The 56,966-nt window shown below is 71.9% G+C and carries 51 protein-coding genes and 2 pseudogenes (1 of these 53 running past the window's edge); 25 read left to right on the forward strand and 28 right to left on the reverse strand.

The window, feature by feature from the left end:
- Both ABZ396_RS18405 and ABZ396_RS18410 read left to right on the forward strand, forming a co-directional pair.
- Positions 1-295: the end of a HipA family kinase gene (locus ABZ396_RS18405; RefSeq protein ID WP_358924859.1), read on the forward strand. It extends 611 nt beyond the left edge of the window; 295 of the gene's 906 nt are visible here — the last part of the coding sequence; the start codon falls outside the window, past its left edge; it ends in the stop codon at positions 293-295.
- Positions 292-567 carry a SelT/SelW/SelH family protein gene (locus ABZ396_RS18410; protein ID WP_351729818.1) on the forward strand — a complete coding sequence of 92 codons (276 nt, stop codon included), beginning with the start codon at positions 292-294 and terminating at the stop codon, positions 565-567. Before ABZ396_RS18405 ends, ABZ396_RS18410 begins: the two co-directional genes overlap by 4 nt.
- Before the next feature lie 7 nt (positions 568-574).
- Here ABZ396_RS18410 and aceB read toward each other — a convergent pair whose 3' ends face one another.
- Together aceB and ABZ396_RS18420 are read right to left on the reverse strand one after the other, a co-directional pair.
- On the reverse strand, positions 575-2,197 hold the full coding sequence (gene aceB / locus ABZ396_RS18415; protein ID WP_358924861.1) for a malate synthase A: 1,623 nt from the start codon (positions 2,195-2,197) through the stop codon (positions 575-577).
- Between the two features lie 184 nt (positions 2,198-2,381).
- On the reverse strand, positions 2,382-2,981 hold the full coding sequence (locus tag ABZ396_RS18420) for a nucleotidyltransferase family protein (RefSeq protein WP_358924863.1): 600 nt from the start codon (positions 2,979-2,981) through the stop codon (positions 2,382-2,384).
- Between the two features lie 158 nt (positions 2,982-3,139).
- On the opposite strand from ABZ396_RS18420, the gene ABZ396_RS18425 reads away from it, so the two are divergent.
- Positions 3,140-3,454, forward strand: a complete 315-nt coding sequence (locus ABZ396_RS18425) for a DUF5955 family protein (RefSeq protein WP_358924865.1) — start codon at positions 3,140-3,142, stop codon at positions 3,452-3,454.
- Positions 3,455-3,496: 42 nt separating this feature from the next.
- Here the strand turns inward: ABZ396_RS18425 and ABZ396_RS18430 are convergent, their stop codons facing one another.
- A complete protein-coding gene (locus ABZ396_RS18430; RefSeq protein ID WP_358924867.1) occupies positions 3,497-4,288 on the reverse strand; it encodes an IclR family transcriptional regulator in 792 nt (263 codons plus the stop codon).
- A gap of 286 nt (positions 4,289-4,574) precedes the next feature.
- Here ABZ396_RS18430 and allB point away from each other — a divergent pair, with 286 nt between their 5' ends.
- From allB to ABZ396_RS18450, 4 genes are all read left to right on the forward strand, one after another.
- Complete coding sequence (gene allB / locus ABZ396_RS18435; RefSeq protein WP_358924869.1) at positions 4,575-5,915, forward strand: allantoinase AllB; 1,341 nt, start codon at positions 4,575-4,577, stop codon at positions 5,913-5,915.
- A gap of 69 nt (positions 5,916-5,984) precedes the next feature.
- Positions 5,985-7,106, forward strand: a complete 1,122-nt coding sequence (gene alc, locus ABZ396_RS18440; protein ID WP_358924871.1) for an allantoicase — start codon at positions 5,985-5,987, stop codon at positions 7,104-7,106.
- 75 nt (positions 7,107-7,181) lie between these two features.
- Entirely contained in the window at positions 7,182-7,991 is an 810-nt protein-coding gene (locus ABZ396_RS18445; RefSeq protein ID WP_358924873.1) for an AIM24 family protein, read from the forward strand.
- A gap of 94 nt (positions 7,992-8,085) precedes the next feature.
- Positions 8,086-8,712 carry a dihydrofolate reductase family protein gene (locus ABZ396_RS18450; protein WP_358924875.1) on the forward strand — a complete coding sequence of 209 codons (627 nt, stop codon included), beginning with the start codon at positions 8,086-8,088 and terminating at the stop codon, positions 8,710-8,712.
- Positions 8,713-9,089: 377 nt separating this feature from the next.
- Here ABZ396_RS18450 and ABZ396_RS18455 read toward each other — a convergent pair whose 3' ends face one another.
- The 11 genes from ABZ396_RS18455 to ABZ396_RS18505 are packed head-to-tail and all read right to left on the reverse strand — an operon-like array spanning position 9,090 to position 20,745.
- Entirely contained in the window at positions 9,090-9,986 is an 897-nt protein-coding gene (locus tag ABZ396_RS18455; protein WP_358924877.1) for a glycosyltransferase, read from the reverse strand.
- Positions 9,967-10,959 (reverse strand): glycosyltransferase family 9 protein, encoded by a 993-nt coding sequence (locus ABZ396_RS18460; RefSeq protein WP_358924879.1) that lies wholly within the window; start codon positions 10,957-10,959, stop codon positions 9,967-9,969. The genes ABZ396_RS18455 and ABZ396_RS18460 overlap by 20 nt, the downstream gene beginning before the upstream one ends.
- Positions 10,956-12,719, reverse strand: a complete 1,764-nt coding sequence (gene rfaE2 / locus ABZ396_RS18465; RefSeq protein ID WP_359185016.1) for a D-glycero-beta-D-manno-heptose 1-phosphate adenylyltransferase — start codon at positions 12,717-12,719, stop codon at positions 10,956-10,958. Before rfaE2 ends, ABZ396_RS18460 begins: the two co-directional genes overlap by 4 nt.
- Positions 12,716-13,324, reverse strand: a complete 609-nt coding sequence (locus ABZ396_RS18470) for an SIS domain-containing protein (RefSeq protein WP_358926580.1) — start codon at positions 13,322-13,324, stop codon at positions 12,716-12,718. The genes rfaE2 and ABZ396_RS18470 overlap by 4 nt, the downstream gene beginning before the upstream one ends.
- Positions 13,321-14,571 carry a glycosyltransferase gene (locus ABZ396_RS18475; protein WP_358926581.1) on the reverse strand — a complete coding sequence of 417 codons (1,251 nt, stop codon included), beginning with the start codon at positions 14,569-14,571 and terminating at the stop codon, positions 13,321-13,323. Before ABZ396_RS18475 ends, ABZ396_RS18470 begins: the two co-directional genes overlap by 4 nt.
- Positions 14,568-15,530 (reverse strand): glycosyltransferase, encoded by a 963-nt coding sequence (locus tag ABZ396_RS18480; protein ID WP_358926582.1) that lies wholly within the window; start codon positions 15,528-15,530, stop codon positions 14,568-14,570. The genes ABZ396_RS18475 and ABZ396_RS18480 overlap by 4 nt, the downstream gene beginning before the upstream one ends.
- A complete protein-coding gene (locus ABZ396_RS18485; protein ID WP_358926583.1) occupies positions 15,527-16,534 on the reverse strand; it encodes a glycosyltransferase family 9 protein in 1,008 nt (335 codons plus the stop codon). The genes ABZ396_RS18480 and ABZ396_RS18485 overlap by 4 nt, the downstream gene beginning before the upstream one ends.
- A complete protein-coding gene (locus tag ABZ396_RS18490) occupies positions 16,531-17,085 on the reverse strand; it encodes an HAD family hydrolase (RefSeq protein ID WP_358926584.1) in 555 nt (184 codons plus the stop codon). The genes ABZ396_RS18485 and ABZ396_RS18490 overlap by 4 nt, the downstream gene beginning before the upstream one ends.
- Positions 17,082-18,086: a glycosyltransferase gene (locus ABZ396_RS18495; protein ID WP_358926585.1), complete on the reverse strand. Its 1,005-nt coding sequence runs from the start codon at positions 18,084-18,086 to the stop codon at positions 17,082-17,084. Before ABZ396_RS18495 ends, ABZ396_RS18490 begins: the two co-directional genes overlap by 4 nt.
- Complete coding sequence (locus ABZ396_RS18500; protein WP_358926586.1) at positions 18,083-19,717, reverse strand: carbamoyltransferase C-terminal domain-containing protein; 1,635 nt, start codon at positions 19,715-19,717, stop codon at positions 18,083-18,085. The genes ABZ396_RS18495 and ABZ396_RS18500 overlap by 4 nt, the downstream gene beginning before the upstream one ends.
- Positions 19,718-19,746: 29 nt before the next feature.
- Positions 19,747-20,745, reverse strand: coding sequence for an NAD-dependent epimerase/dehydratase family protein (locus ABZ396_RS18505; RefSeq protein ID WP_358926587.1), 999 nt, complete (start codon positions 20,743-20,745; stop codon positions 19,747-19,749).
- Between the two features lie 464 nt (positions 20,746-21,209).
- On the opposite strand from ABZ396_RS18505, the gene ABZ396_RS18510 reads away from it, so the two are divergent.
- Positions 21,210-22,517 (forward strand): MFS transporter, encoded by a 1,308-nt coding sequence (locus tag ABZ396_RS18510; RefSeq protein ID WP_358926599.1) that lies wholly within the window; start codon positions 21,210-21,212, stop codon positions 22,515-22,517.
- A gap of 188 nt (positions 22,518-22,705) precedes the next feature.
- Here the strand turns inward: ABZ396_RS18510 and ABZ396_RS18515 are convergent, their stop codons facing one another.
- A complete protein-coding gene (locus ABZ396_RS18515) occupies positions 22,706-23,092 on the reverse strand; it encodes a ribonuclease (protein WP_358926588.1) in 387 nt (128 codons plus the stop codon).
- Positions 23,093-23,269: 177 nt separating this feature from the next.
- Positions 23,270-23,470 (reverse strand): hypothetical protein, encoded by a 201-nt coding sequence (locus ABZ396_RS18520; RefSeq protein WP_358926589.1) that lies wholly within the window; start codon positions 23,468-23,470, stop codon positions 23,270-23,272.
- Positions 23,471-23,649: 179 nt separating this feature from the next.
- Between ABZ396_RS18520 and ABZ396_RS18525 the strand changes: the two genes are divergently transcribed.
- From ABZ396_RS18525 to ABZ396_RS18535, 3 genes are all read left to right on the forward strand, one after another.
- Positions 23,650-24,897 (forward strand): histidine kinase, encoded by a 1,248-nt coding sequence (locus tag ABZ396_RS18525; protein ID WP_358926590.1) that lies wholly within the window; start codon positions 23,650-23,652, stop codon positions 24,895-24,897.
- Between the two features lie 41 nt (positions 24,898-24,938).
- Entirely contained in the window at positions 24,939-25,601 is a 663-nt protein-coding gene (locus ABZ396_RS18530) for a response regulator transcription factor (protein WP_358926591.1), read from the forward strand.
- Positions 25,602-25,675: 74 nt separating this feature from the next.
- Positions 25,676-26,857, forward strand: a complete 1,182-nt coding sequence (locus ABZ396_RS18535; protein ID WP_358926592.1) for a cytochrome P450 — start codon at positions 25,676-25,678, stop codon at positions 26,855-26,857.
- A gap of 18 nt (positions 26,858-26,875) precedes the next feature.
- Here the strand turns inward: ABZ396_RS18535 and ABZ396_RS18540 are convergent, their stop codons facing one another.
- Positions 26,876-27,886 carry a Gfo/Idh/MocA family oxidoreductase gene (locus tag ABZ396_RS18540; RefSeq protein ID WP_358926593.1) on the reverse strand — a complete coding sequence of 337 codons (1,011 nt, stop codon included), beginning with the start codon at positions 27,884-27,886 and terminating at the stop codon, positions 26,876-26,878.
- Between the two features lie 118 nt (positions 27,887-28,004).
- On the opposite strand from ABZ396_RS18540, the gene ABZ396_RS18545 reads away from it, so the two are divergent.
- From ABZ396_RS18545 to ABZ396_RS18580, 8 genes are all read left to right on the forward strand, one after another.
- Entirely contained in the window at positions 28,005-28,754 is a 750-nt protein-coding gene (locus tag ABZ396_RS18545) for a GntR family transcriptional regulator (RefSeq protein ID WP_358926600.1), read from the forward strand.
- A 199-nt stretch (positions 28,755-28,953) separates the two neighbouring features.
- Complete coding sequence (locus ABZ396_RS18550) at positions 28,954-29,958, forward strand: sugar ABC transporter substrate-binding protein (protein ID WP_358926594.1); 1,005 nt, start codon at positions 28,954-28,956, stop codon at positions 29,956-29,958.
- Positions 29,955-30,995: an ABC transporter permease gene (locus tag ABZ396_RS18555; protein ID WP_358926595.1), complete on the forward strand. Its 1,041-nt coding sequence runs from the start codon at positions 29,955-29,957 to the stop codon at positions 30,993-30,995. Before ABZ396_RS18550 ends, ABZ396_RS18555 begins: the two co-directional genes overlap by 4 nt.
- Positions 30,992-31,756, forward strand: coding sequence for an ATP-binding cassette domain-containing protein (locus tag ABZ396_RS18560; protein ID WP_358926596.1), 765 nt, complete (start codon positions 30,992-30,994; stop codon positions 31,754-31,756). The genes ABZ396_RS18555 and ABZ396_RS18560 overlap by 4 nt, the downstream gene beginning before the upstream one ends.
- 162 nt (positions 31,757-31,918) lie before the next feature.
- Positions 31,919-33,064 carry an ROK family glucokinase gene (locus tag ABZ396_RS18565; RefSeq protein ID WP_358926597.1) on the forward strand — a complete coding sequence of 382 codons (1,146 nt, stop codon included), beginning with the start codon at positions 31,919-31,921 and terminating at the stop codon, positions 33,062-33,064.
- Positions 33,061-33,642 (forward strand): sugar kinase, encoded by a 582-nt coding sequence (locus tag ABZ396_RS18570; RefSeq protein ID WP_358926598.1) that lies wholly within the window; start codon positions 33,061-33,063, stop codon positions 33,640-33,642. The genes ABZ396_RS18565 and ABZ396_RS18570 overlap by 4 nt, the downstream gene beginning before the upstream one ends.
- A 97-nt stretch (positions 33,643-33,739) precedes the next feature.
- Positions 33,740-36,547 carry a DEAD/DEAH box helicase gene (locus ABZ396_RS18575; protein WP_359185032.1) on the forward strand — a complete coding sequence of 936 codons (2,808 nt, stop codon included), beginning with the start codon at positions 33,740-33,742 and terminating at the stop codon, positions 36,545-36,547.
- Positions 36,544-38,979, forward strand: a complete 2,436-nt coding sequence (locus ABZ396_RS18580) for an SWIM zinc finger family protein (protein ID WP_359185035.1) — start codon at positions 36,544-36,546, stop codon at positions 38,977-38,979. Before ABZ396_RS18575 ends, ABZ396_RS18580 begins: the two co-directional genes overlap by 4 nt.
- 152 nt (positions 38,980-39,131) lie before the next feature.
- Here the strand turns inward: ABZ396_RS18580 and ABZ396_RS18585 are convergent, their stop codons facing one another.
- On the reverse strand, positions 39,132-40,157 hold the full coding sequence (locus ABZ396_RS18585; RefSeq protein WP_358920910.1) for a cytochrome P450: 1,026 nt from the start codon (positions 40,155-40,157) through the stop codon (positions 39,132-39,134).
- A gap of 1,185 nt (positions 40,158-41,342) precedes the next feature.
- Between ABZ396_RS18585 and ABZ396_RS18590 the strand changes: the two genes are divergently transcribed.
- Entirely contained in the window at positions 41,343-41,915 is a 573-nt protein-coding gene (locus ABZ396_RS18590) for a DUF6529 family protein (protein WP_358920912.1), read from the forward strand.
- Positions 41,916-42,123: 208 nt separating this feature from the next.
- Complete coding sequence (locus ABZ396_RS18595; protein WP_358920914.1) at positions 42,124-43,362, forward strand: FAD-dependent oxidoreductase; 1,239 nt, start codon at positions 42,124-42,126, stop codon at positions 43,360-43,362.
- 155 nt (positions 43,363-43,517) lie between these two features.
- Here ABZ396_RS18595 and ABZ396_RS18600 read toward each other — a convergent pair whose 3' ends face one another.
- Positions 43,518-43,655 carry a hypothetical protein gene (locus ABZ396_RS18600; protein WP_358920916.1) on the reverse strand — a complete coding sequence of 46 codons (138 nt, stop codon included), beginning with the start codon at positions 43,653-43,655 and terminating at the stop codon, positions 43,518-43,520.
- A 133-nt stretch (positions 43,656-43,788) separates the two neighbouring features.
- Positions 43,789-44,334: a hypothetical protein gene (locus ABZ396_RS18605; protein WP_358920918.1), complete on the reverse strand. Its 546-nt coding sequence runs from the start codon at positions 44,332-44,334 to the stop codon at positions 43,789-43,791.
- A gap of 96 nt (positions 44,335-44,430) precedes the next feature.
- Here ABZ396_RS18605 and ABZ396_RS18610 point away from each other — a divergent pair, with 96 nt between their 5' ends.
- Positions 44,431-44,586, forward strand: a complete 156-nt coding sequence (locus ABZ396_RS18610) for a hypothetical protein (protein ID WP_358920919.1) — start codon at positions 44,431-44,433, stop codon at positions 44,584-44,586.
- A gap of 51 nt (positions 44,587-44,637) precedes the next feature.
- Here ABZ396_RS18610 and ABZ396_RS18615 read toward each other — a convergent pair.
- Positions 44,638-44,739: pseudogene (locus ABZ396_RS18615) on the reverse strand (OmpA family protein); the annotation flags it as partial.
- A gap of 476 nt (positions 44,740-45,215) precedes the next feature.
- Between ABZ396_RS18615 and ABZ396_RS18620 the strand changes: the two are divergent.
- On the forward strand, positions 45,216-45,392 hold the full coding sequence (locus ABZ396_RS18620) for a hypothetical protein (RefSeq protein WP_358920920.1): 177 nt from the start codon (positions 45,216-45,218) through the stop codon (positions 45,390-45,392).
- Positions 45,393-45,461: 69 nt separating this feature from the next.
- Here ABZ396_RS18620 and ABZ396_RS18625 read toward each other — a convergent pair whose 3' ends face one another.
- Entirely contained in the window at positions 45,462-45,659 is a 198-nt protein-coding gene (locus ABZ396_RS18625) for a hypothetical protein (protein WP_358920921.1), read from the reverse strand.
- Between ABZ396_RS18625 and ABZ396_RS18630 the strand changes: the two genes are divergently transcribed.
- Positions 45,650-46,138, forward strand: a complete 489-nt coding sequence (locus ABZ396_RS18630; RefSeq protein ID WP_358920922.1) for a GNAT family N-acetyltransferase — start codon at positions 45,650-45,652, stop codon at positions 46,136-46,138. The two genes, ABZ396_RS18625 and ABZ396_RS18630, sit on opposite strands and share 10 nt — an antisense overlap.
- A gap of 285 nt (positions 46,139-46,423) precedes the next feature.
- Here ABZ396_RS18630 and ABZ396_RS18635 read toward each other — a convergent pair.
- The 4 genes and pseudogenes from ABZ396_RS18635 to ABZ396_RS18650 all read right to left on the reverse strand — a co-directional run.
- A pseudogene (locus tag ABZ396_RS18635) lies at positions 46,424-46,704 on the reverse strand (peptidase S8); the annotation flags it as partial.
- 30 nt (positions 46,705-46,734) lie between these two features.
- Positions 46,735-47,955, reverse strand: coding sequence for a metallophosphoesterase (locus tag ABZ396_RS18640; RefSeq protein WP_358920923.1), 1,221 nt, complete (start codon positions 47,953-47,955; stop codon positions 46,735-46,737).
- A 131-nt stretch (positions 47,956-48,086) separates the two neighbouring features.
- A complete protein-coding gene (locus ABZ396_RS18645; RefSeq protein ID WP_358920925.1) occupies positions 48,087-48,422 on the reverse strand; it encodes a hypothetical protein in 336 nt (111 codons plus the stop codon).
- 156 nt (positions 48,423-48,578) lie between these two features.
- Positions 48,579-49,037 (reverse strand): hypothetical protein, encoded by a 459-nt coding sequence (locus ABZ396_RS18650; protein WP_358920927.1) that lies wholly within the window; start codon positions 49,035-49,037, stop codon positions 48,579-48,581.
- A gap of 144 nt (positions 49,038-49,181) precedes the next feature.
- Here ABZ396_RS18650 and ABZ396_RS18655 point away from each other — a divergent pair, with 144 nt between their 5' ends.
- Positions 49,182-54,026 carry an HAD-IC family P-type ATPase gene (locus ABZ396_RS18655; protein WP_358920929.1) on the forward strand — a complete coding sequence of 1,615 codons (4,845 nt, stop codon included), beginning with the start codon at positions 49,182-49,184 and terminating at the stop codon, positions 54,024-54,026.
- Positions 54,027-54,778: 752 nt separating this feature from the next.
- Here ABZ396_RS18655 and ABZ396_RS18660 read toward each other — a convergent pair.
- Positions 54,779-56,287: a HAMP domain-containing sensor histidine kinase gene (locus tag ABZ396_RS18660; protein WP_358920930.1), complete on the reverse strand. Its 1,509-nt coding sequence runs from the start codon at positions 56,285-56,287 to the stop codon at positions 54,779-54,781.
- Positions 56,284-56,595: a DNA-binding response regulator gene (locus ABZ396_RS18665; protein WP_358920932.1), complete on the reverse strand. Its 312-nt coding sequence runs from the start codon at positions 56,593-56,595 to the stop codon at positions 56,284-56,286. The genes ABZ396_RS18660 and ABZ396_RS18665 overlap by 4 nt, the downstream gene beginning before the upstream one ends.
- Positions 56,596-56,966 lie beyond the last annotated feature (371 nt).

Below are 56,966 nucleotides of genomic sequence, written 5' to 3' on the forward strand. Positions count from 1 at the left end.
GAAGGTGACGGAGAAGCTGCTCAGGGACATCCTCGCCGAGGTCCCGGACGACTGGCTCACCGACTTCGGCACGCCCGACGAGATGCGCGAGGCCTACGTGGGCTATCTGCTGGCCCGGGTCCGAGCGTCCGCACAGTGGCTCCCCACCGATTTCCCGGGCCGCGACCAGATCGCGGAAGAGGAGGCCGCCCGTGCGGCCAGGACGCAGCAGGGACGCCCGGCCTGGCTGAAGCAGGTCCCCGACCTGCACGGCAAGCCCGCGGCTCAACAGGATTGGTCGGTACACCTCGGATGAGTGACAGCCAGCGCGTCGAGATCGAATACTGCACCCAGTGCCGCTGGCTGCCCCGCGCGGCCTGGCTGGCGCAGGAGCTGCTGACCACCTTCGAGGCCGAGCTGACCGAACTGGCCCTGAAGCCCGGCAAGGGTGGGATCTTCGTCGTCCGTGTGAACGGCGAGGTGGTCTGGGACCGCAGGGAACAGGGCTTCCCCGAGCCGACGGCCGTGAAGCAGGCCGTACGCGACCGAGTGGCCCCGGGGAAGTCCCTGGGCCACTCGGACAAGTGACGGTGTATCAGCCGCGCAGCTGCTGGTACGCGGGGAGCGTCAGGAAGTCCGCGTAGTCGTCGTCGAGGGAGACGGTGAGCAGCAGGTCGTGGGCCTGCTGCCAGTGGCCGGCCGCGAAGGCCTGCTCGCCGATCTCCGCGCGGATGCCGTCGAGTTCCTCGGCGGCGATCTTTCGGGCCAGCTCCGGCGTGGCCTTCTCGCCGTTCTCGAACTCGACGCCCGCGTTGATCCACTGCCAGATCTGCGAGCGGGAGATCTCGGCGGTGGCCGCGTCCTCCATGAGGTTGAAGATGGCCACCGCGCCGAGACCGCGCAGCCAGGCCTCGATGTAACGGATGCCCACCTGGACGGCGTTGACCAGACCGGCGTAGGTCGGCTTGGCGTCCAGCGAGTCGATCGCGAGCAGGTCGGCGGCCTCTACATGGACGTCCTCGCGCAGCCGGTCCTTCTGGTTCGGCTTGTCGCCGAGCACCCGGTCGAAGGACTCCATGGCGATCGGGACCAGGTCGGGGTGGGCGACCCAGGAGCCGTCGAAACCGTCGTTCGCCTCGCGGTCCTTGTCGGCGCGGACCTTCTCGAAGGCCACCTTGTTGACCTCGGGGTCCCGGCGGGACGGGATGAAGGCCGCCATGCCGCCGATCGCGTGCGCACCGCGCTTGTGGCAGGTGCGGACGAGGAGTTCGGTGTACGCCCGCATGAACGGGGCCGTCATCGTGACCGCGTTGCGGTCCGGGAGGACGAACTTGGCGCCGCCGTCACGGAAGTTCTTGACGATGGAGAACAGGTAGTCCCAGCGGCCGGCGTTCAACCCCGAGGCGTGGTCACGGAGTTCGTAGAGGATCTCCTCCATCTCGTACGCGGCCGTGATCGTCTCGATCAGCACGGTGGCACGGACGGTGCCCTGCGGGACGCCGACGTAGTCCTGCGCGAAGACGAACACGTCGTTCCAGAGCCGGGCTTCGAGGTGCGACTCCGTCTTCGGCAGATAGAAGTACGGACCCTTGCCGAGGTCGAGCAGCCGCTGCGCGTTGTGGAAGAAGTAGAGCCCGAAGTCGACGAGGGCGCCCGGCACCTGCTCGCCGTCGACCTCGATGTGCCGCTCGTTCAGGTGCCAGCCCCGCGGCCGCATCACGACCGTCGCCAGCTCCTCGTTCGGGCGCAGGGCGTACGACTTCCCTGAGCCGGAGTCCGTGAAGTCGATGTTCCGCGTGTAGGCGTCGATCAGGTTCAGCTGGCCCAGGACGACGTTCTCCCAGGTCGGCGCTGAGGCGTCCTCGAAGTCGGCGAGCCAGACCCTGGCACCCGAGTTGAGGGCGTTGATGGTCATCTTGCGGTCGGTGGGCCCGGTGATCTCGACGCGGCGGTCGTTGAGCGCCTCGGGAGAGGGGGCCACCTGCCAGGAGTCGTCCGCGCGGATCGCGGCGGTCTCCGGGAGGAAGTCGAGCGTGGAGGTGCGGGCGATCTCGGCGCGGCGCTCGGCCCGGCGGGCAAGGAGTTCGGCACGGCGCGGCGAGAACCGCCGGTGCAGCTCGGCGACGAAGGCGAGCGCCGCGTCGGTGAGCACCTCCTCCTGCCGGGGCAGGGGCTCGGCGTCGACGATGGCCAGCGGAGACGGCGCTGGTGCGGACATGAGCTGTCACTTCCTTCAGCGGTGGCACCGGGTGCCAGTCGTTCCGGGTAGAGCGAAGCACACCCGATCAGGGGCCGGGCGCTTCTGAACAGTGGATACTAGTTTCCTCATCGTGGAAGTTCAATGGTTTGTTGATATCGAGATTCTCTGAGTCGAGCAAAGGCGGCGCTCAGTGCCATCCCCTTCACTCAAGGTGGACCAGATCGGCTTCGGTGTCGATGTCGAACGGCTCGGCCACATCCCCGCACTCGACGAGCGCGATGGCCCCCTCATGGGCCTTCAGATAGGCACGGGCGCCCCGGTCCCCGGTCGCGCTCGCGGCGATCCCCGCCCAGTGCCGGGCGCCGAACAGCACGGGATGCCCGCGCACCCCGTCGTAGGTGGCCGCGACCAGCGAGTCCTCGTCCCGGTACCCGCCACGCACCCGGCCCACGGCCTCGCTCCCGATCCCCGGCTGGTCCACCAGCGACACCAGCGCGGCCCGCACGCCCGCCCCGGCGAGCGCGGCCAGCCCCACCCGCAGCGAGGACCCCATGCCGTCGGCCCAGTCCGGGTTCTCCACGACCACACAGCCGCTCAGCTCGGCCCGCTCCCGCACGTCGTCCGCACGGGCCCCCAGAACCACGTGCACCGGCCCACAGCCGCCCGCGCGCAACACCCCGACCGCGTACTCCACCAGCGGCCGCCCGCGATGCGTGAGCAGCGCCTTGGGCCGCCCGCCGAGCCGTCTGCCACCGCCGGCGGCGAGCAGCAGCCCGGCGATCTGGTCATGTGTGTCCGTCATGCGTCCTGCATACCCGACGCCGGGGCGGGCGGCCGGTTCCGCGGGGCTGAATTTCGGTCCACGCTGTAGCGCCCCCCGCACGGGAGGGCGTTTACTGACCCGCGTCCCCGGGCGCCCGACCGTCGTCGCGGGGGTATCGGGTGAGGGGGCGGAGAGCTGTGTTGCGGAGCTTGGGACAGAGACCAGTGACCGGCAGAGACGAGGATCCGAGGGTTACGGAACTGCGAACGGCGGTCTCCCGGCTGCGCCGCGAACTGGCCGCACATCCGGCCGAGTTCACGGACCGCGCGATAGCCGAGGACGAGCTGGCGGCCCTGGCGGCGATGGCGACGGGCGGCATGCCGGAGATCCCGCGCCTGCGCCGCTCCCTGTTACTGATCGCGGGAGCGATCGGTTCCGTGAGCGCGCTGTCGCGCGGCCTGTCGGACGTACGCGAGGCAGTGGACCTGTTCGGGGAATCGCCGAGAGGGTAGAGGCCTACGGCGCCTCCGAGAGGGCAGAAGCCCACGGCGCGCCTAGACCCCCGAACTCACCAACGCCTGGGACAGCTCGACGGCCACCTGCTGCAACACGGGCACGATCTTCTCCGTCGCCGCCTCGGTGACCCGCCCCGCAGGACCGGAGATCGAAATGGCCGCGGCGGTCGGCGAGTCCGGGACGGACACCGCGAGGCACCGCACCCCGACCTCCTGCTCGTTGTCGTCGAGGGCGTACCCCAGCTGCCGTACCTCCTCCAGGGCGTTCAGGAAGCCGTCCGCAGTGGTGATCGTCTTCTCCGTGGCCGCCGGCATCCCGGTCCGCGCCAGCAACGCCCGGACCTCGGCGTCCGGCACATTCGCCAGCAGGGCTTTCCCCACCCCCGTGGAGTGCGGCAACACCCGCCGGCCCACCTCGGTGAACATCCTCATCGAGTGCTTCGACGGCACCTGCGCCACGTACACGATCTCGTCCCCGTCGAGCAGCGCCATGTTCGCCGTCTCGCCGGTCTCCTCGACCAGCCGTGCGAGGTACGGTCGCGCCCAGGTGCCCAGCAGCCGGGCCGCCGACTCGCCGAGCCGGATCAGCCGGGGCCCGAGCGCGTAGCGCCGGTTGGCCTGCTGGCGTACATAGCCGCAGGCGACCAGCGTGCGCATCAGCCGGTGGATCGTCGGCAACGGCAGCCCGCTGCTCGCGGACAGCTCGCTGAGGCCGACCTCGCCGCCCGCGTCCGCCATCCGCTCCAGCAGATCGAAGGCGCGCTCGAGCGACTGGACCCCGCCGCCGTTGGACTTGGCGGAGCCGGTGGAGCTGGCGCTGGACGTCGGCACGGCGCGTTCCTTTCGGGGCTGCCTTTCGGACCGGGCAGAAGGGCAGAAGCGTACCCGGCAGTCGGTTGACTCCCTGGCTTGTACGTAGCTACGTTCTGCTTGCCGGAATTGTAATTCCACGTTGTGGAAACGTCCAGAGTGTGCGCCCCTGAGGTCCTGAAAAGCAGTGTGCCCTTGACGGCGCGAGGGTGGGAGTGAAGACTCCTTCAACAGAACGTTGAATTCCGTTACGTGGGTGTAAATCCCGTTTCCTGGAAGTAAAACGGCGGCAGAGAGAGGGGTCCGGGTGTCCGACGCTGAACTGGTGCTGCGCTCGACACGCGTCATCACCCCGGAGGGGACACGGGCCGCCTCGGTCGCCGTGTCCGCCGGGACGATCACGGCCGTACTGCCGTACGACGCCCCCGTCCCGGAGGGCGCCCGCCTGGAGGACTTCGGCGACGACGTGCTGCTGCCCGGCCTGGTCGACACCCATGTGCATGTGAACGACCCGGGCCGCACCGAGTGGGAGGGCTTCTGGACCGCCACGCGCGCGGCCGCGGCCGGCGGCATCACCACGCTCGTCGACATGCCGCTCAACTCCCTGCCGCCGACCACCACGGCCGACAACCTCCGCGTCAAGCAGGAGGTCGCGGCCGACAAGGCGCACATGGACGTCGGCTTCTGGGGCGGCGCGCTGCCCGACAACGTCAAGGACCTGCGCCCGCTGCACGACGCCGGGGTCTTCGGTTTCAAGGCGTTCCTCTCGCCGTCCGGGGTGGACGAGTTCCCGCATCTCGACCGGGAGCAGCTCGCCCTCTCCCTGGCGGAGATCACCTCCTTCGGCGGCCTGCTGATCGTGCACGCCGAGGACCCGCACCACCTGGCCGCCGCCCCGCAGCACGGCGGCCCCAGATACGCCGACTTCCTGGCCTCGCGCCCGCGCGACGCGGAGGACACGGCGATCGCCCAGCTGATCGCCCAGGCGAAACGCCTCGACGCGCGCGTGCATGTGCTGCACCTGTCGTCGTCGGACGCGCTGCCGCTGATCGCCGAGGCCAAACGGGACGGCGTACGGGTCACCGTGGAGACCTGCCCGCACTACCTCACCCTCACCGCCGAGGAAGTCCCCGACGGCGCCAGTGAGTTCAAGTGCTGCCCGCCCATCCGCGAGTCGGCCAACCAGGACCTGCTCTGGCAGGCACTGGCCGACGGCACCATCGACTGTGTGGTCACCGACCACTCGCCCTCGACCGCCGATCTGAAGACCGCCGACTTCGCGACCGCGTGGGGCGGCATCTCCGGTCTCCAGCTCAGCCTCCCCGCCGTGTGGACCGAGGCCCGCAGGCGCGGCCACGGCCTGGAGGACGTGGTCCGCTGGATGTCGGCCCGCACGGCCGCGCTCGTCGGCCTCGACGACCGCAAGGGCGCCATCGCGGCCGGCCGGGACGCCGACTTCGCCGTCCTCGCACCCGACGAGACCTTCACCGTGGACCCGGCGGGCCTCCAGCACCGCAACCGCGTCACCGCCTACGCCGGCAAGACCCTGTACGGCGTCGTGAAGTCCACCTGGCTGCGTGGCGAACGCATCGTCGCGGACGGCGTGTTCACCGCCCCGAAGGGACGTCTGCTCACCCGCACCCCCTGACCACCGCACCCCCTGACCACCCACCGCTCCCGCACCCGCAGCGGCCGACAACCGAGAGGAAGACCTTCTTTGACGGCGATCCCGACCTTCACCGGCGACGCGCACCCCTACTCCGGCGGCGACCCGTACGCCGACTACCGCACCGCCGATCTCCCCTTCACCCAGTACGCCAACCTCGCCGACCGGCAGCTCGGCGCCGGGGTCATCGCCGCCAACGACGAGTTCTTCGCCCAGCGCGAGAACCTGCTGGTGTCCGGGCGGGCCGAGTTCGACCCCGAGCACTTCGGCCACAAGGGCAAGATCATGGACGGCTGGGAGACGCGCCGCCGCCGCGGTGTCTCGGCCGAGCACCCCTGGCCGACGGCCGAGGACCACGACTGGGCGCTGGTCCGCCTCGGGGCCCCCGGCGTCGTCCGCGGGATCGTCGTCGACACGGCCCACTTCCGGGGCAACTACCCGCAGGCGGTGTCGGTCGAGGGCACCTCGGTCGCCGGCTCCCCGTCGCCGGCGCAACTCCTCGGCGACGACGTGAAGTGGACGACCCTGGTCCCGCGCACGCCGGTGGGCGGCCACGCGGCGAACGGCTTCGCGGTCTCCCTGGAACAGCGCTTCACCCACCTCCGCGTCAACCAGCACCCCGACGGGGGCATCGCCCGCCTGCGTGTGTACGGCGAGGTCGTGCCGGACCCCGGGTGGCTCGCCGTGCTCGGCACCTTCGACGTGGTCGCCCTGGAGAACGGCGGCCGGGTCGAGGACGCCTCGAACCTCTTCTACTCGCCGGCCACCAACACCATCCAGCCGGGCCGCTCCCGCAAGATGGACGACGGCTGGGAGACGCGCCGCCGCCGCGACCAGGGCAACGACTGGATCCGCTACCGGCTGGTGGCCCAGTCCCAGCTTCGGGCGATCGAGATCGACACGGCGTACCTGAAGGGCAACAGCGCGGGCTGGGCGTCGGTGTCGGTGAAGGATGCCGATGACAACGGCGCCGGCGACTGGCGGGAGATCCTCCCGCGCACCCGTCTCCAGCCGGACACGAACCACCGCTTCGTCCTGGCTGCCCCCGCCGTGGGCACGCACGCGCGCGTGGACATCTTCCCGGACGGGGGAATCTCCCGGCTACGGCTGTACGGCTCGCCGACGGAGACGGGATCAGCGACCCTGACGGCCAGGCACCGCGAACTGTCCTGACCCTGTTCAGGCGACCGAGTCGAGTGGATGGGTGGGCGGGGGGAACCGCTGGGGCGTCGGCTACGTTTTCTTCCTGTGACCCTTCAGCAAGAAATCGTCGGCAACGCCATGCAGATGGCGGTCGTCAACCTGTACCCCGGCCAGACGGTCTACTGCGAGGCCGGCAAGTTCCTGTTCAAGACGACGAACGTGACCATGGAGACCCGGCTGAGCGGCCCGAACAGCGGCGGCCGGCAGCAGGGCGGCGGTGGCGGCATGGGCGGCATGCTGCGCCAGGCCATGGGCACCGCCATGCAGGCGGGCCAGCGCATGCTCGCCGGTGAGTCGCTGGCGTTCCAGTACTTCACCTCCCAGGGCGGCGAGGGCACCGTCGGCTTCGCGGGCGTGCTCCCCGGCGAGATGCGCGCCCTGGAACTCGACGGGACGCGCGCGTGGTTCGCCGAGAAGGACGCCTTCGTCGCGGCCGAGTCCAGCGTCGAATTCGGCATCGCCTTCCAGGGCGGCCGCACCGGCATGAGCGGCGGCGAGGGCTTCATCCTGGAGAAGTTCACCGGCCACGGCACGGTGATCATCGCCGGCGCGGGCAACTTCATCGACCTCAACCCGGCCGACTTCGGCGGCCGTATCGAGGTCGACACGGGCTGTGTGGTCGCCTTCGAAGAGGGCATCCAGTACGGCGTCCAGCGCGTCGGCGGCCTCAACCGCCAGGGCATAATGAACGCCGTCTTCGGCGGCGAGGGCCTCTCCCTGGCCACCCTTGAGGGCAACGGCCGGGTGATCCTGCAGTCCCTCACCATCGAGAGCCTCGCCAACGCCCTGAAGAAGGCCCAGGGCGGCGACAAGCAGGGCCCGACAGGCGGACTGTTCTCGACGCACGAGGGGTGAGGTGGCGTACGGGCGATCGCGACCGATGAGTTGCGGGGCCGCAGGGGTCTGAGCTGGTGACAACGGACCCCACCCCAGGAAGCAGGCACCCCTCATGGGCAAGCTCGTCTCCACCATGTTCGTCACCCTCGACGGCGTCTACCAGGCGCCCGGCGGCCCCGAGGAGGACCCCAGCGGCGGCTTCACCCACGGCGGCTGGAGCCACCCCTACGGCGACGCGGACTTCGGCGGCTTCATCAACGAGGTCTTCGACCGGGTCGGCGCCTTTCTGCTCGGCCGCCGTACGTACGACATCTTCGCCTCGTTCTGGCCGAAGGTCACCGACCCTGCCGACCCGGTCGCGGCCAAGCTCAACGCGCTCCCGAAGTACGTCCCGTCCACGACCCTCACCGCCCCCGGGTGGTCCGGCACCACGGTCCTCGGCGGCGACCTCGCCAAGGAGGTCACGGCCCTCAAGGAGCGCACCGACGGCGAACTCCAGGTGCACGGCAGCGGCGCCCTGGTCCGCTCCCTGCTGGACCTGGCCCTGGTCGACACCCTCCACCTGCTGACGTTCCCGGTCGTGCTGGGCTCCGGCCGACGCTTCTTCCAGGAGGGCGCGGTGCCGACGAAGTTCCGGCATGCCGGCGGCCGGGTCACCGCGGCGGGCGTCTCCATCCAGTCGTACGACCTCGCGGGCCGCCCCGACTACGGCTCGTACATCGCCGACGCGAACGCCTAGCTGCCGACATGGGAACGCCGACCATGGGGGAGCCGCGACCGGCGCGGCAGCGGTTCAGTCTTCGCCCCGGACGATCGTCCCGTCGTCGTCCCCGCGCCGTATCTGCCCCGTCTCGCCGTCGATCGTCGCGCGCACGCAGGTGCGTATCCCCTCTCCGCGCAGACGGCGTGCCCTCGCCCAGCCCGTTTCGGGGCGGCGAACGGTGCTCGGATTTCTGGCTTCCACAGTCACGGCGGTTCATCTTCCTTCTGGTGTCCGGCCCATCGGGGTCCGGTTCGGCATCCTTCATCAAGTCGTAGTGGCCGTTTCCGGGTCCCCCGGTCGACACTGTCGGAAACCCCTGGTCCAGACCACCAGCGGACGCTGTGCGCCGAGGCTCACCGCCTCCCGACGGCCTCTTCCTCCAGCAGCCGTGCCGCCCTCTCCACCCGTGGCGGCAGCGGCCGGCGCCGGGCGAGAGCGGCCGGCAGCCGCACCAGGGCCTCACGCAGGGCGCGCCGAGCGCCGGGCTCGCCCAGGGCGGCGGCGGACGCGAGGCGCATGCTCGCGCGCAGGGCAACCGGCCAGGGACGCCGCAGCCACAGGGTGAGCACCTCGTTGCGCCAGAGCAGGGGGCTGCGCCCGCCGCGGCCCCCCGGGGCGGGGTGGTGACGGGCCGTAAGTGAAGGCTCGTACACGACTCCCCAGCCGGCGGCCGCGAGATCGTAGGCGAGCAGGGACTCCTCGCCCGCGAAGAAGATCAGCGGGTGGAAGCCGCCGGCACCGAGGAAGGCGTCCCGGCGCACCACGGACGCACAGGCCAGGAAACCGAGGACCGGCCGGCCCGGGAGGTCGGGTTCACGGGGCAGCGGCGAGGCGGCGAGCACGGCGTTCAGCGGGTCCTCGGCGCCGTCGGGGCCGACCAGGGTACGGGCGGTCAGCAGGCCCAGCCGGGGATGCCGGTCCAACAGGTCGGCCGCGTGCCGCAGCGCGCCCGGGTCCCACCAGGAGTCGTCGTCGCTGAAGGCCACGTACGGTGTCTCGGCCCGCCGTACGGCGAGGTTGCGGCCCAGTGCCCCGGTGTTCCGCGGCGGCTTGAGGACATGGGTGGCCGCCGGGTGGCGGCGCAGGGCCCGGAGGGCCGAGCTGTCGGAGCCGTTGTCCACGACGACGATCGGGGGCCGCTCCGGCAGGGCGCCGAGGGCGTCCAGGGTGCGCAGCGCGCTGGCCGGGCGGTCGCGGGTGATCACCGCCACCGTGACCCGGCCGTCCGGCTCAGAGACGGGTCGCGACATGGGAGGCTTCTCGCTTTCGAGCCAGCAGGGTCAGGGACGCGGCGGCCGTCTCCGCCACACCGATTCGCAGCAGCTGGGGATCGGGGCGGTCGCCGTGCGGGTCGCCGGGCGGGCCCGGTTTCCACAGCGCGATGTGCCGGTCGGAGCGGGGCGGGCCCCACAGTCGCGGGGACACCGGCCCGAAGAGGGTCACGGACGGGGTCGCGTGCGCCACGGCGAGATGGGCGAGGCCGGTGTCCCCGCTGACCACGAGCGAGGCGTGGGCCACCAGGGCGGACAGCTCCGCGAACGGCAGCCCGCCGCCGAGCACGTCCCCGGCCGGCAGGCCGGAGCGGCGGGCGACCTCCTGGACCAGCTCGTCCTCCTTCGGGCCGCCCGTGACGACGACACGGTGGCCGGCCGCCCGCAGCCCGCGGGCCAGTTCGGCGAACCGCTCGGCCGGCCAGCGCCGGGACACGGACTCCGCGCCGGGATGGACGACCACCACTCGCGGCGCCGGTGAGGACGTCGCCGGTACGGGCAGCCGCAGGTCGTCCGGATCCGCGGCGATGCCGTACGCCGCGAGGAAGTCGCACCACCGCTCGCGTTCGTGTGCGTCCGGCCGCCATACGGGGGGACGTGCCAGGGCGGGATCGGGCTGGGCGTACGCCAGCAGACACCGGGGGGACAGGGCCGCCAGCGCGTCACGGCTCTCCGGTCCGTTGCCGTGCAGGTCGATCGCCACGTCCGGGGGCGGTTCCCGCCGGCCGTCCAGTGCCGGGACGCCCCGGGCCGGTGCCTCGGCCGGGAGGACGCCGTCCACGGCTCCGGTGGCGAGCGCGGCCTCGCCGAGCGCGGCCGGCAGGGCCAGCACCACATGGTGCTCGGGGAAGGCCCGCCGGATGCCCCGCAGCGCGGGCAGCCCCGTCAGCAGGTCGCCGAGGCCCAGCGCGCGCAGCACCAGCAGACGGGGGCGGGCTGCCGGATCGGTCACCGGCGCTCCCTCCCCACGAGACGCGGGCCCGAGGCCGCGCGCCGTGCGAGGTTGGTGGTGGAGCGGCCGTCCAGGTAGGGGAACAGGACCACCTGCCCGCCCCAGCTCTCCACCAGCGACGCCTCCGGCAGCCGGGCCAGCGCGTAGTCGCCGCCCTTGGCCCAGATGTGCGGGCGCAGTTCGGCGAGCAGCCGCTCCGGGGTGTCCTCGTCGAACACGGCGACGGCGTCCACGCACTCCAGCGCCCGCAGCACCCGGATGCGGTCCGCCAGCCGGACGAGCGGCCGGCCGGGGCCCTTGCGCCGGCTCACGGACGCGTCCGAGTTGACGCACACCACCAGGCAGTCGCCGGCCCGGCGGGCGGCCTCCAGCAAGGACACATGGCCGGCGTGCAGCAGATCGAAGCAGCCGCCGGCTGCGACCACCGTCCCGCCCGCCGCCCGGACCCGGGCCGCCATGCCCAGGGCGTCGTCCTCGGCCGTGGGTACCGGCCGTGCTCCCTCCGCCGGGCTCGACAGCGAGCGGACCCCGCCCTCCGCGACATACCGGGTGGCGGCGTGTACGGCGCCCCGCACCGCCCTCTCGGTTAGCTCGCCGTCCGCCAGCAGCCCGGCGGCGGTCGCCGCGAACCGGTCACCGGCACCGCAGGCGTCGCCCTCGGCCGTGACCGGCGACGGCAGCAGCAGCGGGGTCTCCCCGTGCGACAGCAGCGCGCCCCGGCCGCCCAGTGTGACCACCACCGAGGCCGCCCGCCAGGCCCGCACAAGAGCGGCCGCGTCCCGCGCCGCCCACTGGAACGCGGCGGAGCCCCGGGACCCGGCGCCGCCGAGGGCACGGGCCTCGGCGTCGGACGGGCCGGTCGGTCGGCCTGCCGTGCCCTCCTGTGCCGCGCCCTGCGAGGCGGTGGAGCTGCCGGGTTCGGCGTCGGCGAATGCGCCGGCATCGGCGACGGGCCGGCCTCCCGCGCCGTCCTGCGCCGCGTCCTGTGACGCGGTGGAGCCGCCGTGTTCCGCACCGGCGAAGGCGCGGGCGTCGGCGACGGACGGCCTGGTCGGTCGGCCTCCGGCGCCTTCCCGGACCGCGTGCTGCGGCGCGGTGGCGCCGCCGAAGGCACGGGCCTGGGCGACGCGCCGGCTTTCGGCGCCCTCCTGTGCCGCGCCCTGCGGCGCGGTGCCGCCGGAAGCCGTGGCCGCGAAGGAGCGGGCTTCGGACGCGGACGGTGTGGCCAGGCGGACGCCGGGTACCGGTGGCCCGCCGCGCGGATGCGGATCCCAGACGACGGGCACCCGCGCCGCCGCGCCGGCCAGCGCATCCCGCAGCACGTCGGCCGTGCCGCGCCCGTAGTCGGAGACGAGTACGGCACCGGCGTCGGCGATCGCCCGGCACGCCTCGTCCGTCCGGTCCCGGGCCCGGCCGTCGCCGTCGTCCAGGCGCAGCAGCGGCCTGTCCTCGGCGAGGATCCGCGTCTTGCTGGACAGGGCGCCGTCCAGGGGCAGCCGGATCAGCCGCACCCGGTCCCCGAGCAGCCGGACCAGCTCCGCGCTGGCCTCATCGTCCCCCAGCGCGGTGACGAAGGTGACGGACCGGCCGTCGGCGGCGGCCAGCCAGGCCGCGAGTGCGGCACCGCCCGGCCGGCTGGTACGCCGGATGCCGTCGACCACCGGTACGGGCGCGTCGGGCGCCAGACGGTCGGCCCGCCCGCACACGTCGTGGTCGAGCAGCGCGTCCCCGACGACCAGCAAGGGGCTGGCGGCGGTCATACGCGACCCCTCTCCTGCAGGGCGACCGGCCGCCTCTGTGCGACGGCCCGGTCGAAGGACTCGCAGACCATGTGAACCGCCACCAGGTGCAGTTCCTGGACGGTGGCGGATGTCGCGGCGTCCACGCACAGCGCCTCGTCCGCGGCCCCCGCCAGCGGGTTCGGCGCCGGACCGGTCAGCGCCCAGACGGTCATCCCGGCCCGCCGGGCCTGCTCAGCGGCGACCAGCAGATTGGCGCTGGCGCCGCTCGTGGACAGCAGCATCAGCAGATCCCCGGGCCGGCCGTGCGCGGCGACCTGGCGGGCGAAGATCTCCTGCACGCCGTAGTCGTTGGCGATGGCGGTGGTGGAGGACGTGTCGGTGTGCAGGGCGAGCGCGGAGAACGGCGCGCGGTCCTCGCGGTAGCGGCCGACCAGTTCGGCGCTCAGGTGCTGGGCCTGCGCGGCGCTGCCGCCGTTGCCGGCGACGAGCAGCCTGCTGCCGGACCCCAGCCTGCCGGCCAGGAAGGTTCCCCAGCGCCCGGTCAGCGGCGAGGCGTAGGCGCGAAACCCCTCCAGGGCCTTCATGAGGTGGTCGCAGTGCGTGGTGTCGGTGGCGAGCTTCATCGGACGACCCCCGATCGGACGGCCCCCGACAGAGCGGGGACGGCGGAGACCGCGCCGTACACCCGGGTCACCCCGTCGGCCACCCGGTCCCAGGTGTAGTGCGCGAGGACCCGGCGCCGCCCGGCGGCACCGTAACGGCCGAGCCGGACCGGGTCGTCGAGCAGTTCGCGGACGGCGGGGCCCAGGTCGTGGTCCTCGTCGGCCGGCACGTGGACGCCGGTGACGCCGTCCACGACGGTGTCGAGCTGGCCGCCGACGGCGGTGGCCAGCACAGGAGCGCAGCAGGCCATCGCCTCGACCGGGACGATGCCGAACGGCTCGTAGCGGGGCACGGACAGCACGAGGTCCGCGCCGGACATCAGCCGGGGCATCCGCTCCGGGCCGACCCCGCCCAGCAGCGTCACCCGGTCGGCCACGCCGGCCTCCTCGGCGACGGCCCACAGCCGCTCCGCCTCCGGTTCGGCGCCGAGCAGGGCCGGTTCGGGGCCGCCTGCGACCAGCAGTTCGGCGTCGGGGACGTCGGCGAGGGCGCGGATCGCCCGGTCGAAGCCCTTGCGGGGGACGAGCCGGCCGACCGTCAGCAGCCGCCGGGGCGCGCCGGTGGCCCGGCGGGCTCCCGCCACCGGCTTGAACAGCTCGGGGTCCACCCCGCAGGGGACGACATGGATACGGTCCCGCGGCAGCCCCATGGCCACCAGTTCGGACACCTCGTCCGCGCAGGTGGCGATGATGCCGGCGCATGCCCGCCCGACGGCCGTCTCGATCGCGACGCGCTCGGCCGGACTGGTGTCGGCGGCGCCCTGGTAGCGCTTCTTGACGGTGCCGAGCGCGTGGTACGTCTGCACCACGGGCACCCCCGAAGGGCGTGCGCCGGCCACCGCCGCCATCCCCGACATCCAGAAGTGCGCGTGCACCACGTCCGGTGGCTCCACCGCCCAGCGCCGGGCCAGCCAGGCGCCGAACTCCTTCATGCACGGCAGCAGTTCGTCCTTCGGTATGGGAGCCGGTGGTCCGGCGGGCACGTGCACCACGCGCACACCGTCGTGCGTCACGACTTTCTCGGGCAGGTCCGGGTCGTCCCGGCGGGTGTACACGACGACCTCATGACCTCGCAGGGCCAACTGCCGGGCGAGCTGGGCCACATACACGTTCTGGCCGCCCGCGTCGGGGCCGCCCAGCTCGGCCAGCGGGCTGGCGTGCTCGGAGACCATGGCCACGTGGCCGGCCGGGGAATGGCTGAGGGTCATCGGGTTACCTCCTTGATCAGGCGTTCCCAGTCGTCCAGGAAACGCCGTTCTCCGTAGCGGGCCAGTGCCGCGGCCCTGGCGGCCTCCCCGGTGAGCCGGGCGTGGTCGGGGTCGGTGAGGAACCGGCGGACGGCGTCCTCCAGCACCTCGAAGCGGTTGGAGACCACCCCGGCCCCGTCGGGTACGGCCTCCCGCACCTCGGTGGTGTCCAGCGCCACGACGGGCATCCCCAGGAACATCGCCTCCAGCAGGGACAGCCCGAGCGAGGTCCAGCGGATCGGGTGCAGATACAGGCGGCAGCGGGCCATCGCCGGGTGCAGTTCGCCCTGGGGCAGGTCACGGCTGTGGCAGCGGGCCGGGGAGAGACCCAGATGGTCGGCGAGTCCTTGGGTGCGCATGCCGAAGACATCCAGCGGGACCGTGCGCGCGAACGCCGGCAGCAGATCCGTACCGGTCGTACGGCCGCGCCGTACCGGGTCGTTGACGACGACGGCGGCGCGCGGCTCCTCACCCGTCCACAGGTGGCCGGGGTCGATGATGCCGTGCTCGATCACCTCGGTCGGCGCTCGGCCGTTGTCCCACATCAGACGGTTGAAGTGGGTGACGTGCACGAGCGGGATGTCGGTCCGGTCGGCGAGCGGATGCCGGGTGTCGACGGGCGACTCGTGCGGGCTGTTGTGCTCGACGTACACGGCGGGCACGTCCACACCGGGCCGGCGGCCGGTCCACCGCCGGGCCAGCGCGAGTTCGTGCGGCCGTTGCAGCACCATCAGGTCCATGGGCGCATCGCGCAGCTGCTCCGAACTCAACTCCCTTACCGTGGGCGGCCATTGCCAGGTCCGAGCCCGCCCGAGGCCGTCCGGTCCGCGATCCGGGGTCACCGGCACGAGGAAGTCGTACGGTCCCTGGACGAACGAGGTCAGCCATGAGCCGTGCACATGCCAGACCAGGATGTTCATGAGCCCTCCTTGAGCAGCTTCTGTACGGCCGCCACCACGTCGTGCCCGGTGACCTCCTCCAGGCAGGGATGACCCGGTACGGGACACCGCAGGGCCCTGCTGTCCGCGCACGGCGCGTGCTGGTCGCCGAGGAGCACGCACGGCACGCCGTACGGCGCCCATCGCTCCGCCGGGACGACGGGTGCGAAGAGGGACACCACCGGTGTGCCGACGGCGGCGGCCAGATGGGCCGGACCGGTGTTGCCGCACACCACCACCTCGGCCGCGCGCAGCACGCCCGCCAGGGTCCGCGGATCGGTCTTGCCGCCCAGGTCCACTGCCGTGTCACCGGAGACCCGCCGGGTCAGCTCCGTCTCGCCCGGGCCGCCGGTGACGACGATCCGGCGACCCGCGTCGGCGAGCAGTTCGACGGCCTCGGCGCAGCGTTCGGGGCTCCAGGCGCGGGCGGGCGCGCTCGCGCCGGGATGGACGACGACGTACGGGCCCTTGCCGGTCAGCGCGTTGGTGTCGGGAGAAGGCGCGACCCGCAGTCGGCCGTCGTCACCGGGCGGTGGCAGGAACCCCAGGGCGGCCGCCGTGTCGAGCGCGGCCTCGGCCTCGTGCCGGCCGGGCAGCCGCCGGTGCCGTACGTCGAGCACCCGGCCCGGGTGGTCGACGCTGTCGGCGCCGATCCTCGGCACCCCGGCCAGCCGCAGCAGCAGGGCCGTGGGCAGCGGACTCTGATGGAACGAGGTGAGCACCAGCGCGACGTCGAACGCGCCCTCCCGCAGACGCCGTAGCAGACCGTCGACGTCCGCCTCAGGCACCGAGGGCGGATCGAAGCCCTCCCAGGGCGCCGCCCACACGATCACGTCGTCGGCGCCGGGCAGCAGCCGGGCGGCCGGTTCGCCGAGCGGCCCGCACAGCAGCGTCACATGGCGACTGTGCGCGGCGACCGCCCGGACGGCGGGGCCGGCGAGCAGCACGTCACCGAAGCTGTCGAGGCGCACGACCAGTGCCCTCACGGCCGCTCACCCCCGCGGTCCGCGCCGTACCCGGTCCCGGCGAGGACCAGGCGCACCGCCGTCAGCAGGTCGGGAGCGGTGCGGGGCGCTGCCGCCACCTCCTCGGGCAGCGTCACCGCCGTCGGCACCAGCATCCCCCGCGCGCCCGCCGCACGGGCGGCCAGCACGTCGGCGCCGATGTCACCGATCACCACACAGTCGGCCGGTGCCACGCACAGGCGGCGGGCCGCCTCGATCACCAGGCCCGGGCGGGGCTTGCGGCAGTCGCAGCCGGCGGCGGGCTCGTGCGGGCAGTAGACCCAGGTGCCCAGGCCGCCGAGCAGGACGTCCGCCCGTTCGTTGACCCGGCGGACCTGGGCGTCCGTGAGCAGTCCGCGGCCGATGCCCGACTGGTTGCTGACCACCCCGGTGGCGACGCCCTCGGCGCGCAGCAGGTCCAGCGCCCGGCGGGCGCCCGGCAGGGGGCGGACCCGGTCGGGGTCGCCGTTGTAGGGGACGTCCTCGACGAGGGTGCCGTCGCGGTCGAAGAGGACGGCGGCGACGCGGTTCACGGTGTACCCCCGTGCGGCCGGACCCGGCGGTGCCGTACCAGCCCGTCGAGCCAGTGGCGGACCGCCAGGGGCGGGATGAGCACGCTGGTCGCGAGCATGGTGGTGATCTCATGGCCGGTGCGGGGACCGGGCCCGATACGGACCAGGGCGAACTCGGCGGTGCCCAGCGCCCACAGCGCCCCGGCGGCACCGGCGGCGCGGCGCCGCCCGGTCAGCGCGCAGCCGACGGCGGTGAGCGCGGCGGCGGTGACCAGGGTGTGCCCGGGGAGCCGGCCGCGGGGCGCCTCGGCGCGCCGCCACCAGTCGCGGCCGTGCAGCCGGGTCATCAGCACGTCGTCCGCGTTGCCGCGCTGGGCCCGTACCGATACCCAGCGGCCGGCCGGACGGACCGGATGCCGGGTGGTACGCAGGCCCCGGCGCAGCCGCCAGCCCGCGTCGCACACCCGCAGGGCCAGGTCGGCGTCCTCCCGGAAGGCGCGGCGGAACCGCTCGTCGAAGCCCTGTACCTGCGCCAGCGCGGTCGTGCGGTAGGCCATGTCCGCGGTGGCCCAGGCGGCGTGCCGCAGCCCGGCGGTCACCCGTTCCCAGTCGGTCGGTCTGCGGTCCTCGGGCAGCGGGACGGTCAGCATTCCCTGGACGCCGGCCGTGGCCGGGTCGGCCGCCGCGAGGTCGCGGGCGAGGAGCCGGGACCAGTCCGGCAGCACCTGCACGTCGTCGTCCAGGAAGACGGTCCAGGGCGTGGCGACGGTACGCCAGCCGGCGTTGCGGGCGGCGGCCGGGCCGAGGCCGCCGGTGCGCAGGGTGCGGACCCGGTCGCGCAGGACCCCGGCCGCGTCCAGCGGCAGCTCCCCGGCACCGTCCGGGCGGTCGTCGACCACGACGACCTCCTCGGGCGGACGGCCGTCCGACACGGCGAGCGCCCGCAGGCAGTCGGCGAGACAGGGCCGCCCGATCGTGGGGATCACGACGGAGTAGGACCCTTCGGTCGCGGTGTTCGTCATGCGAACACCTGCTTCCGGCGGACCGCGAACGGGCCGAGCGCCAGCAGGTCCACCGGCGCCGACCCGAAGCACTCCAGGGCGTCCCTGGGGTCGTCGACCATCGGCCGACCGGCCGTGTTGAGGCTGGTGTTGACCACCACGGGCAGCCCGGTCCGGCGTTCGAAGCGCTCGATCATCCGGGCGACCAGCGGCTCGTCCGCCCGGTCCACGGTCTGGATCCTGGCCGTGCCGTCCACGTGCACCACGGCGGGGATCCGCTCCCGCCACCCGGCGGCGACCTCGTGCACGAACAGCATGTAGGGGCTGGGCAGCGGCCCGTCGAAGAGTTCCGCGGCCCGCTCCGCCAGCACCATCGGGGCGACCGGACGGAACTCCTCCCGCCCCTTGACGGCGTTGAGGCGCTCCAGGTTCTCCGCGCGCCCGGGATGTGCCAGCAGCGAGCGGTGCCCCAGCGCCCGCGGACCGTACTCGCTGCGCCCCTGGAACCAGGCCACTACGCCGTCCCCGGCCAGCTCCTCGGCCACGGTCTCGGCGATGTCGTCGGGCTCCTCGTACGGTACGGCCGCCCGCTCCAGCCAGGCCCGCAGTTCGTCGTCGCTCCAGCCACGGCCCAGCGCGGCCGTCGGCATGGCCTGCACCGCCTCCTTGGCTTGGGCGAGATGCAGGGCCGCGCCGAGCGCGGTGCCCGCGTCGCCTGCGGCCGGCTGCACCCAGATGCGGTCGAACGGCCCCTCCCGGTGCAGCCGGGTGTTGGCGACGCAGTTGAGCGCCACCCCGCCCGCGAGGGTCAGCACCTCCTCACCGGTACGGTCGTGCAGCCACCGCACCAGGCCCAGCAGGACCTCCTCCAGACACGCCTGGGCGCTCGCGGCGGCGTCGGCGTGGTCCTGCGTCCAGGCGGCGCCGGGCGCCCGGGCCGGCACCAGGGACGACCAGGGGACGGGCCGGGCGGCGAAGCCGCCGTGACCGTCCAGGCGCACATGCTCGCGCAACTGGTCGAGGAAGCGCGGTGTGCCGTAGGAGGCCAGCGCCATCACCTTGAACTCGTCGCTGCTGCGCAGGAATCCGAGATGCTGGGTGAGGTCCTCGTAGAACAGGCCCAGCGAGTCGGGCAGTGACTGGGTGCCCAGGACGATGAGTTCGCGGTTCGCGTACCGGCCGGCGAGATGGGAGCCGCACTCGCCCCGGCCGTCAAGGACCAGGACCGCGCAGTCGGGGTACGGCGACGCCTGGCCCGCCGAGGCGGCATGGGCGACATGGTGCGGCACGAAGCGGACCTTGGCCGGGTCGAGGCCGGGCAGGGCCTCGGCGAGGAACTCCGGGGCCCGGCGCGCGTACTCCTGGCGAAGGTGGTCCCAGGGGTCGTTCAGGCCCAACTGGTCTGCGGGACGGGCGAGTTCCGGGTCGTACGAATAGGCGACCGCGTCCAGGTCGGACGGGGCGAGGCCGGCCTGGTCCAGACACCAGCGGGCGGAGAGCTCGGGCAGTTCCCAGGCCGAGAAGGGGATGGGCCGCTTGCCGTGTTTGCGCCGGCTGAAGCGCTCCTCCTCGGCCGCGGCGACGATTCTGCCGTCCATCACGAGGGCGGCGGCGGGGTCGTGGAAGAGGGCGTTGATTCCCAGGACGCGCATATGCGGTGCCTCCGTGACGGCGAAGTGGCTCAACTGGCCTGCGGGGCCGGCTCCCTGGCCGGCCGGGCCGCGGCGAAGTAGGCGATGGTCTGCTTGATGCCCTCTTCCCAGGGCACCTTGGGCTCCCAGCCCAGGAGTTCGCGGGCCAGACCCGTGTCCGGGCGACGCCGCTGGGGGTCGTCGACGGGACGGTCGACGAACTCGATCCGCGACGACGACCCCGTGAGCTCCACCACCCGGCGGGCGATGTCACCGACCGTGACCTCGTCGGTGCCGCCGATGTTCACGGGCCGCACCGAATGGCTCCCGGCCACCGACAGCACCCCGTCGACCGTGTCGTCCACGTAGCACAGCGAGCGGGTCTGACGGCCGTCCCCGGCGACCGTCAGCGGCTCGCCGGCCAGCGCCTGGCAGACGAACGTGGGGACGGCACGGCCGTCGTGCGCCCGCATCCGCGGCCCGTACGTGTTGAACAGGCGCACGATCCCCGCGTCCGCCTCCCGGGTCCGCACATGGGCGGTGACCAGCGCCTCAGCGAAGCGTTTGGACTCGTCGTACACACTGCGCGGGCCCACCGGGTTGACGTTGCCCCAGTAGTCCTCGCGTTGCGGATGCACCAGGGGATCGCCGTACACCTCGGACGTCGAGGCCAGCAGGAACCGTGCCCCGTCCCGTTCGGCCACGGCCAGCAGGGCGCGGGTCCCCAGACTGCCGGCGTCCAGCGTCTCCAGCGGAAGCCTCAGATAGTCCGCCGGGGACGCACAGCACGCGAAGTGCAGCACCAGGTCGTAAGGGCCGGTCAGCATGTCGTGACACTCGGGCGACGAGACATCGCACTCGACGAAGCGGAAGCCGGGGCGGCCTTCGAGATGGGCTACGTTCTCGCGCGAACCGGACAGCAGGTTGTCCACGCAGTCGACTTCGACACCTGAATCCAGCAGCCGCTCACAAAGGTGGCTGCCGATGAAGCCGGCACCGCCGGTCACCGCGGCGCGGCGCCAGGGTTCGCGGGGGTTGACACCAGTCATGGGACTCCTTCAGTCGCACGCGTGCGCGCCGGAGACGCGAAGTGATACGGGCCGCGGGAGACCTGGTGGAGAAGGTGCGCAACACATCACAAGGTCGGGGGCGATCGGCAGGAACCGTCCTGGCTCGTTCTCCCGTCGGCAGTGGCACGGGTTCCCGTACGAGTAGGTTTCACCCACTGAAGGCTAGTTTGTGTCGGTATCCGCAGGTGTGCGACTCGGGGCCGGATCGGGACCGTGTGAGCAACCACACTCGTCACGCCAAGCGGTAGGGCGGTCACGGAAGTTGGCCCCACGAGACCGGGGCCGCGACGGCCGTCGGACGCCGCCTTGCCCGCGTGGTCTGCCACGATGGTCCGTACCGTGACCGACAAAGTGGAGCGGCCGCGCAGCGCAGCCGGCGTTCCTCGGTTCCGCCGTGCTCCCCGACCGCCCCTCGCCCCGGGTGCCGCTCTGTGTCTTCCGCAATCCCTTCCGCCACGGGAGCCTCGCGCTCTCCGTGGCGTTCCCTGAAGTACCGCAGCATGCGCTGGTGGTCCCTCGCGAACCTTGTGTCGAACGTCGGCACCTGGATGCAGCTGACCGTGCAGAACCTGCTGGTGCTCCAGATCACCGGATCCGCCGCCGCCACCGGCCTGTCCATGTCAGTCCAGGCTGCCCCCGGCCTCCTCATGAGTCTGGCGGGCGGGGCCGCCGTGGATCGCTGGCCGCGCAGGCTCACGGCCGCCGTCAGCCAACTCCTGCTGGGCGCGGTCGCCCTCGCGACGGCCGTGCTGGTGGCCCTGGGCCGGCTCGACATGACGTCGCTGCTCGTGCTGTCCGCCGTGACCGGCACCATCGCCACCGTCGACGCGCCGGCCTGCGCCCTGCTGGGCAACGACCTCGTTCCGCCGCGGGACGTGCCCTCCGCGATCGGGGTGGGCGCGCTGGTGCACAGCGCCGGGCGGCTCGCGGGCACCGCGTTGGCGGGGGTGACGGTGGCCCTCCTCGGCACGGCCGCCGCGTACGCGGCCAACGCGCTGTCTTTCCTGTTCGTGGCGTCGGTGGTGCCGTTCCTGCGTCCGGCGCCGGGAGCGGCCGTAGCCCACACCGGGACAGGCGGCCGGCAGGCGGCACCGCAGGGCGGGATGACCGTGCGCGAGGGACTGGCCTTCTTCGTAGGCCGGCCTCGCCTGCTCGCGCTCGCGGCGATCACCGGGATCAGCGCCATGTTCGGCCGCAACTACGGCCTGACCCTCGCCGTGCTGGTGACCGGGCCGCTTGCGGGCGGCGCCGGGTCCTTCGGCACGGTCTCCACGGTTCTGGCCGTCGGCGGCATCCTGGGAGCCGTCGTCGGCGCCCGGCTGGGCCGGCCTTCGGTGCGGCTCGTGGGCGTGCTGGCCGGCGTGGGCGGGCTGCTCCAGGTGGTGGCGGGGCTGTCCCCGTCGCTCGCGGTGCTGCTGGTGCTGGTGCTGCCCATGGCGGTGGTCGAGTCCGTGTCGGACACCGCGGGGACAGCGGTTCTGCAAACCGACCCGCCCGCTCATCTGCGGGGACGAGTCCTCGGTGTGTGGACCGGCCTTGGCACGGTATGGGGCCTGGCCGGTCCGCCGGCGCTGGGTCTGCTCATGGAGCTGGCCGGTGCCCGCGGCGCCTTGGTGACCGGCGGACTGCTGGTCGCCGGCGTGGTCGGCGCGGGCCTCGTCCTCCGCGGACGCCGTGCCCCCACCCCGGTGCCCCTGCCGGCCAAGCCGGGCGACCTCACGGCGCGCGAGGCGTTGAGCACGGCGGCCTGACTGCTGGACGAGGCCGCGCCAAGCCGCAGGCCTCCTGGGGCGCTCACCGACTGCCTCGCCCCGCGGCCGAGATGTGGGGGGACGCGGGGCGAGGAGCTCGGTGTCGAACAGAGTGGCGACCCCGAGCTGGAGGCCGGTCTGAGCGCGGACCAGGCCTCCAGCCGGTCACGCCGGCGGACTGCCGGACCTCAGCAACCGAAGTTGATGAGATCGAACGTGGCGTAGTGGTCGGAGGTGTAGTAGTCCTCCTGAGACTGCTTGCCGGTGACGATGCGGCGGGCACCGCGGGTGGAGGAGCCGGGCGTCTTGACCGTGTATTCGTGGTAGTAACCGGACGACTGGCTGGGCAGGACTCCTTCCTGGTTCCGGAAGACGGCGCCGTCCTGCGAGTACGGGAAGGGGCCGCCCGACGCGATCAGGTCGAGAGTGTCGTACGCCTGCGACGGCAGGTTGCTGTAGCAGATACTGCCGACCGCGGCGGAAGCCGGGGTGGCGGCGACGGTGCCGCCCACGAGGAGCGCGGACAGGAGAGCGGCGGCGGCGCCGATGCGTGTTGCGCGTGGGGGGAATCTCATGGCACTCATGATGACGCGCGTAGAGCGTGTCATGTCAATGACAACTCCGCAGATTTTCCCCTCAAGTCTCGTGAGTTTTCGGGGAGTTAACTTGGCATGCCGTTTCATGGCGCCTGCACGTACGCGTCGCCGGAGCTCTCGCGCAGGGGCGCGACCAGCCGGAAGTCCGGTCCGCGTTCAGCGGGATCTCCGGCTCCCTGCCACAGCGAACAGCGCGAACGCCAGCACGATCAGTGCGACGCTCGCGTAGACGCCGTAGCCGTCGAGGAAGCCGAGCCGTTGCAGCAGGCCCACGTGCCAGTGGGTGAACTCGTGCAGCAGGCCCAGCGCACCCTGCACCAGAGCGACGAATCCGAGCAGTTCCAGCAGCTGTTTCACAGCACGACTCTCGCCCCGCGGCTTCCCCGCGTGCCATCGGCCACGGGGCGAGTCGTGCCCACCGGAAGTCTGTCCGCACGCGCGCGTGGCGCATCGAAAGTCCACCCGAGCCCAACTTTGGTCGACGATCCCGTGCGCGAGGAGGTGGCACGGGCCGGTCCTGCGTAGATTCGTCGACCGTGAGCGGTGACATCTCGATACGGACGTTCGAGCGGCGACGGTGGCTCTTCCCGTCCGCCGTCATCCATGAACTCGATCCCGACGCCGGCCCGGCCGGCCGGCGGCCCCGGCGCACCGCGCGCGACTGGTTCGTCGACTTCAGCTGTTTCCTGCTCGCCGTCCTGCTGGGCGCGGCCGCCGCGAACACGATGCGGCAGGACCCGAACGTCTCGCACGGTCTGGCGGTCGCCGACCAGCTGATCGGCGGTCTGGCCTGCGGCGCGGTCTGGCTGCGTCGCCGCTGGCCGATGAGCCTGGCCATAGCGATGGTGCCGGTCGGCTTCGTCTCCGACACCGCGGGCGGCGCCGCCATGGTCGCCCTCTTCACCGCGGCCGTGCACCGCCCGTTCCGGTACGTCGCCTGGATCGCCGGCGCCAACCTCGCGGTCATCCCGTTCTTCTACTGGCTGCGGCCCGACCCCGACCTGCCCTACCTGGCCGTCGTCGCCCTCGTCATCCTGTTCATCCTCCTGGTCACCAGCCTCGGCATGTTCGTCCGCTCCAAGCGGCACCTGATGCTCAGCCTGCGCGACCGGGCCCGGCGGGCCGAGACCGAGGCCGGGCTGCGCGCCGAGCGGGCCCAGCGGCTCGCCCGGGAGGCCATCGCCCGTGAGATGCACGACGTCCTCGCCCACCGGCTGACCCTGCTCAGCGTGCACGCCGGGGCCCTGGAGTTCCGGCCCGACGCACCCCGGGAGGAGATCGCCCGGGCGGCCGGGGTCATCCGGGAGAGCGCCCACGAGGCCCTCCAGGACCTGCGCGAGATCATCGGCGTCCTGCGCGCCTCCGACGGCGACGAGGCGGGCCGGCCGCAGCCCACGCTGGCGGGACTCGACGCGCTGGTCGCCGAGTCCCGCCAGGCCGGCATGAAGGTCACCCTCGACAACCACGTCGGCGACGCGGCAGCTGTCCCCGCCTCCGTGGGCCGTACCGCCTACCGCATCGCGCAGGAGGGCCTCACCAACGCCCGCAAGCACGCCCCCGGCGCCGAGGTCACCGTCCACGTCACCGGAGCCCCCGGCGAGGGCCTGGACATCACCGTGCACAACCCCGCCCCCGAGGCCGAGGCCCCGCACGTCCCCGGCTCCGGCCAGGGACTGATCGGCCTGACCGAACGCGCGACGCTGGCCGGGGGACGGCTGGAGCACCGGGCCACCGGCGACGGCGGCTTCGAGGTGCGGGCCTGGCTGCCCTGGGCCGCCGCCTGAACGACCACGTGATGCCGTACCCGCGTGATTACGTAGGAGCCATGACCGCGATCAGACTGCTGCTCGTCGACGACGATCCCCTGGTGCGGGCGGGGCTGTCCCTGATGATGGGCGGCGCCGGGGACATCGAGATCGTCGGGGAGGGCGCCGACGGCGGCGAGGTCGAGGCGCTCGTCGACCGCACGCACCCGGACGTCGTCCTGATGGACATCCGAATGCCGTCCGTGGACGGACTCACCGCCACCGAACGGCTGCGCGCGCGTGCGGACGCCCCGCAGGTCGTCGTCCTGACCACCTTCCACGCCGACGAACAGGTGTTGCACGCCCTGCGCGCGGGAGCCGCCGGGTTCGTCCTCAAGGACACCCCGCCCAGCGAGATCGTCGACGCGGTGCGCCGGGTCGCGGCCGGTGACCCCGTCCTGTCGCCCGCCGTCGCCCGCCAGCTGATGCGGCACGCGGCGGGAACCCAGGCCGACACCCGGCAGGCGCGCGCGCGTGAGCGGCTCGCCGCCCTCAACGACCGCGAACGCGAGGTCGCCGTCGCGGTCGGCCGGGGCCTCGCCAACGCCGAGATCGCCACCGGCCTCTTCATGAGCGTCGCCACCGTCAAGACCCATGTCTCCCGCATCCTGGCCAAGCTCGGCCTGAACAACCGCGTCCAGATCGCGCTGCTGGCGTACGACGCGGGACTGCTGGAGGAGTAGGGCACCACTCGAGCGCCCCGAGCGTTCTCCGGATACGGGACGGCCTCGGGGACCTCCTGAAGGGGGAGTACAGCATGCAGGTGACCGACCTCGGCGAGTACGGCGAGGGTCTGCGCACGGACCCGCACACGGTGTACGCGCGGCTGCGCGAGCGCGGCCCGGTGCACCGGGTGCGATGGCCGCTGCCCGACACGTACCACGAGACATGGCTGGTCGTGGGGTACGGGGAGGCCCGCGCGGCGCTCGCCGACCCCAGACTGGCCAAGGACACCGAGAAGGCCGGCTTCAAGTTCCTCGACGAGGAGAAGATCGGCAAGTACCTTCTGGTCACCGACCCGCCCCAGCACACCCGGCTGCGCGGGCTCATCACGCGCGCGTTCACCGCCCGCCGGGTGGCCGGACTGGAGCCGCGAATCCAGGAGATCACCGACCGGCTGCTCGACGAGATGCTCCCGCGCGGCCACGCCGACCTCATCGACGCCCTCGCCTACCCCCTGCCGATCACGGTGATCAGCGAACTGCTCGGTGTCCCCGAGCTGGACCGCGCGCGCTTCCGGAAACTCTCCAACGAGGTGGTCGGGTCCGCCCGTCCGAGCAGCGAGTACGACGCGTTCGTCGAGCTCGCCGACTATCTGAAGGAGCTCATCGAGGACAAGCGGTGCGGGGGCCCGAGCGGTGACCTGCTCAGCGACCTGATCCGCACCACCGCCGAGGACGGCGACCGGCTCTCCGTCGAGGAACTGCGCGGCATGGCCTATGTGCTGCTGATCGCCGGCCACGAGACCACCGTCAACCTGATCGGCAACGGCGTCCTCACCCTGCTCACCCACCCCGCCCAACTCGCCGCCCTGCGCGCCGACATGACCCTCCTGGACGGCGCGGTCGAGGAGATCCTGCGCTGGGAGGGCCCGGTGGAGAACGCGACGTACCGGTACGCCGCCGAGCCCCTGGAGATCGCCGGCACCGCCATCGACCGGGGCGACCCCGTGATGATCGGCCTCACCGCCGCCGACCGCGACGGTGCCCGCTACCCCGAGCCCGACCGCTTCGACATCCGCCGTGACAACCGCGGCCACCTCGCCTTCGGCCACGGCATCCACTACTGCCTGGGCGCACCCCTGGCCCGCCTGGAGAGCCGTATCGCCCTGCGCTCCCTCCTGGAGCGCGCCCCGGACCTGGTCCTGGACGGCCCGCACGGGGAGTGGCTGCCGGGCACGCTGATGAGAGGGGTGCGGAGCCTTCCGGTGCGCTGGTAGCCGCGGGCGGCGGTCAGGTCAGGCCGGCCGGCCGGGGATCTCCGCGAGTGCCACGGGTCTTCGCTCCTGCCGGGAGACCTCGCAGGCCTCCGCGATCCGCAGGGCCTGGAGCGCCTCGCGCCCGTCGCAGGGGTTGGCCAGTTCGCCGCGCACCACGTCGACGAAGGCGCACAGCTCGGCTTCGTAGGCGGGTCCGAACCGCTCCAGGAAGCCGGGCCACGGCTTGTCCGCGGGCGGCGGCCCGGTCGGCTCGGTCGAGGCCACCGGCGTACGGTCGTCCAGGCCGACCACCACGGTGTCCCGCTCCCCGGCCAGCTCCATCCGCACGTCGTACCCGGCGCCGTTCAGCCGGGTCGCGGTGGCCGTGGCCAGCGTGCCGTCGTCCAGGGTGAGCAGGGCCGCGCCGGTGTCCACGTCACCGGCCTCGCGGAAGATGGCGGGCCCGGCGTCCGAGCCGGTCGCGTACACGTCGATGACCTCGCGGCCGGTCACCCAGCGCAGCACGTCGAAGTCGTGGATCAGCGTGTCCCGGAACAGCCCGCCGGACAGCGGCAGCCACTCCGGCGGGGGCGGGGACTGGTCGGAGGTCAGCGCCCGCACGGTGTGCAGCCGTCCCAGCCGGCCCGAGCGCACGGCCTCCCGGGCGCCCGCGTACCCCTTGTCGAAGCGCCGCTGGAATCCCATCTGCAGCACCGTCCCGGCGTTCTCCACCTCGGCCAGGGCGTGCAGCGTGCCCGGCAGATCGAGGGCGATCGGCTTCTCACAGAAGACCGGGAGCCCGGAGCGTGCCGCCCGGCCGATCAGGTCGGCGTGCGCCGACGTCGCCGTGGTGATCACCACGGCGTCCACGCCCCACTTGAAGATCTCGTCCGCCCCGGGCGCCGCCGTCTCCCCGAGGCGGTGCGCCAGATCCTGGGCCCGCGCCGGATCCACGTCCGTGAGGATCAGCGACCCGACCTCGCGATGACGGCTGAGCGTGTTCGCGTGAATGGTGCCGAGGCGGCCCGTACCGATGACCCCGATGCGCATGGGAACAAGGTGCGGGTGCACCCCGCGCGCTGTCAATCCATATGTCCGGACAATCGGACTACACAACTTCCCGTCAACCCGTCACGGGGATACGCTCGGGCCCGTGCCGAAACCAGATGTGGACCCGACCCAGACGCTCGACCTGAGCGTGGACCGGAACTCGCCGGTGCCGTTGTACTTCCAGCTCGCGCAGCAGCTGGAGGCGGCCATCGAGCACGGCTCGCTCACCCCCGGCAGCCTGCTGGGCAACGAGATCGAGCTCGCCGCGCGGCTCGGCCTGTCCCGCCCGACCGTCCGTCAGGCCATCCAGTCCCTCGTCGACAAGGGCCTGCTCGTCCGTCGCCGGGGTGTCGGCACCCAGGTCGTGCACAGCCAGGTCAAACGCCCCTTGGAGCTCAGCAGCCTCTACGACGACCTGGAGTCGGCCGGCCAGCGCCCCGCGACGAAGGTGCTGGTCAACACCGTCGTCCCGGCATCCGCCGAGGTCGCCGCCGCACTCGCGGTCGCCGAGAACACCGAGGTGCACCGCATCGAGCGGCTGCGGCTGGCGCACGGCGAGCCGATGGCGTACCTCACCAACTACCTGCCGCCGGGCCTGATCGACCTGGACACCGGGCAGCTGGAGGCGACCGGCCTCTACCGCCTGATGCGGGCGGCCGGGATCACCCTGCACAGCGCCCGCCAGTCCATCGGGGCGCGCGGCGCCACGGCCGCCGAGGCCGAGCGGCTCGCCGAGCCGGAGGGCGCCCCACTGCTCACCATGCGGCGCACCACGTACGACGACACCGGCCGCGCCGTCGAGTTCGGCGACCACATCTACCGGCCGACCCGCTACTCCTTCGAGTTCCAGCTGCTCGTGCGGTCCTGAGCGCCACCCGGTTTCCGACGCTCTGTTAGTAGCAATGTCCGGACAATGCGACCGCAGAGTGCCCCCGCTGCCGTCAGGCGTGTACCCCATGTTCGATACTGAGGCTTTTGGGGCGGGCGAGGTCGCCGTCGGTAGTCACCCACGGTGAGCTCGCCCGCCCCTCTCGCACGTATGAGCACGGCAAGAAGGGCACGGCCTCGTGGCACGGTTTCGGACCTGGGTGGGCATCGCGGTGGCGGGGGCGCTCAGCGTCTCCCTCGCCGGATGCAGCAGTACCGGCGGCAAGCGGGCGGAGGACGCCCGGAACGCCGCGGCGGCCCAGGGCAGGGCGGCGGTGAACACCCCCCGCTGGTCCTTCGCGATGATCACTCACTCGGGAGACGGCGACACCTTCTGGGACATCGTGCAGAGCGGTGCCGAGCAGGCCGCCCGCAAGGACAACATCGACTTCCTCTACTCGCACGACGACGAGGCCCAGCAGCAGGCGCAACTCGTGGACGCGGCGGTCGACAAGAAGGTCGACGGCATCATCGTCACCCTGGCCAAGCCCGACGCCCTCAAGGCGGCCGTGGCCCGCGCCGAGAAGGCCGGTATCCCGGTGATCACCGTGAACTCCGGCTCCGCCGAGTCCAGGGCGTTCGGCGCCCTCACGCACATCGGCCAGGACGAGACCGTCGCAGGCCAGGCGGTCGGTGACGAGCTGAACAAGCGCGGCAGGAAGAAGGCCCTGTGCGTCCTGCACGAGCAGGGCAACGTCGGTCACGAGCAGCGCTGCGCGGGCGTCGCGAAGAACTTCGACGGCCAGGTCGAGAACCTCTATGTCAACGGCACCAACATGCCCGACGTGCAGTCCTCCATCGAGGCGAAGCTCCAGGCCGACCGGTCGGTCGACGCGGTCGTCACCCTCGGGGCGCCCTACGCCGACACCGCCGTGAAGGCGAAGACGGACGCGGGCAGCACGGCCGAGGTCGACACCTTCGACCTGAACGCCAAGGTCGCCGCCGAGCTGAAGGACGGCACCCTCGGCTTCGCCGTGGACCAGCAGCCGTACCTCCAGGGCTACCAGGCGGTCGACCTGCTGTGGCTCTACAAGTACAACGGCGACGTCCTCGGCGGCGGGCAGCCGGTGCTCACCGGCCCGCAGATCGTCACCAAGGAGCAGGCGGCCGCGCTGGCGAAGTACACCGAGCGGGGCACCCGATGAGCGCCACCATGGAACGCACTCTTGATGAAAGGTTTCTGCGGACCTCTCCGCTGCGGAAGCTCCTCTCCCGTCCGGAGCTGGGCTCGGTCGTCGGCGCCGTCGCCGTCTTCCTCTTCTTCGCCGTGGCCGCCGACGGCTTCCTGCGCGCGACCAGCATCAGCACGGTCCTCTACGCCTCCTCGACGATCGGCATCATGGCCGTCCCGGTGGCACTGCTGATGATCGGCGGCGAGTTCGACCTCTCCGCGGGCGTCCTGGTGACGTCGTCCGCCCTCATCTCCTCGATGTTCAGCTACCAGATGACGGCGAACACCTGGGTGGGCCTGGGAGTGTCGCTCCTGGTGACCCTCGCCATCGGCGCCTTCAACGGCCTCGTGCTCACCCGCACCAAGCTGCCCAGCTTCATCGTCACCCTCGGCACCTTCCTGATGCTGACCGGCATGAACCTGGGCTTCACCAAGCTCATCGACGGCACGGTCTCCACGAAGGCGATCGCCGACATGGAGGGCTTCCCGTCCGCCCACGCGGTCTTCGCCTCGACGCTCACCATCGGCGGAGTCGACTTCAAGATCACGATCCTCTGGTGGCTCGCCCTGGTCGCGATCGCCTCCTGGATCCTGCTGCGCACCCGCGCCGGCAACTGGATCTTCGCGGTGGGCGGCAACCAGGACGCCGCCCGCGCGGTCGGCGTCCCCGTCGCCAAGACCAAGATCGGCCTCTACATGGGCGTGGCCCTCGGCGCCTGGATCTCCGGCCAGCACCTGCTCTTCTCCTACGACGCCGTCCAGTCCGGCGAGGGTGTCGGCAACGAGCTGATCTACATCATCGCGGCCGTCATAGGCGGCTGCCTGATCACCGGCGGCTACGGCAGCGCGGTCGGCTCGGCGGTCGGGGCGCTCATCTTCGGCATGACCAGCAAGGGCATCGTCTTCGCCGAGTGGAACCCCGACTGGTTCAAGTTCTTCCTCGGAGCGATGCTGCTCCTCGCGACCCTGCTCAACACCTGGGTCCGCAAGCGCGCGGAGGCCGCCGCATGACCCTCGTCCAGCTGACCGACGTCAGCAAGCACTACGGCACCGTCCGCGCCTTGGAGGGGGTCTCCCTGGAGGTCCACGCGGGCGAGATCACCTGCGTCCTCGGCGACAACGGGGCCGGCAAGTCCACCCTGATCAAGATCGTCGCGGGCCTGCACCGGCACGACGGCGGCAGCCTGCGCATCGAGGGAGAGGAGACGACCCTCGCCTCCCCGCGAGAGGCCCTGGACCGCGGCATCGCCACCGTCTACCAGGATCTGGCGGTGGTCCCGCTGATGCCGGTGTGGCGCAACTTCTTCCTCGGCTCGGAACCCCGCAAGGGCCTCCTCAAGCGCCTGGACGTCGACTTCATGCGCCGCACCACCCACGCCGAGCTCCTCCGCATGGGCATCGACCTCCGCGACGTCGACCAGCCCATCGGCACCCTGTCGGGCGGCGAACGCCAGTGCGTGGCGATCGCGAGGGCGGTCCACTTCGGCGCGAAGGTCCTGATCCTGGACGAGCCGACCGCGGCACTGGGAGTGAAGCAGTCGGGTGTGGTCCTGAAATACGTGGCGGCGGCACGGGACCAGGGCCTGGGTGTTGTGTTGATCACCCATAACCCGCATCACGCGTATCTGGTGGGCGATCGCTTCGTGCTGCTGAAGAGAGGCACGATGGTTGGCACCCACACACGTGACGGGATCTCGCTCGACGAGCTGACCGCCCAAATGGCAGGCGGAACCGACCTAGAGGCGCTACGCCATGAACTGCAGCGTGCGTAGTCGGCGGCCAGCACCCCAAAAAAGGGCGCGGGGCGTATCGATGTGCGGCTCCGCCGTCGGGTCGCGACCGGCCACGACGCACCCGCACCCGGCAACGGCGCGTACCCCTCCTTATCTCCCCCGAACGGCACTCCACACCAGCGTGCGGCAGAATCTAGCCCGATGAGCACCTATCGCGACCTCACCGCCCCCATAGGCTCCCGCCGAGCCCCCGTCCTGCGAACGGTCGGCACAAGGGAGCGCCGGTCCCACCTGACGGCCCCCCGTGTCCCCACGGTCGGTATCGACATCGGCGGCACCAAGGTCATGGCGGGCGTAGTGGACGCCGACGGCAACATCCTGGAGAAGCTCCGCACGGAGACCCCGGACAAGTCCAAGAGCCCGAGGGTCGTCGAGGACACGATCGTCGAGCTGGTCCTGGACCTGTCCGACCGGCACGACGTGCACGCGGTCGGTATCGGCGCCGCCGGCTGGGTCGACGCCGACCGCAACCGTGTGCTGTTCGCCCCGCACCTTTCCTGGCGCAACGAACCGCTGCGCGACCGCCTCTCCGGCCGGCTCTCGGTCCCCGTGCTCGTCGACAACGACGCCAACGCCGCCGCCTGGGCGGAGTGGAGGTTCGGCGCCGGCCGCGGCGAGGACCACCTGGTCATGATCACTCTCGGCACCGGCATCGGCGGCGCCATCCTGGAGGACGGCCAGGTCAAGCGCGGCAAGTACGGCGTCGCCGGTGAGTTCGGCCATATGCAGGTCGTGCCCGGCGGCCACCGCTGCCCGTGCGGCAACCGGGGCTGCTGGGAGCAGTACAGCTCCGGCAACGCGCTGGTCCGCGAGGCCAGGGAGCTGGCCGTGGCCGACTCCCCGGTGGCGTACGGGATCATCGAGCACGTCAAGGGCAACATCAACGAGATCACCGGCCCGATGATCACCGAGCTCGCCCGTGAGGGCGACGCGATGTGTATCGAACTGCTCCAGGACATCGGCCAGTGGCTCGGTGTCGGCATCGCCAACCTCGCCGCCGCCCTCGACCCCTCCTGCTTCGTGATCGGCGGTGGCGTGAGCGCCGCCGACAACCTGCTGATCGGCCCCGCGCGGGACGCCTTCAAGCGCCAGCTGACCGGCCGCGGCTACCGCCCCGAGGCCCGGATCGCGCGCGCCCAGCTGGGCCCCGAGGCCGGCATGGTCGGCGCCGCCGACCTCGCCAGGCTGGTCGCCCGCCGCTTCCGGCGCGCCAAGCGGCGCCGGGTCGAGCGGCACGAGCGCTACGAGCGGTTCGCGGAGGCCCGCCGCACCCGGGACACCGCATGACCGCTTCGCTGCCCCGCCAGGCCGTGCCCCCGGACGAGCCGCACCGCCCGCCGGAGACCCCGGGCCACAAGGCCCGCCGCCGGGCACTCACACTGCTGATCATCGTGCTGCTCATCGGCGTACCCGCCGGCTATCTGGTGATCTCCGCCAACCAGAGCCGCAACAGCGGCAAGGACAAGGAGTCCAAGTACTCGGCGACCGGCCTCAGCCAGGGCTGGCCGTCGAAGGTGCAACGGCGCCTCTACCAGGTGCCGGTCCCGCACCCGGCGGACAAGATCGCGTACTACGAGACGAACAACTGGAGGACCAGCCGTCTCTACGTCCAGTTCCGCACCAACAGCGCCGGACTGGACAGCTTCCTGGAGGGCATGGGCGTCAACCGGGGCGATCTCAGGAAGGACGACATCAGCATCAGCACCCGCGACCAGAAGGCCACCGGCTGGAAGTTCACCGGCCCCGGCCCCTGGTCCGACCTGACGCACACCCAGAAGAACCCGGCGCCCACCCAGGACGTGGTCGTGAACACGGCCGACCCGAACTACCCGATGATCTACGTCGTCTCACGCACCGTGCCGTAAAGACAGCGCCCGGACGGTCGCCGGGACCGATTGTCAGACCCCGCCCGTACAGTCGAAGACGTCTGATCCGACATGTGGGCGGGAGGTGGCAGAACGTATGAGCGGCACGGTGACCGAGACTGCTGACGGCGTCCCCCCGCGCCTGGCGGCGATCTACCTGCCCGCCGACCTCCCGCGCCAGGGCCGTATCGCCTTCTGGGATCCGGAGGGGGCCCCGCTCCCCGGCACCGCGACCGAGGACCTGACGGTCGTACGACGGCACGGCGCCGGTGTCCGCCGCCGGCAGGTGCCCGCACTGACCCTGCCGCTCGGCGAGGCCCTCCCGCTGCTGGTCCGGGCCCGCCGCGACCCGGCCGCCCACCCCGCCACCGCCTGCTGGGGCGCCGCCGCCCAGCACGCGCTACGGCTCGCCGCCCGGGGCCGCCTGCTGCCCGGCCTCACCCCGGCCGGGCACGACGCCTGGCGGGCCGGCCCCCTGGAACCCGACGACATCGCCCACCTGCGCGCGGTGGCCGCCGCCCTGCCCGCCGAGGGCCACGCCGTCCCGCTGCCCGGCCCCGGCCCGCTCCGGCTGCCCCAGCCGGAGGCGCTGGTCCGCTCCTTCCTGGACGCGGTCGCCGACACCCTGCCCCGCACCCCGGCCGCGCCCCACACTGCGGGCAGGCCGTTCGCCGCCCGCGAGGCCCAACGGCTGCCCGACGCCCACGAGTGGGCCGCGGAGGTCGCCGCCGGCATGGACGCGGGCGTGCGGATCTCACTGCGCCTCGACCTGTCGGCGTACGACCTGTTCGACGACGGCGAGGGAGCGCACCGCGCCGGAGCGGCGATCGTCCAGGTACACAGCCTGGCCGACCCCACCCTGGTGACCGACGCGGCGGCGCTGTGGTCGGGGCAGTCCGACGCCGCCTTCGGTCCCCGCGCGCGGGTGGACGCGGCACTGGCCGTGCGCCGGGCCGCGCGGGTGTGGCCCCCACTGGACCGGCTGGCCGAGCAGGACGTGCCCGACGTACTCGCCCTGTCCGAGGCGGAGCTGGGTGAACTGCTCGGGGTGGCCGCGACCCGGCTCGCGGCGGCCGGGGTCGCCGTGCACTGGCCCCGTGACCTGGCCCAGGACCTCACTGCGGCCGCCGTGGTCCGCTCCGCTCCCGGCTCGGCGACCGACGGCACGGGCTTCTTCGAGGGCGAGGAACTGCTCCAGTTCCGCTGGCAGCTGGCGCTCGGCGGCGACCCGCTCAGCGACGCCGAGATGGACGCGCTGGCCGAAGCCCACCGCCCGGTCGTCCGGCTGCGGGACCGCTGGGTGCTCGTCGACCCGGCCCTGGTCCGCAAGGCCCGCAAGCGCGAACTGGGCCTGCTCGACCCGGTCGACGCGCTCTCCCTGGCGCTCACCGGCGAGGCCGAGGTGGACGGCGAGACCGTCGAGGCTGTCCCCGTCGGCCTCCTCGCGGCCCTGCGCGACCGCCTCACGGCCGGAATCGCGCCCGCCGAGCCGCCCGCCGCCCTGCACGCCACCCTGCGCGACTACCAGCTGCGGGGCCTGGCCTGGCTCGACCTCATGACCTCGCTCGGCCTCGGCGGCTGCCTCGCCGACGACATGGGCCTCGGCAAGACGATCACCGTCATCGCCCTGCACCTCAAGCGCGCCCGCACCGAACCCACCCTGGTGGTCTGCCCCGCCTCGCTGCTCGGCAACTGGCAGCGGGAGATCGCCCGGTTCGCGCCCGGCGTCCCGGTCCGCCGCTTCCACGGCCAGGGCCGCACCCTGGACGGCCTCGACGGCGGCTTCGTCCTCACCACGTACGGCACCATGCGCGCCACCGCGGCCAGGCTCGCCGACCAGCCCTGGGGCATGGTCGTCGCCGACGAGGCACAGCACGTCAAGAACCCCTACTCGGCCACCGCCAAGGCGCTGCGCACCATCCCGACCCCCGCGCGCGTGGCCCTCACCGGCACCCCCGTGGAGAACAACCTCTCCGAACTCTGGGCCCTGCTCGACTGGACCACCCCCGGACTCCTCGGCCCGCTGAAGTCCTTCCGCGCCCGACACGCGCGCGCGGTGGAGAACGGCGAGGACCAGGAGGCGGTGGCCCGGCTCGCCCGCCTGGTCCGTCCCTTCCTGCTGCGCCGCAAGAAGTCCGACCCGGGTATCGTCCCCGAGCTGCCGCCCAAGACGGAGACGGATCACCCGGTCCCGCTCACCCGCGAACAGGCCGCGCTGTACGAGGCGGTGGTCCGTGAATCGATGCTCGCCATCGAGACGGCGGAGGGCATCGGGCGCCGGGGCCTGGTACTCAAACTGCTCGGCGCGCTGAAGCAGATCTGCGACCACCCCGCGCTGTACCTCAAGGAGGAGACACGCGCCGACGGCCTGGCCGCCCGCTCCGGCAAACTCACCCTGCTCGACGAACTGCTCGACACCGTCCTCGCCGAGGACGGCTCGGCGCTCGTCTTCACCCAGTACGTCGGCATGGCCCGCATGATCACCGCGCACCTCCAGGCCCGCGCCGTCCCGGTCGACCTCCTGCACGGCGGCACACCGGTGCCGGAGCGGGAGCGCATGGTGGACCGCTTCCAGAGCGGCGCGACCCCGGTCCTCGTGCTGTCGCTGAAGGCCGCGGGCACCGGCCTCAACCTCACCCGGGCGGGCCATGTCGTCCACTTCGACCGCTGGTGGAACCCGGCGGTGGAGGAGCAGGCCACCGACCGCGCCTACCGCATCGGCCAGACCCAGCCCGTCCAGGTCCACCGCCTGGTCACCGAGGGCACCGTGGAGGACCGCATCGCCGAGATGCTGGAGGCCAAGCGCGCCCTCGCCGACGCGATCCTGGGCTCCGGCGAGTCCGCCCTGACGGAACTGACGGACCGCGAGCTGTCCGACCTGGTGTCGCTGCGGAGGACGTCATGAGCGGGGGCGAGCAGCGGCCGGGCGACGCGGCACGGCGGGCGTTGCGGGCGGCGCGGGAGCGCGGGGCGGAGAGCGGGGCCGACGAGGGATCTCCGGCCGCGGTGCGGCCAGAAGGCCCGGCTTCGTCCGAGGCGCCGGGTGCGGGCACCCCCGCGGAGCGCGAGACCCGGCCGGGTGACGCCGCGCGGCTGGCGCTGCGGGCGGCTGCCGCCGCGAAGGAGGCGCAGCAGGCGGACGCCGAACCCGATTCCGACGCGGGCGGGGCGGACGTGGGTGCCGCCACCGACGCGGGTGCTGCCGCTGTGCCCGGCGCCGGCCTCACGGACGCCGGTGCGCCGGCCCCCGCTGCCGGCGGACCGGGCGCCAGGCCCGGTGACGTCGCGCGCGAGGCACTGCGTGCGGCGCGGGCGGAAGCGCGGCGGGCAGAGGCGGCAGCGGCGGAGGCCTCGGAGACGCCCCCGGGTCGCGCGGCGCGCCGGTTGCCGTCGGCGCCCCCGGCGGAGGCGGCTCGCGGACATACCGCCCGTGAACTGAGGCAGTTCCTGGCGACCGCGTTCCAGATGCCGAGGGAGGAGCCCGAGACGGACCAGCCGACGCAGGCCGACGCCCCGGCGGACCAAGGAACTTCAGCGGAACGCCTCGACGAAGACCGGCCGCACCTCACCGCATCGCGGCGCTCAGAAACGGATCCCACGCCCGCCGTGGCCCTCAGCCGTCCGCAGCCGACCGCCCCGGGGCCCGCCGTGGTCCCCGACCGTCCGGAGCGGACTGCCTTCGCGTTCCCGGCGAGTCCCGGTCGCCGGGAGTCGACTGCCCCTGCGTCCGCCGCGTTCCCCGACCGTCCGGAGCGGACTGCCTTCGCGTTCCCGGCGAGTCCCGGTCGCCGGGAGTCGACTGCCCCTGCGTCCGCCGTGGTCCCTGGTCACCCGGAGCCGACTGCCTCCGCGTTCCCGGCCCCCGGTCACCCGGAGTCGACCGCCCCGATCCCCGACCGTCCGGAGCCGAGCGCCCCCGGGCCCGCTCTGGCCCCCGGTGGCTGGGAGCCGACCGCCCCCGCACCGGCCACGACCCCCGACCAGCCGGAGCCGATCGCCCCCGCGGCGCCCAACACGGATTCCGGCCACCCGGGGCCGGCGGCCACCGCCGCCACGCCCCGCCTGCCCCGCACGATGGCCACCCCCCACCGTGACACCGAGCTCCGCCGGACCTTCCCCTCCTTTCCCTCCCGTGCCGGGGCCTCCGGTCCGGATTTCGCCGAGACCTGGTGGGGCAATGCCTGGGTCCGGGCGCTGGAAGAAGGGGCGTTGGACGTCAAGCGGCTCGCGCGGGGCCGGAATTACGCCGAGCGGGGGCATGTGGATGCCATCACCGTGACCCCGGGACTGGTCCTGGCGTATGTGCAGGGGAGCCGCCCGCGGCCGTATCGCGTGCAGGTCCGACTGCGTACCTTCGGCGGAGACGAGTGGGAGCGGTTTTTGGAGGCCGCCGCCGACCGGCCCGGGGACATCGCCGCGTTGCTCGACAAGGAGCTGCCGCAGGCCCTCGCCGACAGCGGGATCCCGTTGCTGCCGGGGCCCGGGGAGCTCGAACCCCGTTGCAGCTGCCCGGACTTCGGTCACCCCTGCAAGCACGCGGCCGCCCTGTGCTACCAGACCGCGCGACTGCTGGACGCCGACCCGTTCGTACTGCTTCTGCTGCGCGGTCGCGGGGAGCGCGAGGTGATCGACGCCCTGTCCCGGCGCAACGCCGCCCGCGCGGCCCGGGAGCGGCAGCCGGCCTCCCTGCCCGGCGTCCGGGCTACCGAGGCCCTGGTGCCGCGTCGACTTCCGCCGCTGCCGCCCCCGTTGCCGGTTCCGCCACACCCCGAGCAGCCCCCGGTGTACCCGGGCGTGCCCGGTGGACCCGACCCCTTCACGCTGGACCAGCTCGCCACGGACGCCGCCGCCCGCGCCCACGCCCTGCTCGCCACCGGACGTGACCCGGTCGGTGAACTGACCCTCTGGCAGGACGCGGTACGGCTCGCCGCGGCCCGCCCCGGTTCCGGCCTGACGGCGTCCACACGCGCCGTCTACGCATCGCTCGCGGACGCCGTCGGCCGAACCCCGGGCGACCTGGCGCGCGCCGTCGCCGCCTGGCGACAGGGCGGCCCGGAGGGACTGGCCGTGCTGGAGGAGCCCTGGGATCCGCCGGCCGGCCGCTTCGACCGGGCCAGACCCCTGCTCCTGGCCGCCGATCTGCCGGCCTTCCGGCCCTGGCGCAACCACCTCACCCACCCCCGCGAACATGTCCAGCTCCGGCTGGGCCGCGACGGCCTGTGGTACGCCTACGAGTCCGAACCCGGCCACGACGACTGGTGGCCCAGAGGCACCCCCGACCTGGACCCGGTGGGCGCGCTCACGGGACTCGGGACGGCGGACGACCTCCAGGGGTGATTCACGTCCGACTGCCTACCGCAGCGTGCCCTCGGTAGGAATGCGAACACGGTGTCCGCCGGTGTCGCGGCAGAAGCCGGTGACAAGGAGAACTTGATCAACATTCGCTGTTCGCGGGTGGAGGCGGCCTGTCACTCAAAGCAGGACTGCCCTCAGTCGCGCAAGGTGGCACGCAGGCGCAAGCCGACAGTTGCGAGACCTTCGAAGGTGGTCACCTGGTAGCCGGGTCCCGGTCCGGGCGGCTCGCTCAGGTGGTGGCGGCGGGCGGTCTGCGCAGTCAGGAGCGTCAGCATCGCCATGGCCAGAGCGGCTCCCTCGCAGCCATGCGGCCCGGTACCGAAGGAGAGGAAGACCCCGGGTTTCGCCGGCGAGCCCGAATCGTCGAGCCAGCGCTCGGGCTGGAACTGGTCCGGCTCGGAGTGCTCCCGTGCGTCGCGCTGGGCGGTGTAGGGGCAGACGAGAACGGTGGACCCGGCGTCGATGGTGTAGTCGGCGAGCTGAGTCTGTCGGGCCACGCGCCGGGTCAGTAGCCAGCTCGGAGGGTGCAGTCGGAGCACCTCGCGTACCAGTGCCTGGGTGTATTGCAGGCTGTCGAGGTGGGTGCTGGTCGTCGCGGCCGGGTTCGCGGGCAGCAAGGCGGCTTCGGCCGCGACGCGGCCCGCTGCCTGGGGGTGCCGGGCGAGGTGGAGCAGGATCCATCCGGCTGCCCGGGAAGGGGTCTCGAAGGTGGCGACGGTGATTCCGGGGAGAGTGTCGAGGATGGCATCTTCCGGCAGTTGGCCGTAGTGGGGGGAGGGCCGGAGCATCTGTCCCAGCACGTCGTCACCGAGCCGGCCCGATGAACGGCGCCGGCGGACGATGGGCCGCAAAGCGTTGGTGAAGGCGACTTGCTGCCGCGTGCGGAACCGCCGTGCCGGTGTGGGGATCCAGCGCGGCCAGACCCAGCGCGAGGGGCGTACGAGCACCTCCCGGGCCAGGAAGAGCTGTGAGGCGTAGGGCAGCAGGGTGGGAGCGTCTTCGGAGAAGAGGTAGCTCACGCCGATCTCTGCCAGGGCGTGCCGGACCGGGGGCAGAATCTCGATGTCCTGGCCCGTGGGCCACTGGTCAGCAAATTGAGCGGTCTGGGGCGCGATCTCACCGATCCGGGCTGCAACGGCCTGCGGGCGTAGTCCTCGCATGCGGGCGGCATGAGCGTGGGCACGTGCCTCAGGCGTCGGTGCTCCGCTCGACCGCTTCAACGGCGGGAAGAGAGGCGAGGGCGCCTTGGGGAAGTCCTGCGCGCGGCGCAGGACTTCTTCACACGGCCCGGCCGTAGCGGCTACGTAGACACCCGGCTCCAACTGCCAGACGTCCCCGCACTCGTCAGCGCCACGGCGCGCTAGTGCCAGCCGGTCGCGGCTCCAGGCCGCGAAGCTGCCTTCGGGCAACCGCGGCGGCTCATTCATTCGGCCCATGAGATCGTCCTGACTGTCGTACCTGTCAAGGCCGATGTCGTCGGCAGCGTGGCTGTGAGCCGGCGGGCGCCCGGGGGCGCCCGCCGGCAGTGCGGTCAGACCTTGTCGTCGCCGGCGTACGCCTGCCAGTCGTGTTCCCCGTACGCACCGTAGTGGCGGGTGAACGACAGCCTGCCGAGCAGCTTGGCGATCATGATGCACTCCTCTCACATCGAATGCCACATCTGTTTATATTGTCACATAGGTCATGTGTGTCACATTTTGTGCATTAGCCGCACACATGGATATAAGGCACATGCTTGTGGGCTGGGCCCGCAGCCAGCCAACCTCGCCGCGGTGCCGGGAGCAGCGACTGCCCAGGCGGACCAGTTGGAGTGGACAGGACCCGGGAGGCCGGGGCCAACTGGGAGAAGAGGTCCGCTGGAGTCGTCGCCGGCGGCTGCCTGGATGCGCCGTCCGACACCATGGAGCGCTCATGAAAGGAATGGCCGCGGCCACAGTGCCGGCGGTTCCCGCCATGCCGCTTGCTGCTGCTAGCGGCTGTCCCAGCCGGACGCTCTCGTCCGCCTGCGCCAGGCCCACGTCTGGAGCGCTGTCAGCGGGCATCCCCGTATACATGGGCCCGGCCGCAGCCGGCAGCGCGGCCGCCGCCACTGGCACGGCCTGGCCGCCGCCGCTCACCTCCGGCACGCCCAAGGCCGCCCCGTTTGCGAGGAGCAACCTGATCACCACTTCGAAACGCTCCAACGCCATCACTCAAGCGACCTGCACCGGGCACCCGCTGCACTGCTTCGCGGGTGACACGACGGCCGGTGACACCAACGGCGAGGAATCCAGCGCGTCCGGCGCCACAGTGGTACGCCGTAAACGCATCCGGCAGCAAGGTCGACCCCGATCGATTGGGGACCGATGACCGGGCACACGGGCGCGCGGAGGCGGCGTCCCGCACGAACGGTGGCGGGCTTTCTGGCTGTTTTGCTGCCGGTCGCGGTCGCGGTGGGGGTGTATGCGTTCGGCCGCACACACACACCCGACTACACCACCGGCCTGTTCGGGCAGCACGGCGTCGGTGTCAACGATCTCAAGGCGCGCCTGGGTAGCGCTCTGATGGCACTCGCGCTCGTCCAACTGCTGCTCGGGCTGTGGATGTACGGGCGCCTACCGGGAGCGGGGGCCGCACCACACCGGGTGCACCCCACACACCGGCTCATCGGCCTCCTTGCCTTTCTGCTCTCGCTGCCCATCTCCTACCACTGCATCACCGCCTACGGAGTTGACTTCACGAACAGCCGAGTGGCGGTGCACTCCATCACGGGCTGCGTCCTGTACGGCGCTTTCGTCGCCAAGGTGCTGGTGGTACGCAGCCGCCGACTGCCCGGTTGGGCACTTCCGACCGCCGGCGGCGTCCTGGTCACCGCCATCGCATTGATGTGGTACACAGCCGCCTTGTGGCACATCGTCGGCTCCGCCCCCGGCTTCTGACCGTGCCATCACCGAGGCCCGCCATGGCCTGCACGGCAGCCCTGTTGCAGATCAGACAGCGCTTTGCTCTGTGCCATTGCTTCTCACGGCCGCATTGGCCGCCTGCACGGCAGCGGGCGTCACCTTGCCAACTGGGACGAGCCGACCGCGACACTCGCAGCCGGCCCGCACGACCGGGGTGGCGACCACACGCAGAGGTAGGACCGACATGACGGCAAAACCCACTTTCGTGATCGTCGGGGCGAGCCTGGCCGGCGCCAAGGCCGCCGAAGCGCTGCGCGAGCGCGGCTTCGACGGTCGTATCGTGCTCTTCGGGGACGAGCCGGAGCTGCCGTACGAGCGGCCGCCGCTGTCCAAGGGTTACCTGATGGGCCAGCAGGACCGCGAGGCGATCTTCGTGCACCCTTCGCAGTGGTACACCGACCATGAGATCGATCTGCGACTGGACGCCACAGTCACCACGATCGATCGCGAAGGGCACGCTGTCACCGCCTCCGCTGGTGAGGCGATCGGCTACGACAAACTGCTGCTCGCCACCGGCGCCTCCCCACGTCGCCTTGACGTTCCCGGCGCCGACCTGGACGGTGTGCTCTACCTGCGCCGCGTCGAAGACTGCGAACGCATCAAGCACACCTTGCGGCACTCCTCCCGCATGGTGTTCGTCGGCGGGGGCTGGATCGGCCTTGAGGTGGCCGCCGCTGCCCGCGAGGCGGGCGTCCAGGTGACCATCCTCGAGCCGGGCGAGCTCCCTTTGCTGCGGCTGCTGGGCCGGCAGATCGCCCCCGTCTTCGCCGACCTTCACCGAGAGCACGGCGTGGACCTGCGGCTTACCGCACAGGTCACCGAGATTGTGAACGGTGGCGGCGGTAAGGCCGCCGGGGTGCGGCTCGCGGACGACTCCCTGATCGACGCCGACGCGGTCGTGGTCGGCATCGGCGCCGTCCCCAACACCGCCTTGGCCGCTGATGCCGGGCTCGAGGTGAACAACGGCGTCGTCGTCGACGCGGCACTGCGCACCTCGGACCCGGACATCTGCGTGGCCGGGGACGTGGCCAACGCCTTCCACCCGATGCTGGGCAAGCACATCCGCGTGGAGCACTGGGCCAACGCCCTCCACCAGCCCGCTGTGGCCGCCCGGTCGATGCTGGGCGAGCGCGCGCTCTACGACCGGGTGCCGTACTTCTTCACCGACCAGTACGACCTCGGCATGGAGTACGGGGGCTACACCGAGCCCGGCGGGTACGACGACGTGGTCGTCCGAGGTGACTTGGGGCGCCGGGAGTTCATGGCGTTCTGGCTGGCCGACGGCCGCGTGCTGGCTGGGATGAACGTCAATGTCTGGGATGTCAACGAGGCCATCCAGCAGTTGGTCCGCTCCGGCAGCCAGGTCGACCGCGGCGCGCTCGCCGACCCGGACACGCCTCTCGACCAGCTCGTCACCGGCTGACCCGGCTTCGGCCGGTGGGAGTCAGGGGCCTGGGATGCGGCGCTCGGGGCGCGTACTGGACGCTGGGGCGGTTCCGGCCCGTACCTGGCGAAGCCGGCCGCGCGCGGGGGCGGGTGACGGGAATCGCCGCCGACCGGCGGTGGTTCGAGCCCATGTCAGCGGCCTATGAGCAGTACCTCGTGCCCCTGGTCTTCCGGCCCTTCGCCGAGGACCTGGCCGCCCGAGCGGCGGCAGTGGTCGTAGGCGGTCAGCGAGCGCAGGACGAACTGGCCGGTGTGGTGCTCGTGCCACATTCAGCAGGTCGTCGGTCTTCGCCCAGAGTGCGGTGGCGAGGGAGTCCAACTCTGTCCTCAGACAATGACGTTGGGCTCCCTCCCCTTGTCGCGCAGCCGGTCCCCTGGAATCGATCGGCTGGGGGCGCGTCGGTCAGCAGCCGCCGCAGTTGTAGTAGAGGACGTCCCAGTGGCTGCCTTCGTCGGTGTAGACGTTGCCGGAACCGGACGTCCACATCGGGTAACCGTCGCCGCGCAGGCCGGAGTAGCTGAAGTAGGTCTTGATGTAGTTGCCGACGCAGGTGTACTTGCTGAAGTCGAGCTTGTAGCCGTTCCAGTGCGAGTAGGTACCGCTGGCGTGGCCGGTCTCGGTGCCGCCGGTGATGTTGAGCGCGCAGCCGCTGGCCTTCTTCAGGGTGACGGCGCCCTGGGCGGTGGCGAGGTTGAGCTGCTCGAACGACGTACAGGTGGAGTTGTTGCGGTTCGTGCAGTTACCGGACGAGGACCAGGTGATGCCGGCGCTGCGGAACATGCTCTCCGCCTGGGCCTGGGTCAACTTGGAGGCGGCGTACGCGTTCTGTGACGACGTCAGGCCAACGCCGGGCGCGAAGAGCACCGTGAGGGCGACGGCCAGGATGGCGGCCACGGCCCGGGCGCGCGGTTGCAGCCGAAGGCGGAACTGGGCGGCGGGACTGCTCATTCGGATTCCTCCTGCTGGTGCAGATGACGTTGTGGGTGTGCAGGTGGCGCAGAAGGGAGTGTGCCGACGTCTACGCGTGTTTGCCAGTAGGCGTACGTGCACACGTCAAAAACGGGAGACGTCCGGGGGCGCACGCTCTACCGCAACAGGACGCACGGACTCGCCGCAAGGGAGTCCCTGGCGCTCGCCCACTTCCTGTACTCGCCCGGCATCGACCAGACCCTGCTCGCCGCCCCCGCCGCGGCTGCCTGACCACCCTCGTCGTGGGCCTGGTCCGGCGCGCCGCCCGAGGCCGACTCCGCCTCAGCCGTCCGTCCGCGGGAACGTGACCTCCACCCGGCGGTTCTTCTTGCGGCCCGCTTCCGTCGAGTCGTCGGCGATCGGGTACTGCGCGCCGTAGCCCCGCAAGGCCTGCTCCGACGGGGGTCCTGCGTAGAGGGGGACCTGATACGACGCCCCGCCGGCGTGCTGCGGCGGGGCGTCGTCGTGCAGTTGGTCATGACGGATCGGGGCTTGCGCTGGAGGCTCCGTTGTACTCCGGCTCGCCGCTCTGGAGTAGGCGGAGGAGCGGGGCGGCGACGACGCGGGGTACTGCGCCGTTTCAACGAGCGACGATGCTTGACTGCTCACGGCCGCTGGGTCTTGTGGTCCTGGGCTTCACGGGGTGGTCGCGCTCCGGTGAGCGCAGTGCGTCAGCACTTCGGCTTTCAGGCGGCCTCCCGCTACCTGCACAGTGGTGTGGCGCGACTTCTTCGGGATCAGTCGTAGCCCTGCGATTTGATGCGGATTCCGCCCGCCGCCGCCGGACCGGTCTGCGCGGGTTCCTCCGGTGCCGCCTCCGGGTCGGGGGCTTCAACGACGGGAACTTCACCGGCCTCGACGTGGAGAAGGATCTGCTCACCGGCGACAACGACGGCTCGGGCGTCTTCACGATCCCGCAGCACCCCGTCCGGCGCCGCCTGCACGGCGTCGAACGCTTCCTCACCACGCGTGGCGGCGAATACCTCTTCCTGCCGAGCCTCAGCGCACTCCGCCGGCCGGCCGACCCCGGCTCCTGACCCCATCCATGCCTGGGTGGGGTTCTCCCGCTCCACCGACCCAGGCCATCCAGCCGGGCAGGGAGTTGCCTACGGCAGCGGCAGCACGTCGTCCGCGCTGTGGGGTTCTTTGCGCTCCTGGCCGTTGAGCTTGTGGCGCAGAATCGACGCCAATCGGTTGCGCTCGCACGAGTGGTCCCCGGGAGCGGTGCGCAAACGCCTGCCCGAGCAGCCGACCCGCCGCAGGAAGGCACTCTCCGGTGCGAGATACTCTCCCGATGAGTTCACGCACTTCTCCGATCAGCCGGCCGATCACGATACGGAGGGCAGTCGCGCGGGATGCCAAACGGCTCACGCGGCTCGTGCGTGGCTCAAGCGCCTACGAGGGTAGGTACGCAGCGGCAGTGGCGGGCTACCGGGTCGGTCCTGATTACATCGAAGCCCACCGCGCCTTCGTAGCCATCGGCGCCGACGAGCATGCAGGCCGGGTCATCGGATTCTACTCGCTCGTCCTCGCTCCACCGGAGCTCGACCTGCTGTTCGTCGCTGACGAAGCGCAAGGACGGGGTATTGGACGGCTGCTCGTCGCGCACATGCAGTCCGAGGCCCGTGCCGCCGGGCTCGACCGTGTCAAGGTCGTGTCGCATGTTCCCGCCGAGGACTTCTACCACCGCGTCGGTGCAGTGCGGACCGGGACCGCGCTCGCGAACCCGCCCGTCGTGCCGTGGGACCGTCCCGAATTCGAGTTTCGCATTCCTTCGGAATGACGCGGTGTGCCGGTTCGCAGGGCACTGGCTTCGCCCGCATGGTGGCCGGCATGCACGAGCAGTTGGATGCCGCGCGCTCCGTGTGTGCCGTCGTCTCTGCGCTGGCGGGGGATCGCCTGCGCCAGCGGCCTCTCCCGGCGACTCCCTCGTCTCCGGCATTCCCAGGGCCATCGAAATCGCGTACACCTCGGCTCGTTCCACACACGATCGACGTCGGCCGCGTGAATACGTAGTTCACAGGCAGGCTCCGGACAGAGGCATCAGAGCCTGAGCGCCGTGGGTGTTGGCCAGGTCCGACTCCGCGTTCGGGTCGTCGTAGGCGTCGACGATGGCGATGGTCCTGCCGGAGCCGCTGGCGGAGGCGGCGGAGGTCAGGCCGTAGGCCGACTGCAGGTCGCCGGGGCCGTAGCCGGCGGGGGAGTCCGCGGCGGCGTTCGGCCGGACGGTCTGGGGTGCGATGCCCTTCTTCGCCGCTGCTCTTCCTGGAAGGCGGTGGTGCCGCTGGTGACGCGCAGGGCGTCGCAGGATGCCTAGCCCCTCTTCGGGGCGGCGGCGCACTGCAGCATCTCCAGGCGGAACCGCCGGCCCGCCCAGCGCTACGACGTGGGGGGCCGCTGCGGGGAGCGGAGTACGAGCAGGGTGATCTCGCTGGGGGCGAAGACGCGGAAGGGCGGGCCCCAGAAGCCGGTGCCACGGCTGGTGTAGAGGAGGGTGCGGGTGCCGTGGCGGCTGAGGCCGGCGAGGGCGGGCTGGTCGATGCGGACCAGGTGGTGGAAGGGCCAGATCTGGCCGCCGTGGGTGTGGCCGGAGAGCTGGAGGTCGACGCCGCCGGCTGCCGCCCGGTCGACGAACTTGGGCTGGTGGGCCAGGAGCAGGACGGGGTAGTCGGGGTCGGCGCCGTGCAGGGCTCCGGCGAGGTGGGCGCCGTGGCCGGCGAGGCCGGAGGACTCGGCCGTGACGTCATCCACGCCGGCGACCACGAGGGTGTCGCCACCGCGTTGGAGCAGCAGATGGCGGTTGCGCAGCGGCTCCCAGCCCAGCTCGTCCATCAGGTCGACCCAGCCCTGGGCCTCGCTGTAGTACTCGTGGTTGCCGGTGACGTAGACCCGGGCCCGGGTGGCCTGCACGGTGCCGAGTGGGGCGGCCTGGGCGCGGCGGCGTTCGGCCGTGCCGTCCGCGATGTCTCCGGTGTGGCAGACCAGGTCGGCATTGAGCGTGTTGACCGTCTCGCAGACCCGCGCCGACCAGCGGGCGCGGTCGAGCGGGCCGTAGTGTGTGTCGGTGATGAGGACGACGCGCGTGCCGTCCAACCCGGCTCCCAGGCGCGGAAGTTGCACGTCCAGGCGGCGTACCCGTGGTACCCGGCGGGCCTCGGCGTACCCCCAGCTGAGCAGCACGGTGGCTGCGCCCAGGACCGCCCAGGTGACGATCCGGGCCCGGTCCTGGCCGTCACCGACGCCGGTCACGGTCAGGGCGAGCCGCAGCGGGACGCCGAGCACGACGGACCAGGTGAACACGGTCCAGATGGTGCCCAGCAGGGTGTCCCCGACGATCGCCGCCCAGTCCTGCTGGCGTCGGCCGTGGCCGCGCCCCATCGCGAGCGGCATACCGACCAGGCCGAGGGCGAACAGGGCGGTACCGGCGAGCGTGACAGGGAGCGGCCAGTGCTGGCCGGTGTGCAGCAGCAGCCAGCAGGGCACGGTCCACAGCAGGACGGGGGCGACCAGGGGGAGGTAGCGCATCAGGCGGTGCAGTCGGCTCTGCTGAGTCGCGTGCGCTGCACTGTCGGCGGATCGGGTTTCGCTGGTGTCGGTCACGCTTCCCCTCCTTGAGCAACCAGGCTGCCGTCGCGCGCACTGTATCCCGCCGTCCCGGTCCGGTCGGACGGACGGGGTGCTCATGGTGGGCAGCCCCATGCGGCGAGGTGGCCTCCGAGTTCGCCCCCGGCTCACGCGGTTGGTGACTCTGCTCCTGACCGGGGGCAGACTTGTCGTCGACGCTCTGCGGGATACCGCGATCTGCTGAAGTAGGCCAGGTGGGGAGCCGTGAGGCTGCCCGCCAGGTCTTCCACCTGGTCGCCAGTGGCTGGTGTCGATTCCGGCCTGGATGGCAGCGCCCAGGACCGGGTGTCGTTGGTGAAGTGCGGGGACTGCGGACGGTGGGCGAGGTCTTCGGCGGCGGCCGGGTCACGGTCGGCGAGGGCGGCCAGGGCCTGGTCGGTGAGGAGCGCCGAACGCTGCGTCCACATGTCGGCGTACGGGCGCTGGAGAACTGCGTCAGCCATGTGCGGAAACCGTCCGTCACTCCGCAGCCTCTGCATCCGGCGTTGAGCTCTTTGGTGCGTCTTCTCACGTCGTGTTGTGCGGGGTGATCTCACACGGCTGCTCGGCGGTGAGTGGGCTGTCGGCCTTGACAAGTCACCCCGCTGCGGGAAGGGACCTCAGGCCGAAGGTTGCGTGGGTGTTGCAGCCGAGGGCGTGTCCGGTGCGCTGCTGTGTGCTTCTGGCGCTGCCGCCGTGCTTGGTTCAGAGGCTGCAGGCTGGTCGCTTGTGGCTGCGCTCGTCGGTGTCTGCTGTGCCGGTGGGGGTGCGAGTGCTCCTCCGCGGCGCAGGAGGGCGTAGCCGATGCCGATGCCGGCGGCGACGGGCCATTCGAGTGCGCCTGCGAGGGCGAGGGCGCCGAGGCCGGCGTAGAGGGGGAGTCCGCCCTTTGCGGGGAGGATGCGCTGTGCGGCGGTGACCGGCAAGGTGACCGCTTTTTGCACGGTATGGGCGACGCTGTCGAGCGGGATGGTGATGGTGTGGCCGTCGTGGTGCTGGCTCATGTCCTGGTTGGTGCCGCCCGTGGCGGTGCTGTCCGCCGCGGGAGCGCTTGAGGCCGTCGGATGGGTGGTTGCCATGTGATCCCTCCAGTGGTCTGACCGGTTCCCACCACATTACGGTGCATTCATGTAGATTTCAGAGCCAATTCATCTGAGAGTGCCGTAGGCCGGTGAGCCAAGACGGAAGCCGCTGGTGTTGGACTGGGTGAGGGAGTTGCGCCGGTGCTGCGGAGTGATGTGGTGGTGTCGCTGGGCCGCTGGTTCGTGGCTGAGGCGTCCGCGGCGGCGGCCTCGTCTGCTGGGGTGATCACCTTGCATGCGGTGCGGGCCCCGGTGGAGGTGTTGCGGGCGGTCGAGTGGGGGCGGCAGACCGCTGAGCGCGTGGGCGGTGCCGTCTCGGGTGAGGTGGCAAGAGCGGCTGAGGTGGTGCGGGACGCGGGGCCGGTCAGGGGCCGTCGGCGGGTGTGGTCGCGGCCCGGCCGGGCGCACATCGAAGTGCGGGGACTGGTCGGGAGGGGGGAGACACAGGAGCGGCTGGCTGGGGGGCTGGAACCGGCGCTGGCCGGTGTGGCGGGGGTGCGCTGGGTTCGGGTCAATGCGGCGCTGGGGCATGTGGTGGTCGACGCGGTGGAGGAGGATTTCAGCCTCGACGAGCTGCTGGATGTGGTGCGCGCCGTGGAACAGTCGCATGGTGCCGCGGAGCATCCGTTCACCCAGGACCGGCCTGGTGCGGCGTTCGATGATGTCCCGGAGGTCCTGGCCAGGGTGGCCTTGGTTTCCGACTGTGTGGGGCTGCTCGGCGCGCTGGCGGGCTTGATGGCCTCGGCGGCCAGGTTGCCGCGCCTTGTGCGGGTTCCGCTGGTGGTCGCCGACACCCAGCCGCAGATGCGCCGGTGGCTCGTGCGGCAGGTGGGGCGTGCGCATGCAGACACGTTTTTGACCATGGCCGGCGCTGTGGTGTATTCCGCCACAGGAGGGACAACCCCCCTGGCGCTGGACGCGATCCAGCAGTGGTGGAGGCTTGGCGAGGCGCGCAGCAGACGGGCGGTGTGGGAGCTCCGGGAGCGGGAGCTGGTCGCTGGCGGCGCCGGTTTGCCGCGGCAGGCCGTCACGTCGTTGCCGCGGCCGGCCGCGATGCCGGCCGGACCGGTGGAAAAGTGTGCGGAGCGGACATCGCTGGCCGCGCTGCTGGGGGCGGCTGGGGTAGCCACATGGACCAGGAATGCCGAGCACGCGGGTCAAGCCGTCTTGGCGACCGTGCCCAAAGCTGCGAGGGCGGGGCGCGAGGCGTTCTGTGCACTGCTGGGCCGTGACCTGGCACAGGCGGGTGTGGTGCCGATGAACCCCGGGGCGCTGCGCTTGCTGGACCGGGTCTCCGCCGTAGTGATCGGCTCCGGGGCCTTGTGCCTTCCCCGAGTACGGCTGCTGTCGGTGGCAGCCGGTGAGGAGCAGGACGAGGCGGTGCTGTGGGAGGCCGCCCAGAAGGTCCTGACCGGGCGGACGCTCAGGGAGATGTCCGGTCCGGGCCCGTGGACGGCGGGTGGCCGGCAGCTACGGCGCCAGCCAGGCGCCGTTGGGCAGCAGCCTGATTCTGCTCCCGGTATGCACCTTGAGGTTCGTGACGCGGACGGCCGGCTGCTCGGGCGGGTCGTGGTGGGATGCGAGCTCGATCCTCTGGCTGACGCAGTGATTACCGCGGCCCGCTCAGGCGGCCGCCGTCTGGAATTGACGCAGCATGCCAGTGCTGCGGAGTTGCTGCGGTGGGCGGACTGCGCCGTGCCCGCCGCCGGGACAATGGCCGAGCGGGTACGCACTCTGCAGAGCGACGGTCACGTGGTCGCGCTGGTGACCTGCTGTGACGGCGAAGCACTATCAGCCGCCGATGTGGGGATCGCCTTCCCCCCTCCGGCGGACACCGGGGAGCCGGCTCCTGGAGCTTTGTGGTCGGCGGACGTCGTGTGCGGGACAGGACTGGAGCATGTGTGGCGCGTGCTGTCCGCTCTGGACGAGGCGCGCCAGGTCAGCGCGGCCTCGGCTCGCCTGTCGATGGGCGGATCGGCGCTCGGCGCGCTGATCGCGGCCGCCGGTGCCCGGCACAGCACCTGGGGTTTGACGGCATCTCCCGTCTACGGCGCAGCGTTCCTGGCTCAGGTCGGCGCCGCGCGGGCGGCCCGGCGCCTGGCCCGCCAGCCTCTGCCCGCCGGCCGTATCCGCGGTGCCTGGCACGCCATGGACGCACACGACGCCTTCCATATCCTCCGCCAGTTGCGCCGCGGCGCGGAAGAACAGCAGACGACTGCTTCGGTCGCCGCCCCCACAGCACTCGAGCGAATCGGGGACCGGCTGGCCGCTGCCGTGGGCTGGGCAGTGACGTCCTTGGGCCTGACCGTGCAAGCCCAGCATGGTGTGGAGCTGCTGGATGCGGTGCGCGAGGAGCTGCGTGACCCCCTTACGCCGGTCCTGGCCCTGGGGGCTGCGGCGTCCGCCGCCGTCGGCTCGGGCGTCGACTCGCTGCTGGTGGGCGGGGTGATGGTCGGCAACGCCGTCATCAGCGGTGCCCAGCGGATGCGCGCTGAGCAGGCCCTGAAGACTCTGCTGGCGAACGAGACCATCACCGCCCATCGCGTGTGCTGGACGCCGGACGACGACCAGACGAGCGCCGACAGCCAACGCTTCCCCGGACTGCAGGAAACAGCCGACCTTGATGCCGTCGACGCAAGCCGTCTTCAGGTGGGCGACCTGATCAGGCTGCGCCCCTCTGAGGTGGTGCCCGCGGACGCCCGGCTACTGGCCAGCGAGCGTCTCGAGGTCGATGAGGCGGCACTGACCGGTGAACCCATCGCCGTGGCCAAGACTCCTGCGGCTACTCCGGGCGCGGACCTGGCGGAGCGATCCTGCATGGTCTACCAGGGATGCACGGTACTAGCAGGCACCGGCCTGGCGATCGTCGTCGCGACCGGCGAGCAGACCGAAGCAGGTCGCGCCGCCGACCTGGCCGGAGGCGCCACCACCGCCTCCGGCATCGAGGGACACCTCGCTGCCCTGACGAAGGCGGCTCTGCCCGTGGTCGGTATCGGCGGAGCAGCGGTCACCGCCCTGGGACTGCTGCGCGGCGTCCCTCTGCGTCAGGCTTTGTCCTCCGGGGTGGCGGTCGCTGTGGCCGCGGTCCCCGAGGGCCTGCCGCTGGTCGCCACCGTCGCTCAGTCGGCAGCCGCACGGCGGCTGTCCCGCTACGGTGTGCTGCCCCGCTCCGCCCGCGTCTTGGAGGCCCTCGGCCGCGTCGACGTCATCTGCTTCGACAAGACCGGCACGCTCACCGAAGGCCGCCTCACCCTGACCCGTCTGGCCTCACCCGAGGAGATCCTTCCGTCCGACAGGCCCCAGGCACACCGCTTGCTGCGCGCGGCCGCACGGGCCTGCCCGGCCACCGACGCGCCCCCGGCACACGCCACCGACCGTGCCGTGCTGGAAGCCGCCGCCACATACGAGATCGAGGACCCCGCCTGGGTACAGGATGTGGAACTGCCCTTCGAGGCCAGCCGCGGCTATTCGGCCTCCCTGGGAACCGAGAACGGCCGCCGTGTCCTCTCGGTCAAAGGGGCACCCGAGATCATTCTCCGGCGCTGCTCCACCACCTTCGACACCGACACCGGTCCTACGGAAGACCGAAACGGTGCGGCAGACGGCGACATCGATCCGGTCCCGCTCGATGACCAGCGGCGGGCAGCCGCTCACCGCATGATGCGGCAGCTCGCCGACCAGGGCCTGCGGGTCCTCGCCGTCGCTCAGACCACCCTGCACACAGCCGAATCATCCACGGACGACGCCACCCAGTCCGCTGAGGAACCCTGCACCGCCATGTCGGCTGACGTAGTGGCCGACCTGGTCCACGATCTGACGCTGCTGGGATTCCTGGCCATCGCCGACGCTCCCCGTCCAGGAGCCGCCGACGCCGTCAAGCGCCTCACCGACGCAGGCGTACGCGTTGTGATGATCACCGGGGACCATCCGGCCACCGCCGCCGCCATCGCCCGCGACCTGGGCATCCCCCACACCCAGACCATCCTCACCGGCACCGACATCGACTCCCTGACGGCCGCCGACCGCACCACAGTCATCGACCAGGCCAGTCTCTTCGCCCGGGTCTCGCCGGAACACAAAGTCCGCATCGTCCAGGCCCTGCGCCAGGCCGGGCACGTCGTCGCCATGGCCGGCGACGGCGTCAACGACGCAGCCGCCATCCGCCTCGCCGACATCGGCATTGGCCTGGCCGCACACGGTTCCACCGCCGCCCGCGCCGCCGCCGACCTCGTCCTGACCGACCCCGACCTCACCCGCATCCTCGACGCACTCTATGAAGGACGCGCCCTATGGGCCAGCGTCCGCGACGCCGTCGCCATCCTCGTCGGCGGCAACGCCGGCGAAGTCGCCTTCACCATCCTGGGCACCGCACTCGCCGGCCGGGCCCCCCTCGGCACCCGCCAGCTCCTCCTGGTCAACCTCCTCACCGACATGCTCCCCGCCCTGGCCGTCGCGCTCGCCCACCGCACCACAGCAGCGAACACCGCGGCCATGAACCAGCCCGCGCCCGCTCTCATGGGACCTGCTCTGGCGCGGCTGCTGGCCATCCGCGGTACCGCCACCACCCTGGCCGCGACCGCCGCCTGGCAGACCGGCCGGCTCACCGGCCGTGCCCGCCGCGCCGACACCATGGGCCTGGCGGCCCTCATCACCGCTCAGCTCGGTCAGACCCTCATCACCGACTGGCGCAGTCCCCTGGTCCTGACCACCACCGCCCTCTCCACGACAGCCCTCCTCACCGTCGTGCAAACCCCAGGGCTCAGCCACTTCTTCGGCTGCACCCCCCTTGGCCCCATCGCTTGGGCCACGGTCGCCACCACAGCCACCACAGCCACCCTCACCGCCGCAGCCGCCCCACGGCTCCTGACACACATCAGCGTCCAGCACCCTGCCCACCACAACTCCGAACCGCCAACCATTCCGCTCGACGACGGGCAGACCCTCGCCCCCGGGCGTTCACCAGCATTTGAACGTGCAGAGGGTTAGAGGCCACTGATACGTCTCAACAGCGGACTCTCCTGAGCAAAACCGGCAACCCAAGCCACCTTCCACACGGCTTGACCGGCTCAAGGAAACCTTCGTGCCCCTCACCCTTGTCATCCGACTGCCCCGCACCCCTCCCATACAGCCCCTCATGCGAACCCTCACCCCCCTCGCCGCGCCCCTGATCGGTATCGCTATCGACGCCAGCGGTCTGGGACTGCCCGCACGTCTTCTCCTTCACGCCGCGGTACACACCGCCCAGCAGCTACCTAGCGAGAACATCCGGCCTGCCCCCTGCCTTGAGCGGTCGTCGGTCCCAGAGGATGGCGAGAGCTGAAGTCCAGAACAGATCGATCAGCGTCACGGCGCCGGACATGACGGTGGCCCGCCTCGGGAAATCCGGGGCGGGCCACCGACGCATGTGTGGTCGTGAAGGGCGGTCGCCTACGCGGCGAAAGGCTCCATGAGGCTTCAGCCGAACGATCGTCCTCATAGGCAATAGGTGAGGCCCGGGGACACTGTCCCCTCCACAACCACGCTCGGTAGAACACGGGGGGCCGGCCAGGCATTCCCGCCCGGCGGGCTGGGAACAGCAAGCCTCGAGCCGTCGCGGTGCGAAGGCAGGGGGAGGGAGGTGCTGGCGACGCTATGCATGGATCGTCTGGTCGCTGATGCCGAGGAGCCGGGCGACCTCGGCGACCTTCCTTCCGGATGCATACCATCTCTACTGACCCGGGGCGGTGCACTGGCGATTCTCACTGTTTTGTTACCCGACTCATCACGTTGGCGGGGAGGGGGCCCTCAGGTTCCGCCTTCGGCAAGCGGACGTCGAAGGCTGTGTTGCCTGGGCGGCTGGTGACCTCGACCGAGCCGTGGTGGGCCTGTACCACGGCGGCTACGATCGCGAGCCCGAGGCCGGTGCCGCCGGCTGAACGCGACCGGCTCGGGTCGGCGCGGGAGAAGCGTTCGAAGAGGTCGGGCAGGAAGGTCTCCGGTATGCCGGTCCCGTCGTCTGTGATCGTCAGCTGGGCGGCCTCAGCTCCGATGTCGAGCCGCAGCGACACGTTCGTACCAGGCGGTGTGTGGATCCGGGCGTTGGCGAGGAGGTTGGCGACGACCTGGTGCAGGCGGTGCGGGTCGCCGATGACCGTCACCGGTTCTTCGGGCAGGTTGAGGATCCAGCGATGGTCCGGGCCTGCGACGCGGGCGTCGTCCGTCGCGTCGAGAACGAGCCGGGTCAGGTCGACCGTCTCACGGGCCAGCGGTCGGCCCGCGTCCAGGCGGGCGAGGAGCAGCAGGTCGTCGACGAGGCCGCTCATTCGCCGGCTCTCCGACTGGATGCGGGTGAGGGCGTGGCGGACCTCGTCGGTCATCGTGTCGGAATGCCGCAGCGCGAGTTCCGTGTGGGCCCGGACCGTGGCCACTGGAGTGCGCAGTTCGTGGCTGGCGTCGGCGGCGAAGTGACGCAGTCTCTCCTCGCTCGCATGGCGCCGGGCCAGCGCGTCACCGACATGCCCGAGCATGCCGTTGAGCGCGGAGCCTACGCGCCCGACCTCCGTGTGCGGATCTGCCTGCGGCACTGGGTCGGGCATGGCCACCTCGCCGCTGGCCAGCGGGCGCTTCACGACCTCCTGGGCGGTGGCTGTGACCCGGGCCAGCGGGCGCAGTGACAGCCGGACCCACAGCGCCCCGGCCACACCTGTGACGATCAGTACGGTGGCGAACACGATGATCTCCACGGTTTCGAGCCGGTGGATGGTCTCCTCCGCGGGACGCATGGGAAGCCCGGTGATCAGCACGTCGCTTTCGTCGCCGTGGACGGCGACGACGCGGTAGTGGCCAAGCCCGGAGAGCATGACCGTGTGGCCCTGCGCGCCCGGGGGGACGGCGGCCAGCGCGGCGCGGTCGCCGGCTGTGAGGGGCACGGACGCGTCCGTGCCGTCGCGCACCACGGCCGCTCGGGTCGGTTGTCCGGGGTGGAGACGAGCGCCGAACGTTCCGTATGACTGACCGCGGGTGTCTGCCTGGTTGTCGAAGTCGGGGCGGTGCTCGTGCTCCATGCTCGCCGCGAATCGGCCCTCCGTCGCGCTGAGCTGCTGGTCGAGGCGGCGCACTTGGAAATGGTTCAGAGCCACCACGCTTGTCACGCCGACCGCCGCACAGGCGAGGGCGAGCAGTGCCACCAGCCCCGCGGTGAGGCGGGCGCGCAGGGTGAGGGGAAGCGGCAGCCGCGCTGCGAGAGTGCCCTTCCCGAGGCTTCTCATGATGCCTCCGGCTCGAGGACGTAACCGACTCCGCGCACCGTGTGGATCAAAGGTGTCCGCCCCGCATCGATCTTCTTGCGCAGGTAGCTGATGTACAGCTCGACGGCGTGGGCCTGCCCGCCGAAGTCGAAAGCACGCGCCGTGGCCACCGCGGACGCCCCGTCGCCTGCGCTGCGCACCTCACAGCGCTCGTGGCGCAGGCTCTGTGCGAGGACCTCCGTCAGATCAGGTTCGTCGTCCACGACGCGGACACGGACTGGGCTGCCGTCGGGCCGGCGCAATGCGGCCGGGGGAATTGCGTTCTTCATGATGCGTCCAGGATCACCCGGACCCGACCGTGGTAGCGCATGACGTTCATCTCAATCCCCTCTGAATTGACCTGGTGGCGGTTCAGAGGATTTTCAGAGCAGGCGCTGCCAGGGTGACCGGTAATCATTCCCCATCTAAGGAAAATCCCGTGGGCAACGCCGATTCCCAGCTGTTTCTGATTTCTCTCTGAAGAGGAGAACGAAGGGTTCTTTCAGAGGTCTTTGAGAAGTTCCGCTGGAAACGTTGCCGACGCACACGCACCACATCGACGCACCACCACGTCGACGCGGCGTCCATGCACCACAGACACCGTGAGTCGACGAGAGGAGTCCCGTGGCCACCACCACCTACCGCAGCCGTCCCAGGCTCC

Origin of the sequence: Streptomyces sp. NPDC005866 (assembly GCF_040629895.1) — a bacterium.
In the GTDB taxonomy this organism is placed as follows: Bacteria; Actinomycetota; Actinomycetes; order Streptomycetales; family Streptomycetaceae; genus Streptomyces.

Coding starts and splice junctions, on each gene's coding strand:
- ABZ396_RS18410 (WP_351729818.1), top strand. CDS start 292: ATGAGTGACAGCCAGCGCGTCGAGATCGAATACTGCACCCAGTGCCGC.
- aceB (WP_358924861.1), bottom strand. CDS start 2,197: ATGTCCGCACCAGCGCCGTCTCCGCTGGCCATCGTCGACGCCGAGCCC.
- ABZ396_RS18420 (WP_358924863.1), bottom strand. CDS start 2,981: ATGACGGACACACATGACCAGATCGCCGGGCTGCTGCTCGCCGCCGGC.
- ABZ396_RS18450 (WP_358924875.1), top strand. CDS start 8,086: ATGGGCAAGCTCGTCTCCACCATGTTCGTCACCCTCGACGGCGTCTAC.
- ABZ396_RS18455 (WP_358924877.1), bottom strand. CDS start 9,986: ATGTCGCGACCCGTCTCTGAGCCGGACGGCCGGGTCACGGTGGCGGTG.
- rfaE2 (WP_359185016.1), bottom strand. CDS start 12,719: ATGACCGCCGCCAGCCCCTTGCTGGTCGTCGGGGACGCGCTGCTCGAC.
- ABZ396_RS18470 (WP_358926580.1), bottom strand. CDS start 13,324: ATGAAGCTCGCCACCGACACCACGCACTGCGACCACCTCATGAAGGCC.
- ABZ396_RS18475 (WP_358926581.1), bottom strand. CDS start 14,571: ATGACCCTCAGCCATTCCCCGGCCGGCCACGTGGCCATGGTCTCCGAG.
- ABZ396_RS18480 (WP_358926582.1), bottom strand. CDS start 15,530: ATGAACATCCTGGTCTGGCATGTGCACGGCTCATGGCTGACCTCGTTC.
- ABZ396_RS18495 (WP_358926585.1), bottom strand. CDS start 18,086: ATGACGAACACCGCGACCGAAGGGTCCTACTCCGTCGTGATCCCCACG.
- ABZ396_RS18500 (WP_358926586.1), bottom strand. CDS start 19,717: ATGCGCGTCCTGGGAATCAACGCCCTCTTCCACGACCCCGCCGCCGCC.
- ABZ396_RS18505 (WP_358926587.1), bottom strand. CDS start 20,745: ATGACTGGTGTCAACCCCCGCGAACCCTGGCGCCGCGCCGCGGTGACC.
- ABZ396_RS18515 (WP_358926588.1), bottom strand. CDS start 23,092: ATGAGATTCCCCCCACGCGCAACACGCATCGGCGCCGCCGCCGCTCTC.
- ABZ396_RS18530 (WP_358926591.1), top strand. CDS start 24,939: ATGACCGCGATCAGACTGCTGCTCGTCGACGACGATCCCCTGGTGCGG.
- ABZ396_RS18535 (WP_358926592.1), top strand. CDS start 25,676: ATGCAGGTGACCGACCTCGGCGAGTACGGCGAGGGTCTGCGCACGGAC.
- ABZ396_RS18540 (WP_358926593.1), bottom strand. CDS start 27,886: ATGCGCATCGGGGTCATCGGTACGGGCCGCCTCGGCACCATTCACGCG.
- ABZ396_RS18555 (WP_358926595.1), top strand. CDS start 29,955: ATGAGCGCCACCATGGAACGCACTCTTGATGAAAGGTTTCTGCGGACC.
- ABZ396_RS18560 (WP_358926596.1), top strand. CDS start 30,992: ATGACCCTCGTCCAGCTGACCGACGTCAGCAAGCACTACGGCACCGTC.
- ABZ396_RS18565 (WP_358926597.1), top strand. CDS start 31,919: ATGAGCACCTATCGCGACCTCACCGCCCCCATAGGCTCCCGCCGAGCC.
- ABZ396_RS18570 (WP_358926598.1), top strand. CDS start 33,061: ATGACCGCTTCGCTGCCCCGCCAGGCCGTGCCCCCGGACGAGCCGCAC.
- ABZ396_RS18575 (WP_359185032.1), top strand. CDS start 33,740: ATGAGCGGCACGGTGACCGAGACTGCTGACGGCGTCCCCCCGCGCCTG.
- ABZ396_RS18580 (WP_359185035.1), top strand. CDS start 36,544: ATGAGCGGGGGCGAGCAGCGGCCGGGCGACGCGGCACGGCGGGCGTTG.
- ABZ396_RS18585 (WP_358920910.1), bottom strand. CDS start 40,157: ATGCGAGGACTACGCCCGCAGGCCGTTGCAGCCCGGATCGGTGAGATC.
- ABZ396_RS18590 (WP_358920912.1), top strand. CDS start 41,343: ATGACCGGGCACACGGGCGCGCGGAGGCGGCGTCCCGCACGAACGGTG.
- ABZ396_RS18595 (WP_358920914.1), top strand. CDS start 42,124: ATGACGGCAAAACCCACTTTCGTGATCGTCGGGGCGAGCCTGGCCGGC.
- ABZ396_RS18600 (WP_358920916.1), bottom strand. CDS start 43,655: ATGTGGCACGAGCACCACACCGGCCAGTTCGTCCTGCGCTCGCTGACC.
- ABZ396_RS18605 (WP_358920918.1), bottom strand. CDS start 44,334: ATGAGCAGTCCCGCCGCCCAGTTCCGCCTTCGGCTGCAACCGCGCGCC.
- ABZ396_RS18630 (WP_358920922.1), top strand. CDS start 45,650: ATGAGTTCACGCACTTCTCCGATCAGCCGGCCGATCACGATACGGAGG.
- ABZ396_RS18645 (WP_358920925.1), bottom strand. CDS start 48,422: ATGGCTGACGCAGTTCTCCAGCGCCCGTACGCCGACATGTGGACGCAG.
- ABZ396_RS18650 (WP_358920927.1), bottom strand. CDS start 49,037: ATGGCAACCACCCATCCGACGGCCTCAAGCGCTCCCGCGGCGGACAGC.
- ABZ396_RS18660 (WP_358920930.1), bottom strand. CDS start 56,287: ATGAGAAGCCTCGGGAAGGGCACTCTCGCAGCGCGGCTGCCGCTTCCC.
- ABZ396_RS18665 (WP_358920932.1), bottom strand. CDS start 56,595: ATGAAGAACGCAATTCCCCCGGCCGCATTGCGCCGGCCCGACGGCAGC.